Origin of the sequence: Brucella pituitosa, assembly GCF_965577835.1 — a bacterium.
Lineage (GTDB): Bacteria > Pseudomonadota > Alphaproteobacteria > Rhizobiales > Rhizobiaceae > Brucella > Brucella pituitosa.
The window spans coordinates 514982-572343 of the sequence record NZ_OZ264092.1 but is presented as its reverse complement, the minus strand read 5'-3'; the positions used below and the strand labels follow the sequence as shown (position 1 = coordinate 572343).

Below are 57362 nucleotides of genomic sequence, written 5' to 3'. Positions count from 1 at the left end.
ACAAGCTCGCCGGACTGCTGGTTGCCCCAATGTTACTGCTCGGTGCCTCAGCCGCCGTGTCTGCCGAGGAGGTTGGTCAGGTTGGTGTGGACTGGCTTGGCAATGACATTGTGATCGATGCGGTGCCTGACCCGAAGGTGAAGGGTGTGACCTGTCATCTTGCGTCATTCTCTCGCGGAATGATTGACCGTTTGCAGAAGGGCAACTGGTTCGAAGATCCGTCCAATGCGTCGATTTCTTGCGAGCAAACGGGACCAATCAGTATTGGCGACATCAAGCTGGGCAAGGGCGGCGAGAGGGTCTTTTCTGAGCGGACAAGCCTAATTTGGAAGAAGCTGGTCATTACGCGTATCTATGATCAGAAAAACAATACGCTGCTTTATCTCGCACACGCTACTCAGGTGCAGGACGGTTCGGCTAAGACATCGCTGTCGACAGTTCCGCTGTTCAAAGGTGATGTGACCTGGGAAAATGGAAAGCCGGAGTAATCTCCGGCTATCACCGTTTTCATCGCTCAGGCGCGCTGAACAAAACTGTCGAGAACACGCTTTTGTCCGGCCTTGTCGAAATCGATTGTGAGCTTGTTGCCGTCGATTGTCGCAATTGTACCGTTTCCAAACTTGATGTGGAACACGCGGTCGCCAACGAAAAAGTTCGACGGCTTGTCGGCCACCGATTTCGCAACCAGTTCGCCATCAATCGTACGGCCTTTGACAGAACCACGACCGGCACCGAAACCGGAGTCCGTTTCGCCATAGCCGATGCGTTCTACATTGGCTCCGGAGCGTGAGCCCCAATTGTTGCGTGTCGCATCCGTGCGGTTCTGTTGTGCGCGTTGCCAGCCGGGCGTTGAATAGGTGTTCTGGAATGGATCGGCCTTGTCGAAGCGCGATTGTCCATAACCGCTATTGCCATAGCCACCGTAATTGCCTTCCATCTCGGCCACTTCCACATGCGGCTCAGGAAGCTCTTCCAGAAAGCGTGACGGAATGGTCGACTGCCACATGCCATGGATACGGCGGTTGGAAACGAACCAGATATGCAGGTTCTTTTTGGCGCGCGTGACGCCGACATAGGCGAGGCGACGCTCTTCTTCCAGGCCCGAACGCCCGCCTTCATCCAGCGCACGCTGGTGCGGGAACAGTCCTTCCTCCCAACCGGGCAGGAAGACGGTTTCAAATTCGAGACCTTTGGCGGAGTGGAGCGTCATGATGTTGACGGCATCCATATCTTCGTTCTTCTCAGCATCCATGACGAGCGCGACATGCTCAAGGAAACCGCGCAGGCTCTCATATTCCTCCATGGAACGGATAAGTTCCTTAAGGTTTTCGAGGCGTCCCGGCGCTTCTGCCGATTTGTCGTTCTGCCACATGGCCGTATAGCCGGACTCATCCAGAATGTTTTCTGCCAGTTCCGTATGCGGCGTATTATCAATGAGCGATTGCCAGCGGCGGAAATTATCGACCACTTCACGCAGCGCCGAGCGCGGCTTGGGCTTCAGCTCTTCGGTTTCAACCAGATCGCAGGCCGCTGCAAACATCGAAATGTCGCGCGCGCGGGCATAATCATGCACCTGACGAATTGCCGCTTCACCAAGGCCGCGTTTCGGCGTGTTGATGATGCGTTCAAGCGCCAGATCATCTGCGGGTTGGGCCACAACGCGCAAATAAGCCATGGCATCGCGGATTTCGAGGCGTTCATAGAAACGCGGACCACCGATAACCCGGTAATTGAGGCCGAGTGTCACAAAGCGATCTTCGAACTCGCGCATCTGGAACGATGCGCGCACAAGGATCGCCATGTTGTTGAGCAAATGGCCCTGACGTTGCGCCTGTTCGATCGCTTCGCCAACTGCGCGGGCTTCTTCTTCCGAATCCCATGCGGCATGGATTTTTACTTTAGGATCGTCGGGGTTCGGGGCTTCCGTGAACAGCGTCTTACCGAGGCGACCTTCGTTATGCGCGATCAGATGGGCGGCTGTACCCAGAATATGTGCGGTCGAGCGGTAGTTGCGCTCAAGCTTAATGACCACTGCGCCCGGAAAATCCTTGTCAAAGCGGAGAATATTATCCACTTCCGCACCGCGCCAGCCATAGATGGATTGATCGTCATCACCGACGCAGCACAGATTGACTTTGTTGTCGCCCGCGCCGAGTTCGCTATGCTCACCGGTTCCGCGTACTGAATTTCCTGCGGGCGCGGGTGCCGTCGTCCTTGATTTCGGACGCTGGGCAAGCAGACGCAGCCACATATATTGGGCGGTGTTGGTGTCCTGATACTCGTCCACCAGAATATAGCGGAACTTTGCATGATATTCGCGCAGGATATCCGGATGCGCACGGAAGATGCGGATCGGGTGCAGCAGCAGATCACCAAAATCGCAGGCGTTCAGCGTGCGCAAACGTTCCTGATAGGCATGATAAAGCTCGCGGCCTTTGCCATTGCCGAATGAACGTGCATCGCCTTCCGGAATATCTGCGGGACCAAAACCTTTGTTCTTCCAGCCATCAATCATGTTGGCGAAAGTGCGGGCTGGCCAGCGCTTGTCGTCCAGACCTTCGGCCTGAATAAGCTGCTTGATCAACCGGATCACATCGTCGGTATCGAGAATGGTGAAATCGGAAGTGAGGTTCACCAGCTCTGCATGACGACGCAAAAGCTTCACGCCGATGGAGTGGAATGTTCCGAGCCACGGCATGCCTTCGACGGCGCCACCGACCAGATGGCCGATACGCTCTTTCATCTCGCGCGCAGCCTTGTTGGTGAAGGTCACGGCGAGGATCTGGCTCGGATAGGCCAGGCCGGTCGTCAGAATATGCGCGATGCGTGTGGTGAGCACGCGCGTCTTGCCGGTGCCTGCACCCGCAAGAACCAGAACTGGACCTTCGGTGGTGAGAACGGCCTGGCGCTGTTCAGGGTTCAGGCCCTGCAAATAATCAGGTTCACCACGCTGCTGGTTGCGTGCGGCCATGGCACGCGCTGCAATACTTCCGGCCGCTGGCGCGCGGTCAGCCGGTGCTTCATCGCCGAAGAACGGCATATCATCAGGGAAATCGGACATTGCTACCGAATGTAGTGATTCGCTGATGAAAAACCAGCGAAAGCGTTAAATTACTCAAGCTGCGTGACGCGGCGGTCGGTGAAATTGAGGCGGTGCGAAGCGAGAGCTTCGACCAGTCCACGCATTTCCGGCTCGCGGCTCAACAGGTCATCGAGTTCTGTCATCTGGTTCATGGCGATCAGACGAAGGATGTCATCGCGGATCGTGCCATCGGCTCGACGCGGCAAATGTGCGACCGGCTGGATGAGTTCGAGCTTCGTGCCTTTGAGGCGCGCGCGCAGGCTCTTTTCATCTGCATCAAGCGTTTCAACGAAAGCATAGAGGCCAACGCCCTTCGCAGGCAGCGAATAAAGCGCCAGCGCCACATCTTTAACGCGCGGATCGGATTTGAGGGCGGCCATGATGGTCGGGCCTTCATTGTCGATGCGGTCGCCTGTACCTTCACCGTCCGACCAATTGAAGATGCCACGGGTGATGAAGTTGTAAACCTTCTTGCCGGTTGCCAGCCAGATACGCGATGGCAGCGAGCGGCGCGCCAGAATGCGCTTTTCAGTCGGCGTCATCAGATCGGCGGCAAAGGCGCGCTTCTGCTTAATGAGATGTCGAAAATCTTCGTAGGCCAACAGGCGATAGAGCGCACCACGACGACGATGCACGCTTGCAAGCTGGAAATCGATGACGGCTGCTTCGCCTTCCGGCGTCATTAGCCAGTTTTGCGGCTTGGCAAGGTCATTATGCGTGACACCAAGGCGACGCATGTCGCGTAGAATGCGATGTGCTGTACGATACCATTTTGGATCGGATGGACGCGCAAGGTGCAACGGCGTGCCTTCTGTCCATGAACGATAGAGACCGTCACGGTCGGTATAAAGAAGCTGTGGAACGCCTTCGATACCGCGCACGGTCTTCAGTCCACGGATTTCGCGCCGCGCCAGAATCCAGGCAAGCGGCTTCGACCACCATGGTGCAGCGCTGACCACGCGACGGATGATCCGCGTGTCGGGATCGCCTGCAAAATAGCCAGCGCGGGTTTCGGAAAACACGTCGCGTTTAAAGACGGCGGTTTCCACAAACTCCGGTATGCGGTCACCTTTTGCGGGTACATCAATATTTGGGTTCTGAGCCATAAAGTTCCACTAACCGCTTGTGTCCCATCAATCAAGTTTGATGGCATTGTTCAGCTGTTGCAATCATGTGAATGAGGGCGCAAAAGAACTCACATCGCGTTTAAAGCATGTCGTTATCGGAAAACCGGTTCCCACTTTTCCGCGACATGCTCAGGGGAGAAGAAAAACATGGCGCAGAGTGACGATATCAAGCAGATCATCCGGCAGGAACAGGCGCTGATTTTCACGTCTTTCAATGAAAACGACGCGTTTTCACTGGGCCATCGGATACGTGATCTGGCTGTAAAGCAAAAGCTTGCAGTTGCCATTGATATATCGCTCTGGGATCGCCGCTTGTTCTTTGCTGCAACAGCAGGAACGACTGTGGACAACAGTGAATGGCTTCGCCGCAAGTTCAATGTCGTGCGCAGATTTCATGCTTCGAGCTATCGCCTCGTTTTGGAACAGAACCGCGACGACAAGATGTTCGCTGCACACAAGGCGCTGGATGTAGCAGATTATGCATTGGCGGGCGGTGGCTTCCCAATCCATGTGGCGGGAGCGGGTGTCATTGGAACGGCTATTGTTTCTGGTCTGCCGCAGCGTGAGGATCACAACCTTGTTGTGCGGGCTATTGCCGAGCATCTGGGGCAAGACCCGGTCGCGCTGGCTTTGGCTTCTGCTTGAACTTTGAAATACGGAGAATGAACGATGTCACTTCAGAATGTGGTTGCTCTTCAGCGTAATGAGGAGGGTATTGCTGCCGCAGTTGCAATCCTGAAACAGCGTTTCGGTGAACGCGCACAGACCGGACAGGCAATCCGCGAGCAGCATGGCCACACGACGACCTATGTGCCGACACAGGCACCTGACATCGTTATTTTTGCTCAGAATACACAAGACGTGCAGGATGTGGTTCGCACCTGCGCCGAGCATAAGGTGCCCGTGATCGCATTTGGTGCAGGCTCTTCGCTTGAGGGCCAGGTGAATGCGCCTGCGGGTGGTGTTTCGATTGATCTCACGCAGATGAACCGTGTTCTGGCGGTCCATGCGGAAGACCTCGATTGTGTGATCGAGCCGGGTATCACACGGCGTGAGCTCAACGAATATCTGCGCGATACGGGGCTGTTTTTTCCCATTGATCCGGGTGCGAATGCAACGCTTGGCGGTATGGCATCGACGCGCGCTTCCGGCACGAATGCTGTTCGCTATGGCACCATGCGTGAGAACGTACTGGCGCTGAAAGCCGTCATGCCAGATGGACGGCTGATCGAAACATCGAAGCGCGTGAAAAAGACTGCTGCGGGCTACGATCTCACAAGGCTGCTGATCGGCTCGGAAGGTACACTCGGCATCATCACTGAACTCACATTGAAATTGCAGGGCATCCCGCAGGCAGTATCGGGCGGTATCTGTCCATTCCCCGATGTTGAATCGGCCTGCCGCGCAGTTATCGAAACCATTCAGATGGGTATTCCGGTTGCCCGCATCGAACTGGTCAATAAACTCCAGATGGAAGCGCTGATCTTGCATTCCAAACTGCCTTATGAAGCGCAGCCTTATTTGTTTGTCGAGTTTCACGGCACGGAAACCGGCGTTGCCGAGCAGGCGGAAATCTTTGGCGAAATCGCTGCGGAAAATGGCGGCGGAGAGTTCCGCTGGACCAATGATCCGGAGGAGCGCGATAGGCTCTGGCGTGCACGGCACGATGCCTATCTGGCGTCCTTCCTGCTGCGTCCGGGCGCCAAGGGTGTTTCAACGGATGTTTGCGTGCCGATCTCGCGTCTTGCCGATTGCATTGCAGAAACTGAAAAAGACCTGGCTGAAAGCGGATTGATCGCGCCAGTCGTCGGTCATGTCGGCGATGGCAACTTCCATCTTCTGCTTTTGCTCGATACGGATGACGCATCGGAAATGGTGCGGGCGGAAAAGTTCATGGATCGACTGGTCAAACGTGCTCTGGCCATGGAAGGCACTTGCACGGGCGAGCACGGGATCGGACAGGGCAAGATGAAATATCTCGCTATGGAGCTTGGCGAAGCGACCGATTACATGCGGATGATCAAGAAAGCGATTGATCCGGACAACATCATGAACCCAGGAAAAATCCTGATTTCCTGATTCAAATCAGCCATTTGAATCGTCTTTTTGAGAAGGCGATTCAATATCGTTCATGAATCAGCCGTGAATCGCTTCGGCGAAAGGCAATTTGCCTTGTTATCGCCGGAACGATGCCGTTATGTTGCACCGATAAAGACCGCGTGATTCACCCTTTGTTTCATGCGGCGAGCATTTAGCATTTTATCGGAGCTTCGTTTGGGCCGCATATTCGTCATCGTGGGTGGATTGCTGGTGCTGCTTTTGACTGCAGCGCTCGTTGTGCCGCCATTTGTCGACTGGAGCGGCTATCGTGCCGATTTTGAACGTGAAGCAAGCCGGGTACTCGGTCGTCCGGTCCATGTGACAGGTGATGTGAGCGCGCGCCTGCTTCCTTTTCCTTCTGTGGCGTTTTCCGATGTTCGCGTGGGTGCCGATGCAGCTCATCCGGTGATGACTGTCGATACGTTTTCGATGGATGCCGAACTGATGCCGTTTCTGCGCGGGCAGCTCCTGATTTTCGATATGCGCGTCGAGCGTCCGCAGGCCATTATATCCCTTGATAAGGACGGTAAGGTGGATTGGGCAATTCGTCCTTCCACGCCAATTGACCCTTCCCATATCAAGGTCGAGCGGCTTTCAATCCTCGACGGCACAGCAACATTACACGATGAAGCAAGCGGACGTATTCTTACGGCCACCTCCATTAATGCGGTGATGTCTGCGAATAGCTTGTCGGGACCCTGGCAGGCAAACGGCACATTGGACATCGAAGGGCAGAAGCTCGCGCTTGATCTCAACAGCGGTGAGGCGAAACCTGATGGTTCGCTGCGGTTAAGAGCACGCATTTCCCCCGATGCAATTCCAGCATCCTTTGAAACGGATGGCGATATTACGCTCACGGATGGCCGCCTTAAGTACGCGGGCAATTTCTCGCTTCGTTCGGCGGATGCCGTTGCGCAGAACACCAGAAATCAGAAGACACCGACAGACAAGCCATTTTTTAGCGACTTGCGGGTATCGGGTAAGTTCGACGCGGACAGAAGCCGGTTTGATGCCAGCGAATTCCGTATGGAACAGGGGCCTGCGGATAACCCTTATGTAGTGAACGGCAAAGCATTCATTGATTACGGTGATACGCCCCGGTTTGATATCAGCGCCGATGGTCAGCAGATTTTCTGGGGCCCCGTCGAAACAACAGAAGACCAGCAAGCGGCCACGCCGGTTCCTTTCGGTGATCGCGTAGCGCTTGTCCGCCGTATGCTCGAACAATTGCCGATACCGGGAATGCCCGGCAATGTGGAACTGCGTTTGCCTGCGGTCATTGCTGGTGGCACCACAATTCGTTCGGTGACGATCAGCGCAGGGCCTGATGGTAATGGCTGGAATATTCGCCAGTTTGCAGCTGATCTGCCAGGACGCACGAAGGTTGAAGCGAAGGGCAGACTTTCGGTTGGTCGGGATTTTGGCTTTGCAGGTGATATGCTTGTTGCTTCGCGTCAGCCGTCCGGTCTTGCCTCGTGGCTCAATGAAACCGTCGACGAATCGATCCGCAAGCTTGATAGTGTTGGCTTCTCCGGCAAAGTTGATCTGCGCGACGGCATGCAGAGCATTGACGAACTTGAAGTCGGATTGGGTCAGACATCGCTGAAAGGCAGCTTCTTGCGGCAGGTCGCGGGTTCTGCCGAGCCCGCCATTACGCTGCGGCTGCACGGTGGCGCAGTAGAGAGCAATGCGTTGCTAGCATTTACCGGCTTTTTCTCGAGTGGTCATGGCATGGCTTCCCTTGAAGGACAGGCGCTTGATATCGGTTTCAAGGCTGGTCCGGTCCAGTATGAGGATATGGAAGCAGGTAGTGTCGATCTGGCCGTGCGCGTGCATGGTGGACGTTTTGATTTTGACCGCCTGATGGTCAACGATGTGGCCGGTACGACTTTAACGGCGACGGGTGCTTATGAGCCGTTCGCATCGGCACCATCAGGTTCGCTGGATGCCACCTTGCTGTCTGCCGATCTGTCGCATTTTCTGACGCTGGTCGCACATCGTCATCCACAGATCCCATTTTTCCGGTCGCTTTCAGCACGCGCGGACAATTATCCGGGCCTGTTTGACGATACGGAGATTAATATTATCGCCAATGCGGTCGCAGCCCCTAATGGCAACGCTGCGCCAATGCCCGCTGCAGGAGAGAATGTTGGCAAGGACAAGAGTTCACGCACCAAAGAAGCGAACACAAAGACCCCCGCCGAGGGTGGTGAAGCATCTTTCAGCGTGACCGGCAAAGCGGGTGGAATGAAGCTCGATCTCTCAGGCACCACAAGTGGTGGGAGTTCTGAGAGTGATCCGATGCAAATGCAGTTGAACGGAACTGCCTCGTCGCAGAACGGAGAAACTGTTCTCGCTCTTCTGGGCGTGCCTTCATTGCCTCTCGGGCTTGCTGGTGAGTTGACTGCGGATTTGACGATGCAAGGCGCACCGAGCGCGGGTATGCGGACACAACTCAAGCTGACGGCACCTGATGGGACAGCTGCCGCCGATGGTATCCTCTCTCTTGTTGGTGGTGATATTGCCGCAAGCGGTAAGGCGCAGGTGAAGTCCGCTGATTTGCAGCCGTTTATCGCAACTGCGGGTTATACGCTTCCGGGATTTGGCGAAGGACTGTCCGCCGATCTTTCCAGCGACTTCCAGTTTGCCAAAGGTCTTCTTCGCCTCCCAAATTTTTCGGGGAAGCTTGGTGGCGATGATGTTTCCGCCCGCATAGAGGCAAACTTTTCCGACAGCGGCCTGCCGCAGCTCAAAGGTGAAGCCAAGCTTACTTCTATTGAGCTGGGTAGTCTTGCAGCGATCATGCTGGGGCTTGAGGCCGTTGAGCCTGTTAAACCGTCTAAAGCGACAATCTGGCCAAAGACACCATTTGCAGTGCGACCATCCTTGCCTTTGCTCATTGATATGAAGCTTACCGCTGCACAGGCTCAGATGGACGGGTTTGGGGCATTGAGCGATTTTTCCACCCGACTCCAGAAGGGCATGGATGATCTCACTCTCGGGGAGCTGACAGGCAACTGGGCTGGTGGTTATCTGGTTGGTAATGTTTCATTACGCAACACTGACAAAACCGCGCTTTTGACCTCCGATCTCAAATGGAGTGGTGCGGCGCTTCAGGATTTTTATCGTCTGCCAGATGGTAGTAGCCCCTTCGCAGGCACGGTTAAGGCAGCCTTGTCTTTGAATGGCAGCGGTACGAGCGTTGCTGATCTTGTTTCATCACTTGCAGGATCAGGCAGTGCGGATGTTGAGAATTTTGCGATCAATGGCCTTGATCAAAACGCTTTCCCGGGCATGCTGTCAGCCGCTGATGCCATGGGCGATCAACCTGCTGGCACTTCGCAGCCGGATGCAAAGCAGTTTGCCGCGATTGCAGACAAAGCAGTTGGTCAGGGACGTTTTGTTGCAGGTAATGCGCGATTTGATTTCACAGTGGCCGGGGGTGTTGCCCGATTGGCACCGATTAGTCTCAATTCGGGTGACACGGTGCTGGCAGGGGATTTGCAGTTGGATCTATCCACACTGCGTCTGAACGGAGAAGGCAGTTTCTCTTTCAAACAGGCTGAAGCCACGCAGTCCGGCAGCGCCGCCAATCTGCTATATTCAATCGGTGGGACTTATGAAGAACCATCGGTTCAGTTTGATCGTCAGCCTTTGGTTCAGTTCCTGACGCAGCGTGCGCTTGAGCGCGAGCAGGAACGGGTCGAGGCCATGCAGGCAGGCATCATGGAAAAGCAGCGCCTACGTCGCCAGCTTGATCTGCTTTCATCGGACGCGCAGGAGCGTGAACGTCTCAGGCTTGAAGAGGAAGCGCGACGCAAGGCCGAGGCTGAAGCGCGCGAGCAGGCTGCACGAAATGCTTTGGAAGCGCAGCGCCCTGCAATGGGTGGCAATCCGCCAGCTCAGCTGGATGGGCAGGGCGGACAGTCGTTGAATGAATTTCTGAAGGATTTGGAGCAATCGCCGAGTACGGCGCCAAGCCCTCAGCCTTAGAGCGCGTTTCTATCGGATTGAAACAGATCGGCGCTCTAACCCATTTGTTCGAAGCATAATCTTATCGATCCTCGTTTCACTCCGGTCGGATTATGCTCTAAATCTGAAGCCTCGATTTCAGCCAGTCGAGCACGTAGAGGCGTAGGGCAGATGAAAGGTTGATCGTGCGCTCACGCTGTCCATCGATCTCGGCAATCAGCGATGCCAAGGAAACCTGTCGGCTCTGGGCTATTTCTTCAAGGATTTCGAAGAAAGGTTCTTCAAGCGTATAGCTTGTGGCGTGGCCGCGGATAGTGACAGAGCGCTTTCTCAAGCGGGCTGACTGGTTCACGTGTTGTCGTCCGATTTATCGCGTGACTCGAGCTTGTTGTGTGCAAGAAAATTTTCTGCCTTACGGATTTCTGCCTGCGCGAAATCCTTCTCGGCCCTGGTCCTGCCAAACAGAACCCTGTTCTGCTCAGCCTGCTTTTCCTTGGAGGCACGCGCTTTGTTCTTTTTAAACTGGCGCAGATTGACGATCTCACTCATGAATGCCTGCCATAACAATAAGCCGCCAGAGGGATAACAGCCTCGATGCTCTTATTTACCTGGCTTTTTCGGGTTGGTGAACCACCATATCAGCAGTGAAAGTATCACGAGCAGAAGCAGTCCGAAAGTCATCTGCCACAGCGGAAAATTCGGCGCGTCTTTGGCGACAAAGAAGCCTGCAACGATACCACTAAACCATAAGACAATCTGAGCAATTAAACGCAGCATATTATAACCGATCCAGATGAGTTGCCGTCGATCCAGAGCATTTCCAGTTTAAATTGAAACATTAGAAATGCTCTGTCTTTTGTTTTTGCCACATCTTGTTCCGAAAACAGGTTCCCACTTTTCGGGATGTGCTCCAGTATTTACAGACTAATAGTCTGCACGCTTTGATTAAAGTCAATTGCCAAGCAGCTGCCGATGATAAGCGCTGAAATTTTAAGCCAAAAAAGCAAAACGCCGGGAGAAGGTTTTCTTCTGCCGGCGCATAGAGTGTTTCAGAATAGGAAGACTTACTTTTTGCGGAAGGAATCGAGCGAGACAACATCTGCAGAAGGCTTGGGTTCCGTCTCTTCGTTGTCTGTAGCTTCTTTATCCTTGGCGGCAGCATCTTCCTTTTCAGCCGCAGTTTTACGCGGCCTGGATTTTGATTTTGGCGACTTTGCCGGAGCTTCTTCGGAGGAAATCAGCTCAATCGAAGAAATATTGCTGCCTTCATCGTTGTCGCTCGTTGGCTGGACAACGGACACATCGAACTCAAGTTCGAAATTCACTGACGGGTCATAGAAGCCGCGGATAGCGGCGAAGGGGATCGTCAGCTTTTCAGGCACATCACCGAAGGAAAGGCCGATTTCAAACAGCTGGTCCGTAACCAGCATATCCCAGAACTGGTGCTGTAACACGACTGTCATCTGCTCAGGATATTTTTCCTTGAGGCGCGATGAAATGCGCACACCAGGCGCTCCTGTAAGGAACGTGATGAAAAAATGGTGATTTCCAGGTAAGCCAGTCGCCGCCACTTCCGCAAGAACCTTGCGAATGACGCCACGGAGGGCTTCCTGAGCTAGAATATCATAACGGATCAGGTCCTGTACCATATTTTGCTTATCCCACGGATTCGCGGGTTGATGTCAAGTTTGTTCTCAAGGGAATTGAAAATTATATCGTGAAAAAGCTCAACTCCCACGTTGGTGGGGTCGAGAGCGCAATCAATGCGTGAATTTGAAAGTTCTAAAAGACAAAGCGTACAGCTTATGCGCGCTTGCCGAATGCCATCAGAAATGTTCGGACGCCATTGATCGAACTTTGCTCAATGATGGAATCGTCGATGCTTTGACCTGTCAGGAGATGGTAGTGGATATCGGCATTGATCAGCGCCAGATAATGACGGGCAGCAAGATCGGGGTCTTCAATCACCAAATCGCCGGCGAGGGCAAGTCGTGCCAGATGGGCGGCGATGGCGGGCACACCTTGCGCCGGGCCTTTGGTGCTGCAAAGCTTTGAGCCCAGCGGAAGGGCGTCCTCGTCGGATTGAAATACTTTGCGTAAAAATGCGGTCGACGGATCATAAACGCAATTGCGACTCATTCTGATGGAGAAGGCGATCAGATCGTTCTCAAGATTTTCGCTCGATTGCGGAAAGGTTGCGAGTACCGCAAAAAGGCTCGACATCATTCTGTCGAAGGCGTCGTCAACAACTGCAGCAAGCAGTGCTTCCTTATCACGATAGTGATTATAGATCGTCTGGCGGGATACGCCGGCCTCACTGGCAATCAAATCGATACTCGCACCCTGAAAACCATCGCGATAAAAAACGCGGGCGGCAGCGCAAAGAATGAAGTCGCGCTTCATGCATTGCCCCGGTTTGATGACCGTTGAACTCACCCCTTTGGGAAGGGTGGCAGGTCTATCCGATAGAACGGCTATATCGAGCATGTCAGTAGGTTTCATATCCCTAACATAAGACGACTTGACGATTTGGACAATGGTGTCTAATTTTACACTTGTGTCAAATCGGTTTTGACATCCCGTCCATTATGGCGATTGCTACACTATTTTTAAAGGCTGGGATATCCGGTTGGGGGCCGGGGCGTCGCAGAAGTTGTTAAAAATATGCAGCATTAACATGTGGATAGAACTTCTGTTGCGATATTTGGACTTAGGCTTTCCCATCCTCCCAAGCGGTGCCGCGGGCCTGAATGGGTCCAAATTCGTAACAGGCGACTCACGAAACATTGATGAAAGCGCTCCTCCCCATGACTTCTGGTCTCGTGCGCAATGCGATTATTCTCGGCCTTTTGTCCGCTATTGGTCCGTTTGCAATAGATATGTATCTGCCTGCACTACCGACAATCGCTTCAGATCTCCACGCGGAGACGAGCGCGGTGCAGATGAGTCTGCTTGCGTTCTTTCTGGCGCTGGCGCTGGCGCAACTTTTCCTTGGGCCTCTTTCCGATATGATCGGCCGCAAGCTACCGCTTTATGGCGGTCTCGTTCTGTTTTCCATTGGCAGCATCGGATCGGCCTTTGCAGCGGATATCGATATTCTGGTGCTATTCCGCTTCGTGCAAGGCATCGGTGCTGCGTCCGGTTCCGTTATTCCACGTGCGATCGTTCGCGATCTGCACACGGGTGTGGATGCCGCGCGCCTCATGTCTCTGCTGATGCTGGTTTTCTCCATCTCGCCAATTCTGGCACCACTGACCGGCTCGGTGCTGATCAGCTTCTTTGGCTGGCGCAGCGTGTTCTGGGCGGTGTTTATTGCAGCCCTCATCGGAATCGCCCTTATCGGATCGCTGCTCAAAGAGACGCGCGGTGCGGAAGCGAGGCTTGAGAGCAATATCAGCAGTGCACTCAGCGGTTATGCGCGTCTGCTTAAGGATCGTTATTTCCTCGGTCTGGTAAGTATTGGCGGCTTTGGTATCTCGGCATTCTTCGTCTATCTGGCGAATTCATCCTTTGTGCTGATCGACCATTACGGTCTGACGCCGAGCCAATATGCGATCGCGTTCTCCGTCAATGCGGTGTCATTCTTCGCGGCTTCGCAGCTCAATGGTGTGCTTGGTGCGCGCTTTGGACTACGCCGTGTGGTCAAGATGGCAGTAACCGGCTTTGCCGCATCCATGGTTGCGCTACTCGCAGTCATTCTGCTGGGCTACCAGTCGCTCTATGTGATGGCTGGGTTCCTGTTCGTCGGCTATGGATTTTTGGGTCTTGTCATTCCGACCACCGCGGTGCTTGCCCTTGAGGATTATGGCGAGATTGCCGGAACCGCGTCTGCGCTGATGGGGACACTGCAATTTGTCATCGGCGGTTTGGCTATTGCCGTGACGAGTGCTGTCTTTGATGGATCGCCCTTGCCGATGGTCGCTGGCATTGCAGCCTGCGCCGTCCTTGCATTCATCATCGCAATGATCGCTCTTTCGTCGAAAACACAACCGGCGGAGACTGCGATAACGGAAACAAAAGTGGCCGAAACCGAGCCAGCTATAGTCTGACTTTTCTAAAGCGTGTCGCGTTTTATCATAACCATGCGGCACGCTTTAAATCTTGTCTTACGCATGTCTTTCTCCCAAAAACGAGCACCACTTTTGGAAGGCCACCCAGCTTTCACAATGGAATGACACCTGCCGAAAATCGTTTCGATTGTCGGACACGATCTGGTGGTCTGAATGCTAAGAATTCAATTAGTGAAGGAAAGTGGAGGCTTCTGTTGCCAGGTGCCTCCGAACCCCGCCTTAAGGTGCTAACCCTAAGGGCTTTAGAGTGGGTTTCCCGCACCGCCATTAGGCAGCGAGAGCGTAACCCTGAGCTTTGTTGTCATTTGCAACTACTCAATTGACCCGATAACGGTGGTATCATGCCGAGCAAAAGAGCGATCTTTACACCCTTGTCGATCCTATTTCGCCCCCGCCACAACACAACTTGCTTCCGAAGCATCTTGTGTTCTGGTGGAGGCGCCGGGTACCGCCCCCGGGTCCAATAGGTTTATTACATCGTCCATTTATCACCATAGTCAGCTTGCGCCGACATGCGGTATATAGGCGTCCTTCCTCGCGATTGGAAGAGGGTAGTTGTGATTTTACAGGTTGTTGGCGGTCGAAGGCCTTCGCTTTTTGCGTTCATTTTTAATTGACAGCCAGCTTCCGCTGGTCAATCCTCAGCACACTATCAGTGCATGCCTGATAGAGATCGAAATTCTCCGGTTCTGGCGGAGGTTTAAACGGGGCAAAGCCCAATCGAAGGAGAGTGGATATATGAGTGAATATCTCGCGGATGTACGTCGTTATGATGCTGGCGCTGATGAAGCCGTTGTCGGGAAGATCGTAAAGCATCTCGGTATTGCGCTGCGCAATCGCGATTCCTCTCTCGTTTCAGCGACGGACCCGGAAGAATTGAAGCGCGTTCGCGACAGCTGGGTGGCGAAAAAGCTCGGTGTTGCGGATGCTGCGAAAGCTGAAGAAGTGGTCAATCACGTGGCAGAAGTCATGAAGGGCGATCGCAACAAGCACCGCGTCACCTTCTATTATCTCGTGGCCAAACAGCTCGATAAGCTCGGCGATCTCTAATAATATCACTCCCTTGTGGAGTTTGAGACCTCGGTGCCTCGTCGCGCCGAGGTTTTTCTTTATAGTGGTGTTAAAACGAATCGGCCCGGAAAGTAATCCCTATGCGTACCTATCTCGACCTTCTCCAGCATGTGCTCGATAATGGTTCTGACCGTGGTGATCGGACCGGTACAGGCACGCGTTCGGTGTTCGGTTATCAGATGCGGTTTAATCTCGCCGAAAGCTTTCCGGTTCTGACGACGAAAAAACTGCATCTGCGCTCGATCATCCATGAGCTGCTGTGGTTCCTCAAAGGCGATACCAACATCGCGTATCTCAAGGAAAACGGCGTTTCGATCTGGGATGAGTGGGCTGATGAAAATGGTGATCTCGGTCCGGTCTATGGCTATCAGTGGCGCTCATGGCCTGCACCGGATGGCCGTCACATCGACCAGATAGCGAATCTTTTGAAGATGTTGCGGGAAAATCCTAATTCACGACGTTTGATCGTGTCCGCGTGGAATCCGGCACTGGTCGATGAAATGGCTCTGCCACCGTGCCATTGCCTGTTTCAGTTTTACGTGTCGGATGGCAAGCTATCCTGCCAGCTTTATCAGCGTTCGGCAGATATCTTCCTGGGTGTTCCATTCAACATTGCGTCCTATGCATTGCTAACGATGATGATTGCACAGGTTGCAGGGCTCGAGCCGGGTGATTTCGTTCACACGCTGGGTGACGCGCATATCTATTCGAACCATTTCGAACAGGCGCGTTTGCAACTGACCCGCACACCGAAGCAATTGCCGACAATGCGCATCAATCCGGATGTGAAGGACCTGTTTGATTTCCGCTTCGAGGATTTTGAACTTGTCGGCTACGAAGCCGACCCAACGATCAAAGCTCCGATTGCGGTGTAAGACATGACAACTCGGAAGCCGATTGTATCGATCATCGTAGCTGCTGCTGAAAACGGTGTCATTGGTCGTGACAACGACATGCCATGGAAGCTGTCGACTGATCTTAAGCGTTTCAAGGCACTGACATTGGGCAAACCTGTCATCATGGGGCGCCGTACGTGGGATTCCATCGGTCGTCCTTTGCCGGGGCGCCCCAATATCGTTGTGACACGCGATGCCGCATTTACTGCGGAAAGCGCACAGGTGGTTGGTTCGCTTGAAGATGCAATTGATCTGGGACGCAGGCTTGCGGCTGAGCTCAATGTTGATGAAGTCTGCATTATTGGTGGTGGCAACATCTATGCGCAGGGGCTACCATTGGCGGATGTGGTGCATCTTACCCGCGTCCTGGCCATGATCGATGGAGACACATATTTCCCTGAAATCGATTCGGAAGTCTGGCGGGCCGTTTCGACCGAGGATGTGCCTGCAGGCGAGAAAGACAGCCATCCAACACGCTATATTCGATATGAACGGCGTGTTGCGTAAATTATAACGCAGGAAATTTGCCGCCTCACGTTGAAAGCGGCCCTCGCGATGCCTATAAAACGGTAACATTAGTTGATGACGGGAGGTGGCGCTTGCTTTCCCGTCTCCCGGACGAGAGGTGAGGATGCCCTGGAGTAATCAGAACGGCGGCGGTGGCCCATGGGGTGGCGGCGGCGATAATAATAACAATAATAACGGCGGCAATGGCGGCCCATGGGGGCAGGGACCGAAAGGACCGCGCGGTGGTGGACAGAACACACCGCCAGATCTCGAGGATATTCTTCGCAAGGGCCAGGACCGTCTGAAGAAGGTTTTCCCAGGTGGCGGCGGTGGCAAAGGCGGCAGCAATCGCGGCGTATTTTTCCTCATCGGCGCAGCGGTGCTGGGTTTCTGGCTATTCCAATCCATCTATACCGTCCAGCCTGATGAACTTGCTGTAGAACTCCGCTTTGGTAAGCCAAAGGCTGAAGTTTCCGAGCCAGGCCTGCATTTCCATTTCTGGCCGATCGAAACCTATGAAAAGGCACAGATCGTCGAAAAGCAGATCAATATCGGTGGACAGGGCTCGCGTAGCGCCACGCAAGGACTGATGCTGACAGGCGATCAGAATATCGTCAATGTTCAGTTCTCGGTACTTTACCGCGTATCCGATCCGCGCGCTTATCTGTTCAATGTTGATAATCCGGACTCGATGGTCCAGCAGGTTTCTGAAAGTGCGATCCGTGAGATCGTCGGCCGCAGACCGGCTCAGGATGTTTTCCGTGATAACCGTGCTGCGATTGCACAGAGCGTTCGTGACATCGTTCAGGCGACGCTTGACCGCTACAATACCGGTATTCAGGTTAATGCCGTTTCTATCGAAGATGCAGCACCGCCTCGTGAAGTGGCTGATGCATTTGATGAAGTACAGCGTGCTGAACAGGACGAAGATCGCTTCGTAGAAGAATCCAACCAGTATTCCAACCAGCGTCTTGGTCAGGCACGCGGTGAAGCAGCCCAGCTTCGTGAAGAAGCAGCAGCTTACAAAAACCGTGTCGTTCAGGAAGCTGAAGGTGAAGCCCAGCGTTTTAGCTCGGTACTTGGTGAGTATCTGAAGTCGCCGGAAGTTACCCGTAACCGTCTTTTCCTTGAAACGATGGAACAGGTACTGAAGAGCACAAAGAAAGTCATTGTGGAGCCTGGAAAAGAAGTCGTGCCTTATCTGCCTCTGAACGAACTTATGCGTCAGCAGCCGCGTCCCGGCGCGAACGCAACCACAACCGGCGGAGGTGCACAGTAATGTCTCAGAACAGGCTTCCGATTATTGGCGGTATCATCGCCGTCATCCTTTTCCTGGCATATTCGGCCACCTTCATCGTCACCGAACGCCAGCAGGCAATCGTTCTGCGCTTCGGTCAGATCGTTGCTGTAAAGACCGAACCGGGTATCTATTTCAAGCTGCCTTTCGGCTTTCTTGATGCCGATACTGTGCAGCTGATTGATGACCGTCTTCTGCGCTTTGATCTCGACGATATCCGCGTTCAGGTTTCGGGCGGTAAGTTCTACGACGTGGATGCATTCCTCGTTTATCGCATTACCGATGCTCGCAAGTTCCGTGAAACTGTTTCGGGCAGCACCCTGCTCGCCGAACAGCGCCTGCGTACGCGTCTCGATGCAGCATTGCGTGGTGTTTACGGCCAGCGTGGCTTTGAAGCTGCACTCTCCGAAGAGCGTGGCGACATGATGCGCGAAGTCGCTAACCAGATGCGCGCCGATGCGACTTCACTTGGTCTGACCATTGAAGACGTTCGTATTCGCCGTACCGATCTGACGGCTGAAGTCTCGCAACAGACCTATGACCGCATGAAGGCAGAACGTCTTGCAGAAGCAGAACGTCTGCGCGCCCGTGGTCGTGAAGCAGCACAGCGTATCCGCGCTATTGCTGATCGTCAGGTTGTCGAAACGGTTGCCGAGGCACGCAAGGAATCTGAAATCCTTCGCGGTGAAGGTGAAGCACAACGGAGTGATATCTTCGCTCAATCTGCCTCGAAAGATCCAGGTTTCTTTGCCTTCTATCGTTCGATGGCAGCCTATCGTGAAGCTCTCCAGACGCCAGACACGACGCTTGTTCTCTCACCGGATTCGGAGTTCTTCAAGTTCTTCCGTGATGCTGGCGGGAAACTGGCAACGCCGTCGCAGTAAGAGAGATTATCGCAAATGAGCGATTTTCTGGCCGCCGTAGGACTTCTCTTCGTCTTTGAAGGGCTGCTCTACGGCGGCTTTCCTTTTTTCGCCAGGAAGCTTGCCCGCGATGCATCCGAGACGCCGGAAAGCATGCTTCGGATTGCAGGGCTTTCAGCGCTGGCAATCGGCGTCTTCATTGTCTGGCTTGTCAGGGGATAAGCCACTTCATCCATCATATTTCTGCTCACCGCTCTATGCGGGGCCGTAAACAGGCCGTATTTTGCAGCGATCTAATCCTTTCGATTTATCACCGCAGACAGAAACGGAGCAGAGCTTCATGGCAATTGCACCCAAGGCGGGATTTACTCGCACCCTTTTAGCAACCGTGGCTCTTGGAGCGATGAGTTTTACGGGGACAGTGGCGATTGGCATGTCGCCTGCAATTGCTCAGCAAGCTGGGGCACAACAGACTGCGCCGGTACGCCAAGGACCGGGCTCGGTGGCCGATCTTGCTGAGGGGCTTCTGGATGCAGTCGTAAATATTTCGACATCGCAGACAGTCAAGGAAGACGGCGAAGGCGATGGCGGCGTACCAATGCCGCAGGTGCCGGAAGGTTCTCCATTTCAGGAGTTCTTCAACGACTTCTTCAATGACAAGGACGGCGGTAAGAACAACGATTCGCGCAAAGTGCAGTCGCTGGGTTCCGGTTTTGTAATCGATGCCGAAAAGGGCTATATCGTAACGAACAACCACGTCATTGCCGATGCCGATGAAATCGAAGTGAATTTCGTTGATGGCTCGAAGCTCAAGGCCGATCTTGTCGGCAAGGATACCAAAACCGATCTAGCTGTGCTGAAAGTTGATCCGACCAAACATAAGCTCACCGCAGTGCAGTTTGGTAATTCCGAAAAGGCGCGCATTGGTGACTGGGTTCTGGCGATCGGCAACCCCTTCGGTCTTGGTGGCACTGTGACAGCCGGTATTATTTCGGCCCGCAAGCGCGATATTCAGTCTGGGCCTTATGACGACTTCATCCAGACCGATGCGGCGATCAACCGGGGTAATTCCGGCGGTCCACTTTTCGATATGGATGGCAAGGTAATCGGCATCAATACGGCAATCTATTCGCCGTCGGGTGGTTCGATTGGTATTGGCTTTGCAATTCCAGCTGAAATGGCCGTCGGTGTCATCGATCAGCTGAAAGAATTTGGTGAAGTGCGCCGCGGCTGGCTCGGTGTACGTCTGCAGCCAGTTACCGAAGATATTGCGCAGAGCCTTGGTCTGAAAGACGCGAAAGGCGCTTTGATCGCTGGATTGATTGAAAATTCAGGCGTCGACAATACGGCTATCAAGGCGGGTGACGTGGTGATCCGCTACGATGGCAAGCCGGTTGAACGTGCTCGGGATCTGCCACGTCTTGTCGCTGAAAGTGCAGTCGGTGACGAGGTCGATGTTGTCGTCGTTCGTGACGGTGAAGAGAAAACCATAAAGGTCAAGCTCGGACGTCTGGTTGAAGACGATAAGAGCACTGAAGCGGCGGCCGAAGATCAGGCTCCTCCACCAGACATGGAAGAGGGCGAAGACGGTGCAGAAGCACCCGATGCGTCAAAACCTGATACTCAGAAAAAAGAACAGAAGGAGCAGGCCGGCACAACTGTGATGGGCATGAAGCTTGCGGAGATCAGTGATGATGTTCGCGGTGAATTTGGCATCGCCGAAGATGTGCAAGGCGTTGCCGTGCTCTACGTTGCTCCGGGTTCTGCTGCCGCTGAGAAGCGCGTCGAAACAGGTGACGTCATTGTCGATATCGGTCAGGTTACTGTGAAGACGCCTGCTGACGTGAAGAAGCGGATCGATGCCTTGCGCCGCGAAGGTCGCAAGAATGCACTTCTGATGCTTGCTTCGCGCTCAGGCGAGCTGCGTTTCGTGACAATCCGTATCGACTGAGCATTTCCGGCAAAAGTGCGAAGCGGTTTTGCGTAGGATAATGTGATGAAACAAACGCTTAGAGCGGTTCCAGCGACTCCGTTTTAACTGGAACTGCTCTAGGCTTTTGCCTTGTTAAAAGCAAAAGGCGTCGCAGAGTGGTGCGACGCCTTTTTTTGTTTGTGTTCTGAATCACTTGCAGGAATTGGCTCTGAATGTGATTCAGTTCTTCGCAGGCTTGATGGTTCGATAGACGACATGGCGTTTGAGATGTGGCATCTCATCTGGTACGCGCGGATGATCGAAGTCGCTTGCTGCATCGCGAACCATGCCAATGCGCTGCATGACAGATGTCGAGCGGTCGTTGTTGGAGACTGCGAAGGACACGACTTCAGGCAATTCCAATGTTTCGAAGGCATAGGCGAGAAGCGCTTTGCCTGCTTCCGTCACATAGCCTTTGCCCCAGAATGGCCGTGCGAGTCGCCAGCCAATTTCGACAGTGCCGTTTGGAAAATGTGGTTCCAGATCAGTGCGCGCCAGCCCCGCAAAACCGATGCATTGTCCGCTTTGCTTTTCTTCGAGAGCATAAAAGCCGAAGCCGGTTTCTGAGATCATGGTTTGAAGAAGCTCAAACAGTGCATCCGATTCCGCACGATTGCGGCGGAACGGAAAGAAACGCATCACTTCATCATCGGAGTTGATCACGTGAAGCAGTTCACGATCACGATCTTCCCAGTTGCGGATAATGAGGCGAGGCGTTTCCAGAATGATCATTCAACGAAATCCGATTTACGATAGCCTTGAATATAGAGAAGGGCGGTCAGGTCGCCATGGTCAATACGGACCTTGGCCTGGGCTGCGACTGCGGGCTTTGCATGAAGGGCCACGCCTGTCCCTGCAAGCTGGATCATCCCAAGGTCGTTGGCACCATCACCCACTGCAATCGCATCCTGCGGCGTAAGGCCGAGACGATCAGCGATTTCAACGAGCTTTTCAACCTTCGCTTCGCGTCCAAGGATAGGGTCTGAAACGGTGCCGCTTAAATGTGCGCCATCGTGAAGGAGCGTGTTGGCGCGGTCTTCATTGAAGCCAATCATTTCTGCAACGCGACGTGTAAACGAGGTGAAGCCACCGGACACCAAAGCGGTATATGCGCCGTGTTTGCGCATGGTACGCACAAGTTCAACGCCGCCCGGCATCAGCGAGATGCGCGTGGAGATAACCTTATCGATGACTGACAACGGCAGACCTTTAAGAAGAGCGACACGCTCTCGAAGTGCTGGCTCGAATTCAATTTCGCCGTTCATGGCGCGGGCTGTAATGGCTGCAACATGTTCGCGAAGGCCAGCTTCTTCGGCCAGTTCGTCAATGCATTCCTGCTGGATCATGGTGGAATCCATGTCTGCAATCAGAATTTTCTTGCGTCGGCTATCCTGTTCCTGCACCACCACATCGACAGGTGCACCATCGAGAGAAGCGCGCAGAGTGTTTTCTGCTTCTTCGTGGGAGATGCCAGAGGCAAGCGGTATGTCGCAGGCGATGCCGTCAGCCAGCCAATAAAGTCCGGTTGCATTCACTGCCGCCGAGGCTTTAATCCCCAGCGATGGAGCAAGCAGCGCTTTGGCCGGATTGGCAATCAGTGTAGCAATGAGGGAAACGGATCGGGACATGAGGAGCATTTCCTACGATGAGTGAGCATGCGGTGAAGGATGCAATCCTGATAGCTGGCCCAACGGCCAGCGGCAAGTCAGCTCTTGCCCTTCATATGGCAAAGAAGACTGGCGGCTTCATCGTGAACACCGATTCTATGCAGGTTTATGATGTGCTCGACCTGTTGAGCGCACGCCCGCAGCCTGATGAGTTGCGCGAGGCTGAGCATTATCTTTATGGGCATGTTCCCCCCTCTGTTTCCTATTCGACCGGCAAATGGTTCGCCGATGTGGAGGTCTTGCTTTCGCGTTCCAACCTTGAGGGACGGGTACCAATTTTTGTCGGCGGTACGGGGCTTTATTTTAAGGCGCTGCTGGGCGGGCTGTCGCAAATGCCGGAGGTGCCTGTCGATATACGTGAATATTGGCGCAATCGGATGGGCGAAGAGGGGGCGGAAGCTCTTCATGCAATGCTTATGGCGCGTGATCCTGAGATTGCAGCAACGCTTCGTCCAACCGACAGCCAGCGTATCGTTCGCGCATTGGAAGTGTTTGAAGGGACAGGCAAGTCTCTGCTGCATTGGCAGAAGGCAACGGGCACGGCGCTGGTAGATGATGCTAGCGCGACCAAGATCGTGCTGTTACCTGATCGCAAGTGGTTGGGCGAGCGGATTGACCAGCGCTTCAATCTCATGTGGGATCATGGTGCGCTTGATGAAGTACGCGCATTGATGGGGCTTGATCTTGATCCGGCACTGCCAGCGATGAAGGCAATCGGCGTACGGGAAATCGCTGCATTCTTTGCCAGCGAGATGACGCGAGAAGAGGCTATCGAGCGGTCTGTAATTGCAACCCGCCAATATGCCAAACGCCAATCGACATGGTTCCGTAATCAGCTGGATCAAAGCTGGAATGTCTATTCCTCAGGTCATGAGGCCTTGTCAGGGCAATAATCTTATCGAACGCGGGTGTTTGACAGAAGAAAATATCGCGCCTGATGATTTTATGCGTTGACGGAGCGATTTTCGGTGATTAGTCTCCCGACCATGAACAGAACAGCTCTTATTCTTGTGGTACGAACGCGCATGGGCAGGATGGTGTAACCATCCGGCGAAAGCTCCCATGCGCGAAAGACAGGCTCCCTCGGGGGCCTTTTTTGTTATCTAAACACCAACGAAATTGAATATGTAAAGCAGACGGGAAGTGACGACGATGACGGCAGCAAAAAGCGAGGCGGCGACGATCTCCGCAGGGCAACGCGAAATGACCGGTGCAGAAATGGTGGTTCAGGCTATGATCGATCATGGCGTGGAACATCTTTTTGGTTATCCGGGTGGCGCTGTGCTGCCGATCTATGACGAACTCTTCCAGCAGGACAAAGTTCAGCACATTCTGGTTCGCCACGAGCAGGGCGCAGGCCACGCGGCTGAAGGTTACGCCCGTTCAACCGGCAAGGTTGGCGTCATGCTGGTTACATCCGGTCCCGGTGCCACCAATGCTGTGACGCCGTTGCAGGATGCGTTGATGGATTCCATCCCGCTGGTCTGTATTTCCGGTCAGGTTCCAACATCGCTCATCGGTTCTGATGGTTTTCAGGAAGCTGATACCGTTGGCATCACCCGTCCTTGCACCAAGCATAACTGGCTGGTTCGTGACGTTAACGACCTCTCGCGCGTTCTTCATGAAGCTTTCCATATCGCTTCCACGGGTCGTCCGGGTCCGGTTCTGGTCGATATTCCTAAGGATATTCAGTTTGCAACCGGCATCTATACGCCACCGCAAACAACTCCGCGCACCAGCTATCGCCCGACAGTTGAAGGCGACAAGTCGGCGATCGCACAAGCGGTTGAAATGCTGCTGACTGCCAAGAAGCCCATTATTTATTCGGGTGGCGGCGTTATCAACTCCGGTCCTGCGGCAACGAAGCTGCTGCGCGAACTGGTTGAAATCAGCAATTTCCCGATCACCTCGACCTTGATGGGGTTGGGTGCCTATCCGGCATCGGGCAAGAACTGGCTCGGTATGCTGGGCATGCATGGCACATACGAAGCCAACATGACCATGCATGATTGCGATGTCATGCTGTGTGTTGGTGCACGCTTCGACGACCGTATTACCGGTCGTCTTAACGCCTTTGCTCCGCATTCGCGCAAAATCCACATCGATATTGACCCATCGTCGATCAACAAGAACGTTCGCGTTGATGTTCCGATCATTGGTGATGTCGCGAATGTTCTGGAAGACATAGTTCGTCAGTTCCGCGCTTCTGAAAAGAAGCCGGAAAAGAAGGCAATCGGTGCCTGGTGGGAACAGATCGACCGCTGGCGCGCGCGAAACTCGCTGGCTTATGCACCGAACAAAGATGTCATCATGCCGCAATATGCGTTGCAGCGCCTGAATGAACTGACCAAGGGCCGCAATACCTACATCACTACTGAAGTCGGTCAGCATCAGATGTGGGCTGCTCAGTTCATGGATTTCGATGAACCGAACCGTTGGATGACATCGGGTGGTCTGGGCACCATGGGTTATGGCCTGCCTGCAGCGCTTGGTGTGCAGATCGCGCATCCCGACGCGTTGGTTATCGATATTGCCGGTGATGCATCGATCCAGATGTGCATTCAGGAAATGTCGGCTGCAATCCAGTATGAAGCGCCGATCAAGATCTTCATCCTGAACAACCAGTATATGGGCATGGTTCGTCAATGGCAGCAGTTGTTGCACGGCAATCGCCTGTCGCATTCCTATACCGAAGCAATGCCTGACTTCGTGAAGCTTGCAGAGGCTTATGGTGCACATGGTATTCGTTGCGATAAACCAGCTCAGCTTGATGATGCGATCATGGAAATGATCGAGATCAAAAAGCCGGTTATCTTCGATTGCCGCGTTGCCAATCTCGCCAACTGCTTCCCGATGATCCCATCCGGCAAGGCACATAATGAAATGCTGTTGCCTGATGAAGCGACTGATGAAGCCGTTGCCAACGCCATTGATGCCAAGGGCCGCGCCCTAGTCTGATCCGGAGAAAAGAAAATGAACGCACAAAATCTAGCATCCGGCTCGGCATATTTCATTGCAGCGGATACCCAGACACCAGAAACGCATACGCTTTCGGTTCTCGTCGATAATGAGCCGGGCGTCCTAGCCCGCGTCATCGGCCTGTTTTCAGGTCGTGGCTACAATATTGAAAGCCTTACGGTTTCTGAAACCGAGCACGAGCAGCACTTGTCGCGGATTACGATTGTTACGCGCGGCACGCCAAATGTGCTTGATCAGATACGTCATCAGCTTGAGCGTATCGTACCGGTGCACCGCGTGGTTGATATGACCCATCGCGCTGTGGAACTTGGCCACGAGCGTCCAATTGAACGTGAGCTTGCGCTGATCAAGGTGGCTGGCAAGGGTGAGGCGCGTGCGGAAACATTGCGTTTGACCGATGCTTTCAATGCAAAGATCGTCGATGCAACGACAGAGCATTTCATTGTCGAGATTACGGGCAAGACCGCCAAGATCGACCAGTTCATTTTGCTGATGAAGCCGCTCGGTCTGGTGGAGATTTGCCGGACCGGTGTGGCGGCGATGAACCGCGGTCCTCAGGGGCTATAAAAAGCAAGCAAGATCGAGACAATATCGGCTAAAACCGGCACAATGTTTCGATTGTGCCGGTTTTTTATTGAGCTAATTTGTCTCTATAAATCAGGTCAAACCAATGTCTCTTGAAATATTCCTTGCGCTTCTCGTCTTTGCATTTGTCTCTTCAGTCACGCCCGGTCCCAACAATCTGATGCTACTCACATCAGGGGTGAATTTCGGTTTTCGGCGGACAATTCCGCATATGCTGGGAATAGGCGTGGGCTTTTTCATTCTGCTGCTGGCGGTTGGGTTCGGTCTCGGTGCGCTGATCGAAACGGTGCCGTCATTCTATACGTCACTCAAGTTTGCCGGTGGCGCCTACATGCTTTATCTCGCCTGGAAAATTGCCACGTCGCGCTCGATTGGCGAGTCTAAAGGCAGCGATAGCGGCAAGCCGATGACATTTCTTCAGGCGGCTGCATTCCAGTGGGTAAACCCGAAAGCCTGGGTCATGGGGATCACTGGCATCGCGACCTATGCCAACCATGACAATTACTATGTGGCCGTACTCCTGGTGAGTGTCGCCTTCGCGATTGTAAACCTGCCGAGTGTATCAGTCTGGGCAGGTTTCGGCACCCTTCTGCGCAACTGGCTTTCCGATCCTGTCCGGTTGAAATGGTTCAATCTTACCATGGCCTTGCTGCTCATTCTGAGCCTGTGGCCGATGTTGAAATAATGAGTTGAAGGAATGAAAGATGTCTGCGCTTCCTACCTATGATGATGTGGTGTCTGCGGCTCAACTGATTGAGGGACATGCGCATCACACGCCAGTATTCACCTCTTCAACGATTGACCGTGAAACTGGTGCGCAGTTCTTTTTCAAATGCGAGAACTTTCAACGCATAGGCGCTTTCAAATTTCGAGGTGCGTTCAACGCTTTGTCTCGCTTCAATGATGAGCAGAAGAAACGCGGTGTTCTCGCGTTTTCTTCCGGCAATCACGCACAGGCAATCGCGCTTGCTGCCAAACTGTTGGGTATTGGTGCGACGATTATCATGCCAGAGGATGCTCCGGCGGCAAAACTCGAGGCCACGAGGGGCTATGGCGCAAAGGTTGTCACTTATAACCGCTACACCGAGGATCGCGATGCGCTCTCAAAGAAGCTTGCGGACGAAGGTGGCCTGACGCTCATTCCGCCATTCAATCATCCCGACATTATCGCCGGGCAGGGAACGGCGACAAAGGAACTGATCGAAGAAGTTGGGCAACTGGATGCGCTGTTTGTTTGTCTGGGCGGCGGAGGTTTGCTTGCAGGGTCTGCTTTGGCTGCCAAGGCGCTTTCACCGTCATGCGATGTTTATGGCGTCGAACCGCAAGCAGGTAATGATGGTCAGCAATCGTTCCGTTCGGGCAAGATCGTGCATATCGATGTGCCAAAGACATTGGCGGATGGTGCTCAGACACAGGCACTTGGCGATATGACCTTTGCTGTCATTCGCGACACAGTCCGGGACATCCTCGCCGTCAGCGACGATGAACTGGTACAGGGAATGAAGTTCTTCGCGAGCCGGATGAAAATGGTTGTTGAGCCGACTGGCTGCCTTGCTTTTGCGGGTGCGCTGCAAATGGCACCAATGCTGAAGGATAAGCGAATTGGCGTTATTGTCAGCGGCGGTAACGTCGATCTCGATAAATTTGCTGCGCTGGTGAGCAAATAGGCAGGATCAGCGGCTCGTATAATTCCGAGCCGCTGTCTTTTTCCTATTTGAGAAGTGCGTAACCAAAAGTGTGGCATTCATTCACACCGCACTGAACCCCGACCGAGATGAAGTTGATCACTCCAATTGCGATCACATAAAGGCTCAGAACTGTCGCAAGCGTACGAAGCAGTGGAAATGCTGCCAAAGGCTTCTGCTGCCATTGGACATTGCTGCCCCAGACAATCAGCTGAAAAGCAAAAGCAATCAGAAGCGCCACCGCAATAAGAACCGACCAAACCGGCATATGAAGTCCGAAGACCGCGCTGCCGATATATTCATGTCCGGGACGTGGATAGATGTCGAGCAATGTCTGCCGTACCGATACAATCAGCAGGAACAACGAGAAAATCATGCTCAGGCCAGTATTGCGATACGAGAAGCCGTGACGGAACTGCAGGATGATACCAAAGCAGACGCCAAACATGGCAACACGTTGCAGGAGGCATAGCGGGCACGGTATTTCGCCGTTAGCATATTGAAGCACCATTGCTGCAGTCAGAATAGCTGCAACGACGGCCATCATCCCGAGAAGATAAATATAGAGAAGCGCTGCAGGCAGTTTAGCGACAGCAGCATCATGATCTGAATTGAAAGTGCTCATGCCGCTTCTCCATGCACTTGTGTGTTGGGCGTGAAGTCATATGCGAACTGGTGCGGCTGAGGCAGATCAATGATTTGCGTCTGGAGCCACGGCATCCGAAAGCCGTATTCAGGGCTGTATATTTCCCAGAGAAATTGCTTAACGCCCAATGCAAGGCAAACGATAACAAGAAAGATTGCGATGGACTGACGTCCAAACCACGCGAAAATCAATGAAAGTGCCAAAGCTGCAAAAACAACAAGCATCATGGCTATACTCCTTTAGGTAAATATTATTTGCCTCGAATAATTAAATTCTAGTGAAAATTGATTCAAACTTATTCTTTCACCCTACTATTACTTGGCGATTTAGAGTAAAGTTATTATGTATTAGGGCATGTTTATATATTACAGATTTACGTGAAGCCGGGCAATGTCAAAGTTTTGATGCTGGTTTGTTCTCCTTCCCGCTTGCTCTTGCGCGACGAATCCTGTCTGAACAACGGATGCAGTTTTCACCGGAGCAGGATCAGGCCTTGAAGGCCGTCGGAAAATGGCTGAAGGAAGGGCGCTCCCCGATCTTCAGGCTGTTTGGCTATGCAGGCACGGGCAAGACGACGCTCGCACGTTATTTTGCCGAGCATGTCGATGGCGATGTGCAGTTTGCGGCATTCACCGGCAAAGCCGCGCAGGTTCTCCGTTCAAAGGGCGCGAATAATGCGCGCACGCTGCATTCGCTGATTTATCGCCCGCGTGGTGAAGAAGCAGTGGAAGATGAAACCACTGGCAAGACCTCGATATCACCGACCTTTTCGCTGAACCGCCAAAGCCCTGTTGCCAAGGCCGCACTTATCGTTGTGGATGAGTGCTCGATGGTTGATGAACAACTCGGTCGCGATCTGATGACCTTTGGTACGCCTATTCTGGTGCTGGGAGATCCGGGACAGTTGCCTCCGATTTCCGGCGGCGGGTTCTTTACCGAGCACGACCCTGATTTCCTGCTGACCGAAATTCACCGTCAGGCACGCGACAATCCTATCATTCGCATGGCGCTCGATGTGCGCGAGGGCAGGGAACTCGATTATTGTGACGAGGGACGGGCAAAGGTCATTTCCAAGTCAGAAGTTAATCAGGATCTGGTTCTTTCAGCCGATCAGGTGCTTGTGGGAACCAATCGCACCCGCAAGCGCTATAATCAGCGGCTGCGCGAACTGAAAGGCTTTACCGCCGAATACCCGCAGGCTGGCGACAAGCTGGTTTGTCTGCGCAATGATCCGGCCAAGGGATTGTTGAATGGTTCGCTCTGGAAGGTGATGACTTCGTCCAAGGAAACGGTGAAGCCCGGTATTAATCTTCTGGTTTCGCCAGAAGATGAGGATCGTGGCGTCGCCAAGATCAAGCTGCTCAAGGCCCAGTTTGAGGATCCGGATGCCGAAATTCCTTGGCAAACCAAGAAGCGCTTTGACGATTTCGATTATGGTTATGCGTTGACTGTGCATAAGGCGCAGGGTTCGCAATGGGACAATGTCGTGCTTTTCGATGAAAGCTACGCCTTCCGGGATACACGCGAGCGTTGGCTTTACACTGCCATCACCCGTGCGGCCGAGCAGCTGACTATCGTCAAGTAATCATTGTGCAGCGGGTTCTGCATCGAGCCACGTCCAGGCTTCCTGTTCTTCATCGGTTTCAAATGTCCGCATTTCGATTGAAAGAAATGGCTGCATGAGCGTGACGCTGGCTTGTATCCACAAAGGTCCGCCGACGATCGCGTAACGGCGCAGGTGTCTCAGCGATTTTGCGCGCATGGACAGCATACTTTCTGAGAATGCTGAACCCCAATCAACCCCTTCATAACCGGTTAGCCGAATGAGCAGGTCGATTTCTTCAAACCCTTCATAGGCCGCATCAAGCAGGCCATAGAGGTTTTCAAGGGCTGCATCATTAAGATGCCCCTCGATTGCGAAAGCAAATGCATCTTCACGATTGGTGGGAATGCGTCGAATGACAGGAATGTCTTCATTGCGCATCGTTGACCTCCACTTCCTGAATGTTTTGTCTGACCTGACGCATGTTTTAGAGCGGTTGCGGTTACTATTGAAAAGTTGGACCCGCTCTAACTATTTGTTTTTACGCACTATCCGACACAAAACCGCTACGCACTTTTGTTGGAAATGCTTTGTTTCCGGTATTCAAACGCTTTAGGATGCCCAAAAGTTGCGGCAGGCTTACGAAATTTACAGCGATGACGCTGTTGGGGATTGCGCGCAGGGTGCGACCGGAAAACACTCACATTTTTTATGAGCAGGCGATATAAAGCCATATCCTGATTTGAGGGGACGAAGCTCTATGCCTGCAAAACTGTCCGTCAATCTCAACGCCATCGCCATGTTGCGCAACCGGCGTGATCTCCCTTGGCCAAGTGTCACCGGGCTTGGGCGCGCAGCCCTCGCAGCCGGCGCTGCGGGATTGACCGTGCATCCGCGCCCTGATCAGCGACATATCCGGTTCTCTGACCTTGGCGATATTCGTGCCTTGATCGATGATGAATATCCGCAGGCCGAGTTTAATATCGAAGGTTTTCCAACGGAAGCCTTTCTTGAACTCGTGGAAAAGCATCAGCCGGAGCAAGTAACATTGGTTCCTGATGATCCGATGCAGGCGACTTCTGATCATGGTTGGGATTTTGAAACCAAGTCTGATTTCCTTGCCCCAATCATCCAGCGTTTGAAATCAAACGGAATGCGTGTTTCGCTGTTTGCTGATCCTGATCCGCTTGGCTATGATAAGGCGAAGGCTATCGGTGCAGACCGGATTGAGCTTTATACCGGCCCCTATGGCGCGACTTATGACGACCCGGCTGCCGCAACACGAGAGTTGAACCGTCTTGGCAAGGCTGCTGCTGCTGCCTCGGCGCTTGGGCTTGCAATTAATGCAGGGCATGATCTGACAGTTGAAAATCTGCCAGCGCTGGTCAAACATGTACCGCAGCTCAGTGAAGTTTCTATCGGTCATGGCCTCACGGCAGATGCACTGATGTACGGTATGCCGGTGACGGTTAGCCGTTATATAGGTGCACTAGCGGTCTGATTCCGACATTTGCATCCCTTGATGCAGGTGTTAAACAAATGTCGGAATCCAAAAGACCTCTAGCAAGAATTTGAATCTAGTGGATTTTTCGAATTTGACGTTTGAAACAGCATTTGTGTTGGTCGGGGTTCAAACGTCAAATTCAATCCACTAGCCGGGTAGGTGCTGCGTAAACGCATGGCTAGAAGTCGAGCCCTGCGAAATCTGCATTTGTGTGCGGGCGCGACAAGATATAGACCGCCCGCCTGATATTCCCGCGCTGGGGGGCGCTGGATCGTTTGAGGGAAGCATACATGAAGTTTTCCGCAGTGCGTGTTCCGTGCCAGCGTGCCGGTGCAGATTACTTTTCTATAAAGAGTTTAACTTTGACACGTCAGACATAGGGCTGATCCTCAATTGGTGTGGGAAGTTTTTGCGGCTATCATGTATTCTTGGCTGTCGGTGATCTGTTTAATTCTCACACGCTCTTATATTCCATCCCGATACTTACGACCTTGCGAGGTGTCTGCATATGAGCAGCGAGCAACCAGATAAGAACGTGTCAGCTGCAGGGGATGCACTGGCGGGTTCTCAGAACACGCTGCCCGTTGGTGTTTCTCCTGAAAACGCTGTGGTTTTGGAAGAAAACGACCACTCCCACGACAGCATGAAGACACTGGTTCTTGGTGCGCTGGGTGTTGTCTATGGCGATATCGGCACAAGCCCGATCTACGCTTTTCGTGAGGCACTGCATGCGGCGACCTCCGATGGCTTTCTCTCCAGAAGTGATATTCTAGGCGTTGTTTCGCTCATCTTCTGGGCGCTTTTGCTCGTAGTTACGGTCAAATATGTGATCTTCGTGCTGCGCGCCGATAACAACGGCGAAGGCGGCATTCTCTCTCTGATGGCATTGGTTCGGGCTGCCTTAAAAGGGCGGCCCGACATAATTCTGGCTGCCGGTATTTGCGGTGCGGCTCTGTTTTTTGGCGATGCTGTCATCACGCCAGCAATTTCGGTGCTGTCAGCGGTCGAAGGCGTGCAGATTGTTGCGCCCCATATGACGCCGTTTGTGGTGCCCATCACGGTGGTCATTCTCGTTGTCCTGTTCTCTATTCAAAAGTATGGAACAGGTAAGGTTGCCATTGTTTTCGGTCCGATCATGGCGGTCTGGTTTCTGGCGCTCGGTGCATCGGGGCTTTGGCATATTTTTGATGACCCGACAGTGATGGCAGCGCTTAATCCTTATTATGCACTGAGGTTTCTTGTCGTTAGTCCTGGCGTGGCGTTCATCACCGTAGGTGCGGTCTTCCTTGCGATGACTGGTGCAGAAGCGCTCTATGCAGACCTTGGCCATTTCGGGCGTACGCCCATTGTGCGGGCATGGTTATGGATTGTATTCCCGTGCCTGCTGCTCAACTATTTTGGGCAGGCAGCCTTCGTGCTTTCGCATGGCGAAGCTGCGGCACTACCATTCTTTGAGATGATGCCGGAATTTGCGCTCTGGCCTATGGTTTTGCTGGCAACAGCAGCAACCGTGATTGCCAGTCAGGCGGTTATCAGCGGTGCATTTTCGGTGGCGCGTCAGGCCGTGCAGCTCAATATTCTGCCACGCCTTGAAATCCAGCACACTTCGGAAAAGCTGCACGGGCAGATTTATATTCCGCGCGTCAATCTTCTGTTGGGTCTGACCGTTATCATTCTGGTGCTTGGCTTTGAGAAGTCGAATAATCTGGCGTCCGCATACGGTATCGCTGTGACAGGCAATATGCTGGTTACGACAGGGCTTCTTTATTTTGTCATGACGCGTATCTGGAACTGGCGTGTCAGCCGTGCACTGCCTTTGATCCTTGGCTTTCTTGTCATCGACATCATGTTCTTCAGCGCGAATATCATCAAGGTGCATGAAGGCGGCTGGGCGTCGATCACTTTTGCAGCCATTCTGGTCATCATCATGTGGACCTGGGTGCGCGGCACCCGTCACCTTTCCCAGAAAACCCGCAAGGCAGAAGTGCCGCTCGATCTCATTGTTGAGCAGATGACCAAGCGTCCACCGACCATTGTTCCGGGGACGGCAGTGTTTCTGACGGGTGATCCAAAGAGTGCGCCAACAGCACTTATGCATAGTCTCAAGCACTATAAGGTTCTGCACGAGAACAACGTCATCCTGACCGTGGTTACGGCTTCGAAGCCTTGGGTTTCGAGTGCGGATCGTGCGCGTGTTTCGCAATATAACGAGCGTTTCATGCAGGTCACGCTGACGTTTGGTTATATGCAGCAGCCTAACATCCCGCGCGCGCTCGGGCTTTGCCGCAAGCTCGGCTGGAAGTTTGACATCATGACAACGTCTTTCTTCTTGTCGCGCCGCTGGTTGAAGGCATCGGCGCATTCGGGGCTGCCGCTCTGGCAGGATAAACTCTTTATCCTGCTTGCGCGTACCGCATCGGATGCGACGGAATATTTCCAGATACCGACTGGTCGTGTGGTTGAGATCGGAACACAGGTCAATCTCTGAGGCCGCGAGCCGCACTCTTGTTAAATTTTAAAGGGCGTCTTCTGAGAATCTGATTCTGGAAGGCGCCCTTTCTTTTTGAATTTGTTGGTTTCTTTCCTGTCGCCGATAGTGCGCTTGCCGCAACAACCGGATCACATTTCTAAAATCTTCCATGGCAGTGAAAAATCCTGCTTGACGGTCTCTCAAGCAAGGATTAATAACGGAACCGTACCGTACGGTACAAGTTGGAGGGATTGATCCGTGACTGATAAAAGCGACGAATTGCAGGCTCAGAAGCAGCCGTCTTTTTCGCCGCGTCAGAACGATGTTCTGGAGCAGGCGTTGCGCCTTCTTGTTGAAGGTGGGGACCGCGCTTTGACAACGGCGAGCATTGCACGTGCTGCCAATTGCTCCAAGGAAAGCCTCTATAAATGGTTTGGTGACCGCGACGGCCTGCTCACCGCGATGGTGCGCTGGCAGGCATCGAAAGTTCGTGTCGTGCCGGTGGCGCGTGAGAAGCTCGATGCGGAATCGCTGTTCTCCAGTCTTGAACATTTTGCCCGTGACTGGCTGCTTGTGCTGTCGGGTCCGACATCGATCGCATTGAACCGTCTGGCTGTTAGCCACACGGCATCGGGAAAGTCGGCCTTGGGGGACATCGTTCTCGCCAATGGTCCGGTTGCGATGGCGAAGCGTCTTAAGCCGATCCTCGAGATGGGACAGGAAGCAAAGCTTCTGGCTTTTGACGATATTGACGAAGCATTTCGTGCATTTTTCGGGCTCGTCGTCCGGGACATGCAGATCCGGTTGTTGCTTGGCGACCGGCTGGAACTGACTGACGAAGTGGTTATCCGGGACGCCCGGCGTGCCACAAAGCAGTTTTTCGCTCTTTACGGGGCATAACCAAAGGCCAACGCGAGAAGGCCGCAGAGCAATCTGAAAAAACAATCTGAATGAAGGGAATATGGAAATGCGCGTATATTACGATCGCGATGCAGACGTTAACCTGATCAAGGCAAAGAAGGTCGTTATCGTCGGCTACGGCAGCCAGGGTCGCGCCCATGCGCTGAACCTCAAGGATTCCGGCGCTGCCAACGTGCGCATCGCTCTTCGTGAAGGTTCGGCGACGGTCAAGAAGGCCGAAGCTGACGGCTTTGAAGTCATGAATGTTGCTGATGCCGCCAAGTGGGGCGATCTCCTTATGATGGCAACCCCTGATGAACTTCAGGCTGACATCTACAAGGATCACATCCAGGATAACATCCGTGACGGCGCAGCGATTGCATTCGCACACGGCCTCAATGTTCACTTCGGCCTCATCGAGCCAAAGAAGTCCGTTGACGTTGTCATGATCGCACCAAAGGGCCCAGGCCATACAGTTCGCGGCGAATACCAGAAGGGTGGCGGCGTTCCTTGCCTTATCGCGATCCATCAGGATGCTTCGGGCAACGCACATGATCTCGCTCTGTCTTACGCTTCGGGCGTTGGTGGCGGTCGTTCGGGCGTTATTGAAACCACCTTCAAGGAAGAGTGCGAAACTGATCTGTTCGGTGAGCAGGCTGTTCTTTGCGGTGGCGTTGTTGAACTCATTCGCACAGGTTTTGAAGTTCTGGTCGAAGCTGGTTACGCACCAGAAATGGCTTACTTCGAGTGCCTGCACGAAATGAAGCTCATCGTAGACCTGATCTATGAAGGCGGCATTGCGAACATGAACTACTCGATCTCCAACACTGCTGAGTGGGGCGAATACGTCACTGGTCCGCGCATCATCACTGCAGAAACCAAGGAAGAAATGAAGCGCGTTCTGAAGGACATTCAGACCGGCAAGTTCACTTCCGATTGGATGCAGGAATATCGTGCAGGTGCTGCTCGCTTCAAGGGTATCCGTCGCAACAACGACAGCCACCAGATCGAAGAAGTTGGCGAAAAGCTCCGCGGCATGATGCCTTGGATCGCAGCCAACAAGCTCGTAGACAAGGCACGCAACTAAAAATCTGCGATATTCAGGTTCTGGTCGTCTGCAAATGGCATTTTGTTTCACTTACCTAGGCTCACGTACCCAATGTACGCTCCGCTCCGGTTCTCACAAAACACCATTTTCGTATAGAGCGCCGTGCGCCCGTTTGGGCGCACAAAGGTCGCTCTAATTTTAAGACAGGCGCATCGAGCTATCCAAAAATCGATTTCGATTTTTGTGCCGATGCGTCGGCCAGAACCAGAATTTCACCAGATTTTGTAGTGCTCTACGATTAGACAAAAAGAGGGGCGTTTCTTGCGCCCCTTTAATACATGGCAGTGACGTAACTTGAGTTGAGCGCGTCCTTGCGCACGAAAAGATCGTCAAATGCCCATAGGATTTATGTTTTGTGCGCAGTTAAGCCAAAACAATTCTGAATATCTTTATTCCATGTAAGCATGGAAAGAGGTGTTCTCGTAGGCTGAAATTTGCGCTATCGCTTTACCTTTATCCGGTGAAGTTTGAGGAGGCTTCGCCTTCAAACGAATTGAGGAGATTTCCGGTGCTGGACTGGGAAACTGTATTTGCAACGCGCTCGAAGCGTATGCGCGCTTCGGAAATCCGAGAACTTCTGAAATTGCTGGAACGCCCGGATATTATTTCCTTTGCTGGCGGCATTCCCGATCCTGCGTTGTTTCCGCATGACGAATTCCAGACTGCCTATAAGGCCATCTTTGGCGGACCTGAAGCCAATGCAGCTCTGCAATATTCTGTGTCGGAAGGCTATAAGCCACTGCGCACATGGCTGGTGAGCGAGCTTGCCAAGATTGGCATTCCCTGCACCGAGGACAATGTCTTTATCACATCTGGCTCACAGCAGGCGCTCGATTATCTGGGCAAGCTGTTCATCTCGCCAAATGACACGGCATTGGTGACAGCCCCGACCTATCTTGGCGCTCTGCAGGCATTCAATGCCTATGAGCCGACCTATGACATTCTTTCGCTCAACGGAAACCGCACGCCGGATTCCTATAAGCAGCATGCAAAAGATGCTGGCGGTCAGGTTAAGTTTGCGTATCTTTCGGCAGATTTCAGTAATCCAACCGGTGAGACGGTTGATCTTGCAGGCCGTAAGAAGCTTATGGCCGATGCTGATGAGCTTGATATTCCAATTATCGAAGATGCTGCCTATCAGTATCTGCGTTACAATGGCGAAGCTATTGCGCCTATCCTGTCGCTCGACATCGCACGCAATGGTGGCGATATCGAAAAGACCCGCACCGTCTATTGCGGTTCATTCTCCAAGACGCTGGCGCCGGGTCTGCGCGTTGGCTACGTGGTTGCCTCGCAGTCGGTGATCCGCAAGCTGGTCCTGATGAAGCAGGCAGCTGATCTGCATTCGTCGACGATTAACCAGATTGCCATCTACCACGTGGCATCGCGTGGCTTCGACAAGCAGGTTGCGAAGCTTCATGGTGTTTACAAACATCGCCGTGACAAAATGCTGGAAGCTTTGGCCAAGCATATGCCGGAAGGCACGGATTGGACCAAGCCAGAAGGCGGCATGTTTATCTGGGTCACATTGCCGAAGGGCATGGATGGCGCAGCATTGCTCGCAGCATCGATTGAAAGCGAGAAAGTGGCTTTTGTTCCGGGCAAGGCATTCTTTGCTGATGGTACGGGCGCAAACACGCTGCGCCTGAGTTATTCCTGTGCAAATGACGAGATGATCGAAGAAGGCATTATGCGCCTCGGCCGCCTGATCCGTACCCATTCCAAATCGGAAGCTGCATAGAGCGCATCCCGAAAAGCGTGAAGCGGTTTTCGGATAAGATGCGTGTTCTAAAAGACAAAAAAGCCGGGCAATGCCCGGCTTTTTATTTTATTGGAATGGTGAATTGCAGCCTGAACGCGGCCCTGCAAGCGGCTGGTATGTGTTGTCCGAAGTACGATAGCTGCGATAGCGGTTCGAGCACCACTGAATATGGTTGCTGCTTGGACCAAAGGTAGTGACCGGCTTGCGATTGGATGGCCGCACCTGAAGCGGATCGCCATTTTTGTAGATCGGGATACCTTCGCGCGAGATGTAGTTGCCGCTGTCACGGCAGCCTACACCATAACACTTACTCGATCCTGCTTGCGGCAGATAAGTCCGCGGCATCCCGCCAGCGATAGGGGGAGTGCCTGGGCGCAAAGATGGTACGTAAGGCGTGTTCAAGTCAACAGCCGCAGCGCTGCCAACGAAGCTTGCTGCAAACAGACCCGAACAGAGCGTCAAACGCCAAATCTTACCCATCATTATGTTCCATCCTTATTGCTTCTTTTCATATGGGGATTGTTCGGCAGAAAATCATCAAGATCGCCAGATTTGGAAAAGAAGTTCTTGCCAATCATAACGCAAGTCGCGAGATTGCGCAGGCATGTTTACGATAGCTACATTTAATGTCGAAAATCTGATGCGCCGGTTTGATTATTCCGGCTTTCGCAATGAATTGCATCAGGATCGTTCGCTCAAATTGTTCGAAATTGGCGATGAAACGCAATATCGTTTGCTGGAGCAGGCACGTGCCGTCGCTCATGCGGATGATACGCGCCAGATGACAGCACTGGCTATCGCTGAAACCCGGGCAGATATTCTCTGTCTGCAGGAAGTCGATAATCTCGCCGCACTGAATGCCTTTGAATATGGCTATCTGTTCAAGATGATTGGTCAGGGCTATCGCAACAAATATCTGATCGACGGCAATGATAGCCGGGGTATCGATGTGGCCGTTATGGCGCGCGACACCACGCGTGATGGTCAGCCCATCGAGATCAGAGAGGTCACGAGCCACGCGCACCTGACGTATAACGATCTTGGACTTTATCAGCCGGTGCTGGCTGAACTGGGGCTCGAACCGCATGATCGTATCTTCAAGCGCGATTGTCTCAATCTCGATATGCGGATTGGCGGCAAACCTTTGTCATTGTTTGTAGTCCATCTCAAATCGATGGGTGGTGCGCGCAACGGTTTTGATGGACGCACGGCATCATTGCCTGTGCGGCAGGCCGAGACGCGAGCGATTCGGCAGATTATCGAAGACAAGTTCGGGGCAGGGCATACTGCTGACAAGCGCTGGCTTATTTGTGGTGATTTCAACGATTACCGCGAACGGATCATCATCGATGGCGATGAGTGGAATGGGTATCAGTTTTCACCATTCTCTGAGGAAGTAAGCGCGCTCGATACGCTGCTCGATGATGGCTTTGCTGTCAATCTGGTTGAACGCCGCCCGGTCATGGATCGTTGGACGCTCTACCACACACGCGGGCCGCAGGAGCGGCACCTTTGTCAGCTGGACTATATTCTGGCCTCGCCGTCATTCGCGAACAAGAACGAGAGTGCCATTCCGCAGATCATTCGGCGTGGACAGCCATGGCGCACCATTTTTCCACCGGAACAGGATGTCGAGCGTTACCCACGCACCGGATGGGACCGGCCCAAGGCCAGTGATCATTGTCCTGTGTCCGTGACGTTGAACATCGTTTGAAAACGAGGCCGCTGATGCAGCACGTGAAAGAAAACACGGTCTATGAAATCGATCGTGTCGATGTCAGGGTTCTGCCTGATCCTCTTTCTTATACTGAAGACAACAAGTCTTTTATCGCCGCAAACTGGGAAAAAGCAGTTGCGGCTAATCCAACGCTTTTCGATGGTGAGATTTATCTGGCACCGGAAGCACATCTTGATGGTCATGTTTTTGAAGCGAGTTTCAGGCGTACCAGCTTTGCAACGCTGATGTATTGGCGCGATGATAGAGCAGCCGAAAAGCCCTGGCATATTTTTGGCGTCGGCATCATGGTCTCTGCCGAGGGGCATCTGATTGCCGCGCGCATGAGTTCGCATAATGCAGTGGCAGGTCGCATTTACTTTCCCGCCGGTTCTATCGATGACCACGATATTGTCGGGGCGCGCGCCGATTATGAAGCGAACATGGCGCGCGAGGTCTTTGAAGAGACCGGGATTGAGCTTGGCATAGCAAGGGCCGAAGCGAAAACCCATCTCGTGACGGCGGATGGTAGCATTGCGCTTTTCCGGCGTTACCATTTTGATATGTCGACGACCGAATTGCTCAGGCGTATCGAAGATAATATTGCAAAGCAGGCCGAACCAGAGCTTTCTGAGATCATTCCGGTGAGGCGGGCAGGCGCCATGGGTGAGGCGACGCCGTCCTATGTTCGTGCATTTGCTGACTGGCATTTTGATAATCAACAATGAGGTTGGTTCTGACAGATGACAGCGCTGCGAAATTGACTATGCTCGCGAACTATCATCGACTGATGTGAGGGAGATTTGAAAGATGACCGAAGCTGCCAGTGCCGGCCGATATTACGAGATTTTCGACGTTTTCGCCGATAAGGCTCTGGCCGGAAATCCATTGGCTGTTGTTCACGACAGTGAGGGGCTGACGGACGCGCGCATGCAAGCCATTGCGCGTGAATTCAATTTGTCTGAAACGGTCTTCATCTTTCCACCCGAAAATCCGGTTCACGAAGCTGCTGTGCGCATTTTCACGCCGGATTATGAACTTCCCTTTGCTGGACATCCAACAGTGGGTGCTGCCGTATCATTGGCGCGACATCGCAGGACGGGCGATGAGTCTGATCGGCTGGTAACACTGGAAGAAAAGGTCGGTGTGGTTCGCTGCGGCGTTATTCTGGGCGAGAACAGCGCCTTTGCCGAGTTTGATCTGCCACGCCTGCCCGAAAAGCTCGACATCAAGATTGAGAAGGAGGAAGCAGCGGCTGCAATCGGACTGGGTACGCATGAAATAGGTTTCGAGAACCATGTGCCTGCCATTTGGAGCGCTGGCACGCCTTATCTTCTGGTTCCAGTGCATAATCTGATCGCTGCGGCAAAAGTTTCGATCGATCCTGTTTATGTCAGCGAGAGCCTGCCACATGTCGCGGAGCGCCCGCTGCCGATTTATGTTTATTGTCGCGAGACAATTTTGTTCGATAGCAATTATCATGCGCGCATGTTCGTGACGGGCGCGAATGTTTATGAAGATCCGGCGACAGGCTCTGCAGCTGCTGCTTTTGCCGGGATGATTTTGGCCAAGGACAAGCCCGTTGACGGCAGTTCGCAGTGGTGGATCGAGCAGGGCATGGAGATGGGGCGACCATCCAGCATCCGCCTTGAGCTTGATGTTTCCAAAGGGGTACTGACAGGTGCACGTATTGGCGGCACGGCAGTGAAGATCGCCGAAGGACGCTTATTCGTCTGAGTTTCTGGCTTTGATTGCAGTCAAAGCGTAATCGCTACCCTATAGTAATCTATCGACGGATTAGCCGAACGAGGGACGCTTGCCATGATAATCAAAGAAATGTCGGAACTTGATATCCGCGATATGATCCAGCACACCCAGATCGGGCGACTGGGTTATATTCTCGATAATCGGCCCTACGTAGTGCCACTCGGGTTTCGGTTCAGTGGCGGTTCGCTTTATTCATTTACGACTGACGGTCAGAAGACTGAGGCAATGCGGAAGAATGCAGCCGTCTGCATTCTCTTCGATCATATTGTTTCGCGCACCCAGTGGCGCAGTGTGGTGGTGAATGGGCATTACAGGGAAATCATCCGCGAAGAAGAGAAGGCGGCCATCGTCAATATGATGGCCAACGAGCCGACATGGTGGGAGCCCGCCTATACCAAAACGATCACCAGCGGCGGCGAGCAACGCAAGCTGGAGCCCGTCTTTTTCCGCGTGGATATCGAAAGTGCCACTGGTCACCAGACAGGCTGAGTTTTAGCGAACTACCAGAACCGGAACCGTACTGTGCGTCACGACCTCATAAGTCTGGCTGCCAAGCAACATGCCCTTCAGTCCGCGACGGCCGTGTGAAGCCATGACGATCAGATCGTTACGCAGCTCTTTGGCCGTTTCAATGATGGATGTTGCGGGATGATGAGCAACGACGTGCAAAGTATGGATTTCAACCCCTGCTTCAACCGCCAGCTCGCGAGCACGTGCGAGCGCCTTATCTGCGTAATCATTCCATTCTTCTTCATATCGTTCGATAAATTCGGGGCTATCCGTAAAGCCACCGGGAAGGCCGGAAATTGAATAGGGGGCTGTTACCGTAAGCACGGTTACCTTGCTGCCCATGACTTTGGCTGTATCAAAACCGTGAATAAGCCCGCGTTCCGCAAATTCCGAACCATCAGTGGTGATCAGGATATTCTTATACATCGTGCCCTCGCTTTGACTTTATGCAAATTTAAAATAGGTAGTGAATTGATCATGTCAAACCGGATATGGCCTCACTATACGTATAGGACGGGAATTCAGTAATCCATGCCACTTGATTGCGATACGTTTCATGCAAGCTGGGTTGCGACTGTTCTTAATCTGGATTGGCCATCCAGAGCTTCAACACAGATTGAAGACGATTCCGAACGGGTAAAGCGTCAGAAAAAAGAGCTGGTGCGGATGTTCGATGAGGCGTCAGAGCATGGCATCAATGCCGTGATTTTTCAGGTCTCTCCTGCCGCCGATGCTTTTTACAAATCCGAATATCTTCCTTGGTCATCTTATCTCACGGGCACGCTCGGAAAAGATCCGGGCTTCGATCCACTTCGCTTTGCAATTGCTGAAGCGCATAAGCGTGGGATCGAGTTGCATGCATGGCTCAATCCTTATCGCGTTTCGATGGACGTGCGGCCAGCGACGCGAAAAGCACTGAAAAACTCGGCCAGCGATTCCCCGCCAAGCGTTTATAAAACCAATCCAGGCTGGGTGGGCACATCAGCGGATCGCTATGTTCTTGATCCGGGTATTCCGGCTGTGCGTCAGTGGGTGACGAACATCACGGCTGAAGTTGTCCAGAAATACGATGTCGATGGTATCCAGTTCGACGACTATTTCTATTACGAAACGCAAGGATCTCCGCTCAAGGATGACAAGACGTTCAAGCGTTTTGGGACACGTTTCTCCAGCAAATATGACTGGCGGCGATACAACACCTATACGCTGGTGCGGGAAATTTCGCACAAGATCAAAGCGATCAAGCCGCATGTCCGTTTTGGCATCAGCCCCGGTGGTGTCTGGCGCAATCAGGTCGATGATCCGCTCGGTTCGCCAACACGGGCTGGGAAAACCAATTATGATGGTGACTTTGCCGATACACGTGCCTGGGTCAAAGATGGCCTGATCGATTATATAGCGCCGCAGGTCTATTGGTCGTCAGGCCGCAAAGATGTGCCTTATGGCCCAATCGTCAGATGGTGGGCTGATACAGTCAAAGGCACAAAAACCGATCTTTACATCGGCATGGCGCTTTATCGTGCCGGTACTTCGCCCAAGTCTGAGCCTGAATGGGGTGAGGGCAATGGCGTGGATGAAATCAAGCGTCAGCTCGATCTCAACCGCGCGATACCAGAGGTCAAGGGCAGTATTCTCTTCCGACAAGGCTTTCTGTCTGATCCGAAGCTCAAAAGCGTGTCGAACTATCTGAAAAAGAGCTGGGGCAAGTGTCGGCCTAAAAAATAGCGGCACATTCCAGTTATTTATTATCTGATTGATTTAAATCAAAGAAAGCCTCCGCTAGCGGGTGCTAGTGGTCGCGTGTTGCCGGGTTCCACCAGAACCGGCAATCTCCGGGACGTCGAGGCCCAACCTAAAGCGACGTCCCGGCTAACTCAATCAATTCAAGGATCTGTCGAGCGCACCAGCGCGATCTTTTTTGCAATGTTGTATGATCGACAGTCAGCGGGTGCTGTCAGCATTGCCCTCCATCTCACTAAATCGGCACCCGCGAATTTTCTTATATTTATTATTCTTTATCGCATGAAATTGCGGTGCATTTGAGTATAGTTGATTTTAATCAAGGCACGCACTCCCAAGTGAAAATACAGAATTCAGCCTGACTGAGTAATATCGTTTGCCGCGCAGCTATGTTGTGCAGGCCCGAAAGATGATGATGACGCAGAGGATGTTTCGGCATGGGGTTTAATCGCAAGCAGTGGATTGTAACCGGTGTGGTCGTAGTTTTGGCGGCCGGAGGCTATTATGCCTGGAAAGCACTGAGCGCGCCCGGATTACCGGAAGGCATTGCTGGCGGAAATGGCCGCATCGAAGCCGTCGAGATCGATGTTTCCACCAAGAGCCCCGGACGTATCCGCGAAATCCTGGCCGATGAAGGTCAATTCGTTGAAGCGAATGCCGTTCTGGCACGCATGGATACGGCTCAGCTCGAAAGCCAGCGCAAACAGGCAGAAGCACAATTGCGGCGGGCCGAAATAAGCATCGATACAGCGAAAAGCCTCGTCGCACAGCGTGAAGCCGAACAAACTGCTGCGGAAGCGACCGTTGCGCAGCGCGAGGCACAGCTGGATGCCGCCAATCGTCGTCTGGCTCGTTCGCAGCAGCTGTCAGAGTCACGCACGGTTTCTCAGCAGGTCCTCGATGATGACCGGGCAACCGCGCAAGGCGCTGAAGCAGCCGTAGGGGCGGCGAAGGCGCAGCTGGCGGCGACCGCCGCTGCGATCAGTGCGGCCAAGGCACAGGTTGTCGATGCAGAAGCTGCCGTTGAAGCGGCAAAGGCCGCCATTGCCACCATCGACACGGATATCAACGATGCCACCTTGCGTTCGCCGAAGCCGGGCCGTGTGCAATATCGCGTTGCGCAACCGGGCGAGGTGCTGTCAGCCGGTGGTCGCGTGCTTAATCTGGTCGATGTCAGCGATGTCTATATGACCTTCTTCCTGCCGACTGCGCAGGCTGGTCGCGTAGCTATTGGGGCAGATGCGCGCATCGTGCTCGATGCGGCACCTCAGTATGTGATCCCGGCCACGATCAGCTTCGTGGCCGATGTGGCGCAGTTCACGCCAAAGTCGGTTGAAACGGAAGAAGAGCGCCAGAAGCTCATGTTCCGCGTCAAAGCAAAGATCCCGCAGGATTTGCTTCAGAAATATATTCAGCAAGTCAAAACCGGACTTCCGGGAATGGCTTATGTGAAACTCGATCCCAATGCTGAATGGCCGAAGAACCTCGCGGAAACCGTAAAATGAGTGCGGCTTCGATAAAGGCTGGCGTGGGCGACGACAGCTTTGTCGTTCGCGCTGACAGCGTGAAGCTGTCTTATGGATCGACGGAAGCGTTGCGCGATATTTCGCTCAACGTGCCTGCCGGTTGCATGGTGGGGCTGATCGGTCCTGACGGTGTTGGCAAGTCGAGCCTTCTGTCGCTGATTGCTGGCGCACGCGTTATGCAGAAGGGCAGGATCGAAGTGCTGGGCGGCGATATTGCCGATAAGCGCCATCGCCAGTCGGCTTTTCCGCGTATTGCTTATATGCCGCAAGGGCTGGGAAAGAATCTCTATCCAACGCTCTCTGTCTTCGAGAACATCGAGTTCTTTGGACGGCTGTTTGGTCATGACAAGCACGAACGTGAGCGCCGCATCGCCGATCTTCTGGCTCGAACGGGGATGTCGCCCTTTGCGGATCGCCCGGCGGGTAAGCTTTCGGGCGGCATGAAGCAGAAGACAAGTCTTTGCTGTTCGCTGATCCACGATCCCGATTTATTAATCCTCGATGAGCCGACAACGGGTGTTGATCCCTTGTCGCGTCGTCAGTTCTGGGAGCTGATCGACGACATCCGCAAGGATCGTCCGGGGATGAGTGTCATTGTTGCGACGGCTTATATGGAAGAAGCGGAGCGCTTCGACTGGCTGGTTGCAATGAATGATGGCCAGATTCTTGCGACCGGCACACCACAGGAACTGCTTGAGAAAACCAAAACGCCCAATCTTGATGCGGCCTTCATTGCGCTTTTGCCGGAAGAACTTCGTCGGGGGCATAGCGATGTTGTCATGCCGCCACGCAATCCGCAGGCAGATAGCGGTATCGCTATCGAGGCAGAGCATGTCACGGTGCGGTTTGGCAATTTTACTGCCGTCGATAATGTGAGTTTCCGTATTCCGCGCGGCGAGATTTTCGGTTTTCTCGGATCGAATGGCTGCGGCAAGTCCACGACCATGAAAGTGCTGACCGGGCTTTTGCCAGCGAGCGAAGGCACGGCGCGGCTGTTCGGACGTGAGGTCGATCCAAAGGATATCGATATACGTCGTCATGTCGGCTACATGTCACAGGCTTTCTCGCTCTATTCCGAGCTCACAGTTCATCAGAATCTTGAGCTTCATGCCAAGCTGTTTGGCATGGCAGAGGACGATACCAAACGCAGAATCAAGGAACTGGCCCAAAGGTTTGATTTAGCTGGTGTTATGGATGATTTGCCGGACTCGATGCCCCTTGGCATTCGTCAGCGTTTGTCGCTGGCTGTGGCACTGATCCATTCACCGGACATTCTCATTCTCGATGAGCCGACATCGGGCGTCGATCCGGTTGCGCGCGATGCATTCTGGCAGATACTTGCCGATCTTTCGCGCAAGGATAATGTGACGATCTTTGTCTCGACCCATTTCATGAATGAGGCCGAGCTTTGTGATCGCATTTCCCTGATGCATGCGGGTAAGGTGCTGATCAGCGACACGCCAAAAGCCATTACCGCAAGCCGCAATGCAGCAACGCTTGAAGATGCGTTTATTGCCTATCTCGAAGAAGCGATAGGTGAGACCACGCCACAGAAAAGCAATCAGGAAAAGGTCGATCCGATACCGGAAAAGAAGCCGGAGAAGAGAATAACGCCTTCATCGAGCTGGTTGCCAAACCCACGACGGATGCTGGCTTTTTCACGTCGCGAAGCGCTGGAGCTCAAGCGCGATCCGATCCGTGCGACATTAGCCATTCTTGGTACTGTCATTCTTATGTTCGTCATCGGCTATGGTATTAATCTTGACGTCGAAGACCTGACATTTGCGGTTCTTGATCGCGATGACACCACGATCAGCCGGGATTATACCCAGCAGCTTGCCGGTTCGCGCTATTTTACCGAAAAGCCACCAATTACCGACTATGACGATCTCGACCGACGGATGCGTGAGGGTGAGATAAGTCTTGCGATTGAAATTCCACCGAATTTTGGCAGCAATGTCGCGCATGGTCGCCCTGTTGAGGTGGCTGCCTGGATCGACGGCGCCATGCCGACGCGAGCGGAAACCGTGCGTGGTTATGTGCAGGGGATGCATGCCAATTGGCTGACGCAGAAGGCGCGTGAGCTTTATGGAGATGCTGCCACCGTCGGCAATTTCAATCTCGAAATCCGCTATCGGTATAATCCGGACGTGCAGAGCCTTGTGGCTATGGTTCCAGCAGTCATCCCGCTTTTGCTTTTGATGATCCCGGCGATGCTCGCTGTGCTGAGCGTGGTGCGCGAGAAGGAACTTGGCTCGATCATCAATTTCTACGTAACGCCAGTTACGAAATTCGAGTTTCTGCTGGGCAAACAACTGCCCTATATCGCGCTGGCCTTCCTCAATTTCCTGATGTTGACAGGCTTCGCGGTTTTCATATTCCGCGTGCCATTTACCGGAAGCTTCCTGACCTATGCCACAGCAGCGCTGCTCTATGTCATCATCACGACTGGTATGGGCTTAGTGATATCGACCTTTATCAATAGCCAGATTGCAGCGATTTTCGGCACAGCATTGCTGACGCTCATTCCTGCTGTGCAATATTCTGGCATTATTGATCCTGTCTCATCCTTGCAGGGAGCGGGTGCCTTTATCGGGAAAATTTATCCGACAACCTATTTCGTGACGATCTCGCGCGGGACTTTCTCTAAGGCGCTCGATTTTACCGATCTGGCGGGGTCGTTTCTGCCGCTGCTGATTGCAATCCCGGTGCTTACCGTTCTCGGCATTGTTCTCCTTAAGAAACAGGCGGGCTGAGATGCGGATTTCCAATATACTCCAGCTTGGTATCAAGGAACTGCGCGGACTGGCGCGCGATCCGATGCTTCTGCTGCTCATTGTCTATGCCTTTACGCTCGCAATCTACACGGCGGCGAAGGCTATGCCTGAAAACCTCAACAATGCGGCTATAGCCATTGTCGATGAGGATCAGTCGCCGGTTTCGGGTCGGATTACGACCGCGTTTTATCCGCCATATTTTGTGCCGCCCAAACTCATCTCGTCTCATGAGATGGATAAGCGCATGGATGCGGGGCTGGATACATTCGCACTCGATATTCCGCCGAATTTCCAGCGTGATCTTCTCGCCGGGCGTTCGCCAACAATCCAGCTGAATGTTGATGCAACACGCATGAGCCAGGCCTTTACGGGTGGTGGTTATGTGCAGTCGATTGTCTCGAGCGAAGTTTCCGAGTTTCTCAATCGCTATCGCGGGGACACGCAAACGCCGGTTGGCCTCAATTTGCGTGCAAGGTTCAATCAGGATCTGAACAAGGGGTGGTTCGGCGCGATCACCAATGTCATCTCGTCGGTGACGATGCTCTCAATTATTCTGACGGGTGCAGCCCTTATCCGTGAGCGCGAGCATGGCACCATCGAGCACCTTTTGGTGATGCCGGTAACGCCGCTTGAGATCATGATTTCCAAGGTCTGGTCTATGGGTATGGTGGTTCTGGTCGCTACGGCCTTTTCGCTGATCGTGGTGGTGCAGGGCGTTCTGGCGGTGCCGATCAACGGTTCACTGACACTGTTTCTGGCGGGAGCTGCATTGCAGCTTTTTGCAACCACCAGCCTTGGCATTTTTCTCGCAACGATTGCCGGTTCGATGCCGCAGTTTGGCCTTCTGCTAATGCTGGTTTTGCTGCCGCTTCAGGTTCTCTCAGGCGGTACAACGCCGCGTGAGAGTATGCCTGAAATTATCCAGAACATCATGCTGGCAGCACCCAACACACATTTCGTGATGCTCGCGCAATCGGTGTTGTTCCGGGGGGCAGGACTCAGCGTCGTGTGGCCGCAATTACTGGCCATGATTGTAATCGGAAGCGTTCTTTTCTTCTTTGCGCTGCGTCGCTTCCGCGATTTCCTGAGATAGGAAAACCTTTGCAATTCAACCATCTGAATCACTTCGCTCTGAATGTGATTCAGATGGGGCACATTGTTGCAGTTGATAATCTTCCTTCCCCTTGCTATCGCTCACTTCAGGAAACGGTTCTGCCCGAGAGGGTGGATGAAAAGGGAACACGGTGAAGCATTAAATTGCTGATGCCGAGACTGCCCCCGCAACTGTAACCGGAGAGTCATCCTCCCATGATCGTATCTCACGATCATAGCCACTGAGCATTCGTGTTCGGGAAGGCGGAGGACCGATGAAGACCCGGAAGTCAGGAGACCTGCCGTATCCAGTCACCCATGGCTGACACGAGGGGTGTTCAGTCGCGGCCGTCCGTAGCGGTGACATTGTGAAATGTTGCCGTGGGACAAAGACAGGGCGCTTGCGCCCTGATTTCTGACACCTGCGGTGAAGCAAAGCTTGCGCGCAGGAAGTAGAAATAAATGCATATTCTCCGACTATCGGCATATCTTGCATCGACCGTTCTTGTGGCGGTGCCGTTGGATGCAATCGCACAGACAAACTTAAACGCGCAGGATGGCGTCGTGCTCGACACGATTGTTGTAACGTCGCTGCGCCGCGCAACATCGTTGCAGCGTTCGACGTCTTCGGTCACGGTGATTGATAAGGCCGAGATAGAGCGTTCTGCCTCACCGGATCTCCAGTCGCTGCTGCAATATTATCCGGGCATTTCGATCACCACGAATGGTGGGCAGGGATCATCTTCCAATCTCTATATTCGAGGAATGTCATCGAAACAGACAGTCGTTCTGGTGAATGGCGTGCGAACAGCTTCGGCGACGACCGGGGCGACTGCGCTTTCCAATATTCCGTTGAGCTCGATTGATCGTATTGAAATCGCCAAAGGCGCGCATTCCTCGCAATATGGTGCCGATGCCATGGGTGGCGTCATCAACATCATCACCAGGCAGGGCGGAGTTTGTGGCGAGCGCTCTTTCTGCGGGAGCGTGACAACAGGTGTAACGCATCCATGGGGCGGTTATGCATCCGGTTCGCTGCAGGGACGCAGCAAAGACGGTATCGATTATGCGTTTGGTGCGGCGATGACAGGCACACGGGGTTATAATTTCACAACTCCTGAAGCTTTTGGTTATGAGCCTGATCGCGATGGTTTCCTGCAGGGATCGTTCAACTTCGCGCTGTCGAAGGATTTTGACTGGGGCAAGATTTATACGGACGGCCTTTTAAGCCGGGGGCGCAATCAATATGATGCGAAAGCCCCTTCTGCTAACGAAGCTTACACAACTGCATTCAGCGGCAAGCTTGGTGCGCGGATCGATCACACATCAGACTCGTCGTCGACGATCGAGTTCAGCTCTGGCCTTGATCATAGCAGGAATTTTCGCAAAGGCGTCAGTGGCTCGGACCGCTTTGAAACCAAGCGCTATGGCATCTTCGCTTCAACGGAAAAGCAGTTCGATACCGGCAATGTCTCGCATGTCGTGACGGGCGGCGTTGAGGCTTATCGCGAAGAGGTGGATGCAACGACTGCTTATGCTGAGACGAGTCGCAATCTCGCTGCTGTGTTTGGCCAATATTCGCTTGAATATGATGCGCTGCGTTTTGATGGCGGTGTGCGCTATGACTACAATGAGCAATTCGGTGACGTCGTGACGTATAATTTCGGTACGAGTTACGAAATCCTGCCTGATCTTGTGCTGCGTTCGTCGTTTGGAACGGGCTTCCGTGCTCCTACCTTCAATGAGCTTTATTATCCCGGTTTTGCCAATGCCGACTTGCAACCGGAAAAATCACGCTCCTACGAGATTGGCTTCAACTGGCAGGCCAGCGCCAACACAAGCCTTGATATGGCTTTTTATCAAACATGGCTGCGCGATGCGATCTTGAGCACAGCACCTTCCTATCTGCCTTATAATATTGCGCGTGCGCAGGTTACGGGTTTTGAGGCGACACTTGCACATCGCTTTAACGACAGTTGGGGCGTCAAAGGCTCCATAGATCTGAAACGTCCGATAGACGAGGATACCGATAATGATCTGGCCTATCGTGAACGGGTGAAAGCGATGGCAGAGGTGAACTTCAAGCCGGTTGAAAAACTCGATTTAACGGCAAGGATGCGTTACGGCGGCTCGCGCTACACGAGCGCTGCGAACACGACCAAGCTCGATCCTTATGTGACGGCTGATTTCATCGCACTTTATGACATCGACACTCAGTCGCAGTTGAAGCTTTCGGTGGAGAATATTTTCGACAAGGATTACCAGACGACGTCTGGCTATAATGCGCCGGGGCGCAGCTTCAATATCGGGCTGACGCGGAATTTCTAACGAGATGCAGAACATGAAAACGCAGCCCGCATCACGGAAAATCAGGCTTAGTCTTTTGGCAGGCCTGTTTCTGGCTGCGTTTCATTCCGCTCACGCGGATGGATTGCCCAAGCGTGTGGTGTCGATCAATGTCTGCACAGATCAGCTGGCAATGTTGCTGGCAGATGCCACGCAACTACAGTCGGTGTCGTATCTTTCGCGTGATCCGCTTTTGTCGGTCATGACTGAGAAGGCCAGACAGCTTCCCGTCAATCATGGACAGGCAGAGGAAGTCTTTCTCATGAAGCCTGATCTGGTACTGGCAGGCACGTTCTCTGCGCGGGCTACCGTCGGACTGCTTCGTGATCTCGGTGTGCGTGTTGAGGAGTTTGCGCCTGCGCGTTCCTTTGAGGATATCAAGGTGCATATGAAGCGCATGGGTGAATTGTTGGGGCGCAACGAAGAAGCAGATCAACAAATTGCTGCGATGGACGCTGCACTCTCAGTAATCAAACGGCCCGATCATAAGCGCACCGTCGCGCTTTATTACGCGAACAGCTACACGTCAGGGCGCGGTACGCTGATCGATGAAGCGATCCGTCTGGCCGGGCTTGATAATATTGCCGACAAAGCCGGTGTTCGCGGCTCGGCCATGCTGCCGCTGGAAATGCTGATAATGGAAAAACCGGATATTCTGGTGCGCGGATCGCGCGGTCGACCGCCAGCACTGGCTTTCGAGAATTTCGAACATCCGGCATTGCGCGCGCTCGAAGGGCACACGCGAAATGTGGCGCTCAACGATAATCTGACCGTATGTGGTGGGCCGTTCAGCGTTGAGGCAGTGGCGAGACTTGCGGAGGCTGCGCGTGACTGAAACTAGCCGCTTCTATCTTCTGCTTTTTGCACTTGGCCTGTTGGTGCTTGTGCTGTTTGCACTTTCGCTGCTGGTTGGCCCGGCATCGATTAGCATTGGTGACAGTATCCGGGCACTGCTGACCGGACAGGGCGACGCGATCGTGTTGGTCATGCGTGAAATCCGGCTGCCGCGCGCACTGCTCGCTCTTCTGATTGGCGCTTCGCTCGGCCTGTCAGGCGCTGCTCTTCAGGGTTATTTGCGCAATCCGCTGGCGGAACCGGGGCTGCTCGGTGTGAGCTCTTCTGCGTCGCTTGGTGCGGTGATTGCGATTTATACCGGGCTGTCGCAGGTTTTCCCGTTGGCCTTGCCATTGCTGGCGCTGGTCGGGGCGTTTGTATCTGTCTTTCTGGTGAAGGTGCTTGCGGGGCGCTATGCGGGAACACTGGCCGTCATTCTGGCGGGGGTTGCCGTAACCAGTCTTGCGGGTGCGATGACAGCTTTGGCACTCAATCTTTCACCCAATCCATTTGCTGCCATGGAAATCGTGTTCTGGATGCTCGGCTCACTGGCCGACCGTTCCATGACCCATGTTTGGCTTGCTGCCCCCTTCATCATGATTGGCTGGGTGATGCTGTTTTCGCTGGGCCGTGCGCTGGACAGCCTTACATTGGGATCAGATGCTGCGGCCAGCATGGGCGTCGATCTTTCCCGCGTTCAGATTCTGGCGGTTCTTGGTACTGCGGCCAGTGTCGGGGCATCGACTGCCGTGGCGGGGGCAATCGGTTTCGTAGGACTGGTGGTGCCACATATTCTGCGTCCGCTGGTCGGCGCACGACCATCGCACCTGCTTGTCGCCAGCGCCTTTGGCGGTGCTGCATTGCTGCTCGCGGCTGATGTATTAGTCCGGGTCATCATGCCGGGGCGCGAATTAAAACTCGGTGTGCTGACGGCAATCATCGGCGCTCCGTTCTTCCTGTGGCTGGTCTTCAAATATCGGAGGCGGCTGGTATGAGCACTCTTTCAGTCCACAATCTTGATGTGTCGCTGGGGCGCAAAGCCGTGCTCGAAACTGTTGGTTTTGAGGCCGATGAGGGCGAGTTTATCGGACTGATCGGCCCCAATGGTGCAGGAAAGACCACGCTGTTGCGCGCGCTTCTGAACCTAACGGCTTCAACGGGCAACATTCTGCTTGATGGCTCGGACTTCAGAAGAATGTGTGTAGCAGATCGTGCCAAAGTCATCGCTTATCTGCCACAGGAGCGTGATGTTGCATGGCCAGTTACGGTCAGAATGCTGGTGTCACTTGGGCGTTCGGCACTAAAACCTGTTTTTGCCGGGCTTGATGGTGACGATGAAACCGTCGTTGAGACTGCAATGCAACGTATGGGCGTGGCTGAGCTTGCCTCGCGTCCCGCCAACGAACTTTCAGGTGGCGAAAGAGCACGGGCTCTGATCGCGCGTGTGCTGGCACAGGATACGCCGGTCATTCTGGCCGACGAGCCAGTGGCGGGGCTGGACCCGGCACATCAGCTGGAACTGATGGAACTGTTTGCCGGGTTGGCAACCGAGAAGAAGACGGTGATCGCCTCGCTCCATGATCTTGGTTTAGCTGCGAAATATTGCACACGGCTGATTGTGCTGAATAAGGGCAGGCTGGTTGTGGATGGCGCACCGGAGGATGTGTTAACCCCGGCGCTACTGAAAGATGTCTACGGCATCGACGCGCGGCTGTTGAAGATCGATGATGATTTCATCGTTCATACCCGCAAGCGCCTCCGATAGTTCATACCTTCTTCCATTGCCGCTCGCGGCTGGAAGCGTAGATGGCTTCGATGGTTTTTTGTACCTCATAGCCTTCGCGGAAATCGGCATGGCCCGTATTTTGGCCTGCGATGCTCAACAGGAAGTCACGCACTTCTATGGTTTTCAGATCATTGAAGCCAATCTGGTGCCCGCCAGCCACGCAGAAAGCACCATAAGGTTCGTGATCAGGACCAGCGAAAATCTTGCGGAAACCCTGATGCCCTTTCCTATCTGAGAAAAGAAACAGGTCGAGTTCGTTGAAGCGCTCCTGCGAAAAGAAGATCGAGCCCTTTGAGCCGGATATCTCGAAATCATGCTGCATCTTGCGACCGCTGGCGACCCAGTTCGCTTCCAGCGTTCCGGTAGCGCCGTTCCCGAACGACACAAAAGCGTGGCAAATATCATCAACTTCCACCGCTTTCATCTGAGATGACTTGTTGTGGTCGGGACGTTCAGCGATTGCGGTTACGCTTTTGCCCATAACTTCTGAAATCGGGCCAACAAGATAGCGCGCAGCTGCGATAATATGACTGCCGATATCGGCAAGTGCACCGCCACCACCTGCCGGATCAAGCCGCCAGGTCCATGGAATGCGGTGATCTGCCATAAAGTCTTCGGCGTGGATGCCGCGGAAATTTCTGATTTCGCCGATTTCGCCGCTATCGATGATGTCTTTCGCAAGCTTGATCATCGGGTTCTTGAGATAGTTGAATCCGACGGCCGTTTTAACGCCCTTCCGTTCGGCAGCGAGTGTCATTTCAAGGCATTCGGCGGCAGTGGGAGCCAACGGTTTTTCACAATAGACGTGCTTGCCAGCATTAATTGCTGCGAGCGCCATTTCCTTATGAAAGCGGTTTGGCGTGGTGATGTCGACCAGATTGATGGCCGGATTAGCGATCAGGTCGTGCCAATTGCCTGTCGCATGCGCAAAGCCAAGCTGACGCGCTGCGCGTAAGGCAGTGTTTTCATCCACATCGGCCAGCGTATGTAGTTCGACCGTCATCGGCAGGTCGAAAATCCGGTTTACATTTGCAAGGGCGAGAGCATGAGTTTTACCCATGAAACCCGAGCCGATCAGGCCTGCTACAACTGCCATTCTCTCCTCCCAGAGTTAAATTGCATGTGCATTTCGACTGCTGCTTATGTGATTGACATGAGCTAACAGAAATGGAATTATAATTCCACGAGAAATTTCTAATGAATGTTTCATTCTATTAAGGATCGAAGGTCAGATCAAAATTGCCGGGATCAAATGCGTGGAGGCAGCCCCGGAATTAGTTCTGAACAAGGTGCAGACAAATTAACAAACCGGCGGGGAGTGCCGGATAGGGAGGAGTGAACATGAAATCGCTTTTGAAGTCGGCAGTTGCTGGGGTCGCGCTGATGGCGGCGTCGTTCGCAGCGCAGGCACAGGATGTCAGCATTGTGGTTGTGAGCCACGGTCAGGCATCTGATCCGTTCTGGTCGGTTGTGAAGAATGGCGTTGCAGAAGCCGCCAAGGATACGGGTGCAAAGGTCGATTATCGCGCACCTGAAACATTCGACATGGTGCAGATGGCGCAGCTGATCGATGCTGCAATCAACCAGAATCCGCAGGGCATTGTTGTTTCGATCCCGGATGCGGATGCGCTGGGACCGTCGATTGAACGTGCTGTTGCAGCCGGTATTCCGGTTATTTCGATGAACGCAGGTTCTGATGCATCCAAGAAGCTTGGTGCGCTGCTGCATGTCGGTCAGGATGAGTTCGATGCTGGCAAGGTTGCCGGAGAAGCGCTTAAAAAGGCTGGTGGCAAGAAGGGGATCTGCGTTAATCAGGAAGTAGGCAACGTCTCGCTTGATCAGCGTTGTGCAGGGTTCAAGGAAGGCTTTGGGGACGTAACAGTTCTGCCAACCTCTGCTGATCCAACCGAAAACGAATCCAAGGTCCGTGCAGCGCTTGCGTCTGACACGACGGTCGATACGATCCTGACGCTGAATGCAACACTGGCTGGTGAGCCAGCAGTAAAGGCTGCTTCGGAAAGCGGTCGCGACGGCATTCATATTGCCACTTTCGATATGTCGGCTGGCTTCCTCGAAGCTGTCGAAAATGGAAAAGCAGATTTCGCAATCGATCAGCAGCAGTTTCTGCAGGGCTATCTGCCGGTCGCCTTCCTTGCGCTCAATGCAAAATATGGTCTGATGCCGGGCGGTAATGTGCCGTCGGGTCCGAACCTGATTACCAAGGATAAAGCCAAGCAGGTGGTTGAACTGTCTGCCAAGGGCATCCGCTAAGCAGTAAAGCATAACTTTCGAATGACCCACCCGCCCATGAAAATGGGCGGGAACGGGTGTCCATACCCATAAAGCTCGCGACGTTTATGTCGCGTAGTCTGGAGCGCGTTTCTCTAAAATTGAATCAAAACGGTGCTCTAGTGGATTGTTTTAATGCGTATTTTCGCGGATACGTTTGAAGGAGTAAAGCATGAGTGAGCCAACTTCATCAGAGCAGCCCGCTCAGGCCGCCGCAAATGACCCGGCAATCGCTGCTGCGCATCGGGATGAACGGCTGAAGAATGCCAGCGCGCTCCAACGGATGCTCAGTCGTCCTGAGCTGGGTGCTGTTTCAGGCCTCGTGCTCATCACGATCTTCTTCCTTTCTACAGCCAATCCGGCAATGTTTACGGCTGCCGGTATTATGAATTTCATGGCACCGGCATCGCAACTGGGCATTCTGGCTGTTGCTGCTGCTCTTCTCATGATTGGCGGCGAGTTCGATCTTTCTATCGGATCGATGATTGCGTTCGCCGGTCTCATATTTGCGGCAGCACTTGTTGTTTTGCAGGTGCCACTTGTCGTCGCAATCATTCTGACACTGGTTTTTGCGGCTCTTGTGGGCGCGGTGAATGCGCAAATTGTGCTTAAAACCGGACTGCCGTCCTTTATCGTAACACTGGCATTTCTCTTTATCCTGCGCGGACTTTCGCTGGTTGGTCTCAAATGGGCGACGGGCGGTGCAACGCAGCTGCGCGGTGTAAAGGAAGCAGTTGGCACGAGCTATCTTGCCGGATTGTTTTCGGGTGATGCTTTTCAGGGCCTGTTCGCATGGCTTGCCGAAAAAGACCTGATTGCGAAATTTCCCAATGGCCAGCCGACTGTCAAAGGCGTGCCTGTAGAAGTGCTTTGGTTTATCGGCATCGCATTACTGGCCACTTACGTTCTTGTGCGAACACGCTTTGGCAACTGGATTTTTGCTTCAGGCGGTGATGCGTTGGCGGCGCGCAATTCCGGTGTGCCGGTCCGTCGCGTGAAGACGATCCTTTTCATGTGTACGGCGATGGCTGCTGCACTGGTAGCAATTCTCACTGTGCTTGATGCCGGATCGACGGATGCACGGCGCGGCTTTCAAAAAGAGTTCGAGGCGATCATCGCAGCGGTTATTGGCGGCTGCTTGCTGACGGGCGGTTATGGTTCGGCCATTGGTGCGT

52 protein-coding genes, 1 other RNA gene and 1 riboswitch (2 of these 54 running past the window's edge) are annotated in these 57362 nt (G+C 53.4%); of the genes, 37 read left to right on the top strand and 16 right to left on the bottom strand.

What is annotated here, in order from left to right; translation table 11 throughout:
* Window positions 1-488, top strand: partial view of a CreA family protein gene (locus tag ACSME1_RS02765; protein WP_024899608.1) — the 3' portion only. The gene continues 13 nt to the left of window position 1, outside the view; the window shows 488 of its 501 coding nt (coding positions 14-501); the start codon falls outside the window, past its left edge; the stop codon is at window positions 486-488.
* A 26-nt stretch (window positions 489-514) separates the two neighbouring features.
* On the opposite strand, the gene ACSME1_RS02760 is transcribed toward ACSME1_RS02765, so the two are convergent.
* Both ACSME1_RS02760 and ACSME1_RS02755 read right to left on the bottom strand, forming a co-directional pair.
* Window positions 515-3061: an ATP-dependent helicase gene (locus tag ACSME1_RS02760; RefSeq protein WP_105705762.1), complete on the bottom strand. Its 2547-nt coding sequence runs from the start codon at window positions 3059-3061 to the stop codon at window positions 515-517.
* A gap of 50 nt (window positions 3062-3111) precedes the next feature.
* On the bottom strand, window positions 3112-4188 hold the full coding sequence (locus tag ACSME1_RS02755; protein ID WP_024899610.1) for a serine/threonine protein kinase: 1077 nt from the start codon (window positions 4186-4188) through the stop codon (window positions 3112-3114).
* Window positions 4189-4356: 168 nt separating this feature from the next.
* Between ACSME1_RS02755 and ACSME1_RS02750 the strand changes: the two genes are divergently transcribed.
* The 3 genes from ACSME1_RS02750 to ACSME1_RS02740 all read left to right on the top strand — a co-directional run bounded on the left by ACSME1_RS02750 (window position 4357) and on the right by ACSME1_RS02740 (window position 10302).
* Entirely contained in the window at window positions 4357-4854 is a 498-nt protein-coding gene (locus tag ACSME1_RS02750; RefSeq protein WP_105705764.1) for a heme-degrading domain-containing protein, read from the top strand.
* Window positions 4855-4878: 24 nt separating this feature from the next.
* Entirely contained in the window at window positions 4879-6288 is a 1410-nt protein-coding gene (locus tag ACSME1_RS02745; protein WP_105705766.1) for an FAD-binding oxidoreductase, read from the top strand.
* Window positions 6289-6483: 195 nt separating this feature from the next.
* On the top strand, window positions 6484-10302 hold the full coding sequence (locus tag ACSME1_RS02740; protein WP_024899613.1) for an AsmA family protein: 3819 nt from the start codon (window positions 6484-6486) through the stop codon (window positions 10300-10302).
* Window positions 10303-10399: 97 nt separating this feature from the next.
* Here ACSME1_RS02740 and ACSME1_RS02735 read toward each other — a convergent pair whose 3' ends face one another.
* The 5 genes from ACSME1_RS02735 to ACSME1_RS02715 all read right to left on the bottom strand — a co-directional run bounded on the left by ACSME1_RS02735 (window position 10400) and on the right by ACSME1_RS02715 (window position 12783).
* The gene (locus ACSME1_RS02735) at window positions 10400-10633 is read right to left on the bottom strand and encodes a ribbon-helix-helix domain-containing protein (protein ID WP_024899614.1); all 234 of its coding nucleotides are present in this window, start codon (window positions 10631-10633) and stop codon (window positions 10400-10402) included.
* Window positions 10630-10830 carry a DUF4169 family protein gene (locus tag ACSME1_RS02730; protein ID WP_024899615.1) on the bottom strand — a complete coding sequence of 67 codons (201 nt, stop codon included), beginning with the start codon at window positions 10828-10830 and terminating at the stop codon, window positions 10630-10632. The genes ACSME1_RS02735 and ACSME1_RS02730 overlap by 4 nt, the downstream gene beginning before the upstream one ends.
* Window positions 10831-10881: 51 nt before the next feature.
* Complete coding sequence (locus tag ACSME1_RS02725; protein ID WP_164844639.1) at window positions 10882-11058, bottom strand: hypothetical protein; 177 nt, start codon at window positions 11056-11058, stop codon at window positions 10882-10884.
* Window positions 11059-11345: 287 nt separating this feature from the next.
* Window positions 11346-11930, bottom strand: a complete 585-nt coding sequence (locus tag ACSME1_RS02720) for an SspB family protein (protein ID WP_024899616.1) — start codon at window positions 11928-11930, stop codon at window positions 11346-11348.
* 154 nt (window positions 11931-12084) lie between these two features.
* Window positions 12085-12783 carry a TetR/AcrR family transcriptional regulator gene (locus tag ACSME1_RS02715; protein ID WP_024899617.1) on the bottom strand — a complete coding sequence of 233 codons (699 nt, stop codon included), beginning with the start codon at window positions 12781-12783 and terminating at the stop codon, window positions 12085-12087.
* Window positions 12784-13088: 305 nt separating this feature from the next.
* Between ACSME1_RS02715 and ACSME1_RS02710 the strand changes: the two genes are divergently transcribed.
* The gene (locus ACSME1_RS02710) at window positions 13089-14330 is read left to right on the top strand and encodes a multidrug effflux MFS transporter (RefSeq protein WP_024899618.1); all 1242 of its coding nucleotides are present in this window, start codon (window positions 13089-13091) and stop codon (window positions 14328-14330) included.
* Window positions 14331-14531: 201 nt separating this feature from the next.
* Here the strand turns inward: ACSME1_RS02710 and ssrA are convergent.
* Window positions 14532-14902, bottom strand: a transfer-messenger RNA (tmRNA) gene (gene ssrA, locus ACSME1_RS02705).
* A 187-nt stretch (window positions 14903-15089) separates the two neighbouring features.
* Between ssrA and ACSME1_RS02700 the strand changes: the two genes are divergently transcribed.
* From ACSME1_RS02700 to ACSME1_RS02670, 7 genes are all read left to right on the top strand, one after another.
* Entirely contained in the window at window positions 15090-15401 is a 312-nt protein-coding gene (locus ACSME1_RS02700; RefSeq protein WP_024899619.1) for a DUF2853 family protein, read from the top strand.
* A 101-nt stretch (window positions 15402-15502) separates the two neighbouring features.
* On the top strand, window positions 15503-16297 hold the full coding sequence (locus ACSME1_RS02695; RefSeq protein WP_105534482.1) for a thymidylate synthase: 795 nt from the start codon (window positions 15503-15505) through the stop codon (window positions 16295-16297).
* Window positions 16298-16300: 3 nt separating this feature from the next.
* The gene (locus ACSME1_RS02690; protein ID WP_105705768.1) at window positions 16301-16825 is read left to right on the top strand and encodes a dihydrofolate reductase; all 525 of its coding nucleotides are present in this window, start codon (window positions 16301-16303) and stop codon (window positions 16823-16825) included.
* A gap of 124 nt (window positions 16826-16949) precedes the next feature.
* Entirely contained in the window at window positions 16950-18104 is a 1155-nt protein-coding gene (gene hflK, locus ACSME1_RS02685) for an FtsH protease activity modulator HflK (RefSeq protein ID WP_105705770.1), read from the top strand.
* The gene (gene hflC / locus ACSME1_RS02680) at window positions 18104-19006 is read left to right on the top strand and encodes a protease modulator HflC (protein ID WP_024897557.1); all 903 of its coding nucleotides are present in this window, start codon (window positions 18104-18106) and stop codon (window positions 19004-19006) included. Before hflK ends, hflC begins: the two co-directional genes overlap by 1 nt.
* Before the next feature lie 15 nt (window positions 19007-19021).
* The gene (locus ACSME1_RS02675; RefSeq protein WP_024897556.1) at window positions 19022-19207 is read left to right on the top strand and encodes a DUF2065 domain-containing protein; all 186 of its coding nucleotides are present in this window, start codon (window positions 19022-19024) and stop codon (window positions 19205-19207) included.
* A gap of 118 nt (window positions 19208-19325) precedes the next feature.
* Window positions 19326-20936 (top strand): Do family serine endopeptidase, encoded by a 1611-nt coding sequence (locus ACSME1_RS02670; RefSeq protein ID WP_105705771.1) that lies wholly within the window; start codon window positions 19326-19328, stop codon window positions 20934-20936.
* Between the two features lie 201 nt (window positions 20937-21137).
* On the opposite strand, the gene ACSME1_RS02665 is transcribed toward ACSME1_RS02670, so the two are convergent.
* Complete coding sequence (locus tag ACSME1_RS02665) at window positions 21138-21689, bottom strand: GNAT family N-acetyltransferase (protein WP_105705772.1); 552 nt, start codon at window positions 21687-21689, stop codon at window positions 21138-21140.
* A complete protein-coding gene (gene serB, locus ACSME1_RS02660; RefSeq protein WP_100558791.1) occupies window positions 21686-22585 on the bottom strand; it encodes a phosphoserine phosphatase SerB in 900 nt (299 codons plus the stop codon). The genes ACSME1_RS02665 and serB overlap by 4 nt, the downstream gene beginning before the upstream one ends.
* A gap of 17 nt (window positions 22586-22602) precedes the next feature.
* On the opposite strand from serB, the gene miaA reads away from it, so the two are divergent.
* From miaA to ACSME1_RS02635, 5 genes are all read left to right on the top strand, one after another.
* Window positions 22603-23517 (top strand): tRNA (adenosine(37)-N6)-dimethylallyltransferase MiaA, encoded by a 915-nt coding sequence (miaA, locus tag ACSME1_RS02655; protein ID WP_105705773.1) that lies wholly within the window; start codon window positions 22603-22605, stop codon window positions 23515-23517.
* A 259-nt stretch (window positions 23518-23776) separates the two neighbouring features.
* The gene (locus ACSME1_RS02650; RefSeq protein ID WP_024897551.1) at window positions 23777-25582 is read left to right on the top strand and encodes an acetolactate synthase 3 large subunit; all 1806 of its coding nucleotides are present in this window, start codon (window positions 23777-23779) and stop codon (window positions 25580-25582) included.
* Window positions 25583-25597: 15 nt separating this feature from the next.
* Window positions 25598-26170 (top strand): acetolactate synthase small subunit, encoded by a 573-nt coding sequence (ilvN, locus tag ACSME1_RS02645; RefSeq protein ID WP_024897550.1) that lies wholly within the window; start codon window positions 25598-25600, stop codon window positions 26168-26170.
* Between the two features lie 103 nt (window positions 26171-26273).
* Window positions 26274-26873, top strand: a complete 600-nt coding sequence (locus ACSME1_RS02640) for a LysE family translocator (protein ID WP_105705775.1) — start codon at window positions 26274-26276, stop codon at window positions 26871-26873.
* A 19-nt stretch (window positions 26874-26892) separates the two neighbouring features.
* A complete protein-coding gene (locus tag ACSME1_RS02635; RefSeq protein ID WP_105705777.1) occupies window positions 26893-27855 on the top strand; it encodes a threo-3-hydroxy-L-aspartate ammonia-lyase in 963 nt (320 codons plus the stop codon).
* A 43-nt stretch (window positions 27856-27898) separates the two neighbouring features.
* Here ACSME1_RS02635 and ACSME1_RS02630 read toward each other — a convergent pair whose 3' ends face one another.
* Entirely contained in the window at window positions 27899-28498 is a 600-nt protein-coding gene (locus ACSME1_RS02630) for a disulfide bond formation protein B (RefSeq protein ID WP_024897547.1), read from the bottom strand.
* The gene (locus ACSME1_RS02625) at window positions 28495-28746 is read right to left on the bottom strand and encodes a hypothetical protein (RefSeq protein ID WP_024897546.1); all 252 of its coding nucleotides are present in this window, start codon (window positions 28744-28746) and stop codon (window positions 28495-28497) included. Before ACSME1_RS02625 ends, ACSME1_RS02630 begins: the two co-directional genes overlap by 4 nt.
* Before the next feature lie 236 nt (window positions 28747-28982).
* Between ACSME1_RS02625 and ACSME1_RS02620 the strand changes: the two genes are divergently transcribed.
* Window positions 28983-30104: an ATP-dependent DNA helicase gene (locus ACSME1_RS02620; RefSeq protein WP_094577604.1), complete on the top strand. Its 1122-nt coding sequence runs from the start codon at window positions 28983-28985 to the stop codon at window positions 30102-30104.
* Here ACSME1_RS02620 and ACSME1_RS02615 read toward each other — a convergent pair whose 3' ends face one another.
* The gene (locus tag ACSME1_RS02615) at window positions 30105-30503 is read right to left on the bottom strand and encodes an STAS/SEC14 domain-containing protein (protein ID WP_100558795.1); all 399 of its coding nucleotides are present in this window, start codon (window positions 30501-30503) and stop codon (window positions 30105-30107) included.
* 319 nt (window positions 30504-30822) lie between these two features.
* Here ACSME1_RS02615 and ACSME1_RS02610 point away from each other — a divergent pair, with 319 nt between their 5' ends.
* From ACSME1_RS02610 to ACSME1_RS02590, 5 genes are all read left to right on the top strand, one after another.
* Window positions 30823-31563, top strand: a complete 741-nt coding sequence (locus tag ACSME1_RS02610) for a pyridoxine 5'-phosphate synthase (RefSeq protein ID WP_105705779.1) — start codon at window positions 30823-30825, stop codon at window positions 31561-31563.
* Between the two features lie 511 nt (window positions 31564-32074).
* Window positions 32075-34054, top strand: a complete 1980-nt coding sequence (locus tag ACSME1_RS02605) for a potassium transporter Kup (protein ID WP_024897542.1) — start codon at window positions 32075-32077, stop codon at window positions 34052-34054.
* Between the two features lie 240 nt (window positions 34055-34294).
* Complete coding sequence (locus tag ACSME1_RS02600; RefSeq protein WP_007875688.1) at window positions 34295-34936, top strand: TetR/AcrR family transcriptional regulator; 642 nt, start codon at window positions 34295-34297, stop codon at window positions 34934-34936.
* A gap of 67 nt (window positions 34937-35003) precedes the next feature.
* Window positions 35004-36023, top strand: coding sequence for a ketol-acid reductoisomerase (gene ilvC, locus ACSME1_RS02595; RefSeq protein WP_024897541.1), 1020 nt, complete (start codon window positions 35004-35006; stop codon window positions 36021-36023).
* A 529-nt stretch (window positions 36024-36552) separates the two neighbouring features.
* Window positions 36553-37785 (top strand): PLP-dependent aminotransferase family protein, encoded by a 1233-nt coding sequence (locus ACSME1_RS02590; RefSeq protein WP_105705781.1) that lies wholly within the window; start codon window positions 36553-36555, stop codon window positions 37783-37785.
* An 87-nt stretch (window positions 37786-37872) separates the two neighbouring features.
* Here the strand turns inward: ACSME1_RS02590 and ACSME1_RS02585 are convergent, their stop codons facing one another.
* Complete coding sequence (locus ACSME1_RS02585) at window positions 37873-38289, bottom strand: BA14K family protein (RefSeq protein WP_024897539.1); 417 nt, start codon at window positions 38287-38289, stop codon at window positions 37873-37875.
* A 121-nt stretch (window positions 38290-38410) separates the two neighbouring features.
* Here ACSME1_RS02585 and ACSME1_RS02580 point away from each other — a divergent pair, with 121 nt between their 5' ends.
* From ACSME1_RS02580 to ACSME1_RS02565, 4 genes are all read left to right on the top strand, one after another.
* Window positions 38411-39520, top strand: coding sequence for an endonuclease/exonuclease/phosphatase family protein (locus ACSME1_RS02580; RefSeq protein WP_024897538.1), 1110 nt, complete (start codon window positions 38411-38413; stop codon window positions 39518-39520).
* 14 nt (window positions 39521-39534) lie between these two features.
* Window positions 39535-40248, top strand: a complete 714-nt coding sequence (locus tag ACSME1_RS02575) for an NUDIX hydrolase (protein ID WP_105705783.1) — start codon at window positions 39535-39537, stop codon at window positions 40246-40248.
* Window positions 40249-40330: 82 nt separating this feature from the next.
* Window positions 40331-41257, top strand: a complete 927-nt coding sequence (locus ACSME1_RS02570; RefSeq protein WP_024897536.1) for a PhzF family phenazine biosynthesis protein — start codon at window positions 40331-40333, stop codon at window positions 41255-41257.
* 84 nt (window positions 41258-41341) lie between these two features.
* A complete protein-coding gene (locus ACSME1_RS02565; protein WP_024897535.1) occupies window positions 41342-41776 on the top strand; it encodes a pyridoxamine 5'-phosphate oxidase family protein in 435 nt (144 codons plus the stop codon).
* Window positions 41777-41779: 3 nt separating this feature from the next.
* On the opposite strand, the gene ACSME1_RS02560 is transcribed toward ACSME1_RS02565, so the two are convergent.
* Window positions 41780-42223 (bottom strand): universal stress protein, encoded by a 444-nt coding sequence (locus ACSME1_RS02560; protein WP_105705785.1) that lies wholly within the window; start codon window positions 42221-42223, stop codon window positions 41780-41782.
* A gap of 105 nt (window positions 42224-42328) precedes the next feature.
* On the opposite strand from ACSME1_RS02560, the gene ACSME1_RS02555 reads away from it, so the two are divergent.
* The 8 genes from ACSME1_RS02555 (at window position 42329) to ACSME1_RS02520 (ending at window position 53877) form a co-directional block, all read left to right on the top strand.
* Entirely contained in the window at window positions 42329-43522 is a 1194-nt protein-coding gene (locus ACSME1_RS02555; RefSeq protein ID WP_105705787.1) for a glycoside hydrolase family 10 protein, read from the top strand.
* A 452-nt stretch (window positions 43523-43974) separates the two neighbouring features.
* Window positions 43975-45042 (top strand): HlyD family secretion protein, encoded by a 1068-nt coding sequence (locus ACSME1_RS02550; protein ID WP_024897532.1) that lies wholly within the window; start codon window positions 43975-43977, stop codon window positions 45040-45042.
* Window positions 45009-47819, top strand: coding sequence for a ribosome-associated ATPase/putative transporter RbbA (gene rbbA, locus ACSME1_RS02545; protein ID WP_435654934.1), 2811 nt, complete (start codon window positions 45009-45011; stop codon window positions 47817-47819). The genes ACSME1_RS02550 and rbbA overlap by 34 nt, the downstream gene beginning before the upstream one ends.
* Before the next feature lies 1 nt (window position 47820).
* Window positions 47821-48933, top strand: a complete 1113-nt coding sequence (locus tag ACSME1_RS02540; RefSeq protein ID WP_100558800.1) for an ABC transporter permease — start codon at window positions 47821-47823, stop codon at window positions 48931-48933.
* A gap of 97 nt (window positions 48934-49030) precedes the next feature.
* A riboswitch (cobalamin riboswitch) is annotated at window positions 49031-49253 on the top strand.
* Window positions 49254-49394: 141 nt separating this feature from the next.
* Complete coding sequence (locus ACSME1_RS02535) at window positions 49395-51260, top strand: TonB-dependent receptor domain-containing protein (RefSeq protein ID WP_105705791.1); 1866 nt, start codon at window positions 49395-49397, stop codon at window positions 51258-51260.
* 13 nt (window positions 51261-51273) lie between these two features.
* Window positions 51274-52113 carry an ABC transporter substrate-binding protein gene (locus ACSME1_RS02530; RefSeq protein WP_105706052.1) on the top strand — a complete coding sequence of 280 codons (840 nt, stop codon included), beginning with the start codon at window positions 51274-51276 and terminating at the stop codon, window positions 52111-52113.
* The gene (locus ACSME1_RS02525) at window positions 52106-53107 is read left to right on the top strand and encodes a FecCD family ABC transporter permease (RefSeq protein WP_105705793.1); all 1002 of its coding nucleotides are present in this window, start codon (window positions 52106-52108) and stop codon (window positions 53105-53107) included. The genes ACSME1_RS02530 and ACSME1_RS02525 overlap by 8 nt, the downstream gene beginning before the upstream one ends.
* Window positions 53104-53877, top strand: coding sequence for an ABC transporter ATP-binding protein (locus tag ACSME1_RS02520; RefSeq protein WP_105705795.1), 774 nt, complete (start codon window positions 53104-53106; stop codon window positions 53875-53877). Before ACSME1_RS02525 ends, ACSME1_RS02520 begins: the two co-directional genes overlap by 4 nt.
* A 1-nt stretch (window position 53878) precedes the next feature.
* Here the strand turns inward: ACSME1_RS02520 and ACSME1_RS02515 are convergent, their stop codons facing one another.
* On the bottom strand, window positions 53879-54994 hold the full coding sequence (locus ACSME1_RS02515; protein WP_105534487.1) for a Gfo/Idh/MocA family protein: 1116 nt from the start codon (window positions 54992-54994) through the stop codon (window positions 53879-53881).
* A 245-nt stretch (window positions 54995-55239) separates the two neighbouring features.
* Between ACSME1_RS02515 and ACSME1_RS02510 the strand changes: the two genes are divergently transcribed.
* Together ACSME1_RS02510 and ACSME1_RS02505 are read left to right on the top strand one after the other, a co-directional pair.
* Window positions 55240-56169, top strand: a complete 930-nt coding sequence (locus ACSME1_RS02510) for a sugar ABC transporter substrate-binding protein (protein ID WP_100558806.1) — start codon at window positions 55240-55242, stop codon at window positions 56167-56169.
* Between the two features lie 190 nt (window positions 56170-56359).
* Window positions 56360-57362 carry the 5' portion of an ABC transporter permease gene (locus ACSME1_RS02505; RefSeq protein WP_181151604.1) on the top strand. The gene runs 152 nt beyond the window's last position, so the window shows 1003 of its 1155 coding nt (coding positions 1-1003); it begins with the start codon at window positions 56360-56362; its stop codon lies off the right edge, out of view.

Excerpts from the sequence above, each read along its gene's own strand:
- ACSME1_RS02745 (WP_105705766.1), top strand. The coding sequence starts at position 4,879 with ATGTCACTTCAGAATGTGGTTGCTCTTCAGCGTAATGAGGAGGGTATT.
- ACSME1_RS02700 (WP_024899619.1), top strand. The coding sequence starts at position 15,090 with ATGAGTGAATATCTCGCGGATGTACGTCGTTATGATGCTGGCGCTGAT.
- hflC (WP_024897557.1), top strand. The coding sequence starts at position 18,104 with ATGTCTCAGAACAGGCTTCCGATTATTGGCGGTATCATCGCCGTCATC.
- hflK (WP_105705770.1), top strand. The coding sequence starts at position 16,950 with ATGCCCTGGAGTAATCAGAACGGCGGCGGTGGCCCATGGGGTGGCGGC.
- ACSME1_RS02730 (WP_024899615.1), bottom strand. The coding sequence starts at position 10,830 with ATGAGTGAGATCGTCAATCTGCGCCAGTTTAAAAAGAACAAAGCGCGT.
- ACSME1_RS02605 (WP_024897542.1), top strand. The coding sequence starts at position 32,075 with ATGAGCAGCGAGCAACCAGATAAGAACGTGTCAGCTGCAGGGGATGCA.
- ACSME1_RS02610 (WP_105705779.1), top strand. The coding sequence starts at position 30,823 with ATGCCTGCAAAACTGTCCGTCAATCTCAACGCCATCGCCATGTTGCGC.
- ACSME1_RS02695 (WP_105534482.1), top strand. The coding sequence starts at position 15,503 with ATGCGTACCTATCTCGACCTTCTCCAGCATGTGCTCGATAATGGTTCT.
- ACSME1_RS02615 (WP_100558795.1), bottom strand. The coding sequence starts at position 30,503 with ATGCGCAATGAAGACATTCCTGTCATTCGACGCATTCCCACCAATCGT.
- ACSME1_RS02725 (WP_164844639.1), bottom strand. The coding sequence starts at position 11,058 with ATGCTGCGTTTAATTGCTCAGATTGTCTTATGGTTTAGTGGTATCGTT.
- ACSME1_RS02515 (WP_105534487.1), bottom strand. The coding sequence starts at position 54,994 with ATGGCAGTTGTAGCAGGCCTGATCGGCTCGGGTTTCATGGGTAAAACT.
- ACSME1_RS02665 (WP_105705772.1), bottom strand. The coding sequence starts at position 21,689 with ATGATCATTCTGGAAACGCCTCGCCTCATTATCCGCAACTGGGAAGAT.
- ACSME1_RS02760 (WP_105705762.1), bottom strand. The coding sequence starts at position 3,061 with ATGTCCGATTTCCCTGATGATATGCCGTTCTTCGGCGATGAAGCACCG.
- ACSME1_RS02690 (WP_105705768.1), top strand. The coding sequence starts at position 16,301 with ATGACAACTCGGAAGCCGATTGTATCGATCATCGTAGCTGCTGCTGAA.
- ACSME1_RS02580 (WP_024897538.1), top strand. The coding sequence starts at position 38,411 with ATGTTTACGATAGCTACATTTAATGTCGAAAATCTGATGCGCCGGTTT.
- ACSME1_RS02635 (WP_105705777.1), top strand. The coding sequence starts at position 26,893 with ATGTCTGCGCTTCCTACCTATGATGATGTGGTGTCTGCGGCTCAACTG.
- ACSME1_RS02520 (WP_105705795.1), top strand. The coding sequence starts at position 53,104 with ATGAGCACTCTTTCAGTCCACAATCTTGATGTGTCGCTGGGGCGCAAA.
- ilvN (WP_024897550.1), top strand. The coding sequence starts at position 25,598 with ATGAACGCACAAAATCTAGCATCCGGCTCGGCATATTTCATTGCAGCG.
- ACSME1_RS02630 (WP_024897547.1), bottom strand. The coding sequence starts at position 28,498 with ATGAGCACTTTCAATTCAGATCATGATGCTGCTGTCGCTAAACTGCCT.
- serB (WP_100558791.1), bottom strand. The coding sequence starts at position 22,585 with ATGTCCCGATCCGTTTCCCTCATTGCTACACTGATTGCCAATCCGGCC.
- ACSME1_RS02640 (WP_105705775.1), top strand. The coding sequence starts at position 26,274 with ATGTCTCTTGAAATATTCCTTGCGCTTCTCGTCTTTGCATTTGTCTCT.
- ACSME1_RS02550 (WP_024897532.1), top strand. The coding sequence starts at position 43,975 with ATGGGGTTTAATCGCAAGCAGTGGATTGTAACCGGTGTGGTCGTAGTT.
- ACSME1_RS02720 (WP_024899616.1), bottom strand. The coding sequence starts at position 11,930 with ATGGTACAGGACCTGATCCGTTATGATATTCTAGCTCAGGAAGCCCTC.
- ACSME1_RS02575 (WP_105705783.1), top strand. The coding sequence starts at position 39,535 with ATGCAGCACGTGAAAGAAAACACGGTCTATGAAATCGATCGTGTCGAT.
- ACSME1_RS02540 (WP_100558800.1), top strand. The coding sequence starts at position 47,821 with ATGCGGATTTCCAATATACTCCAGCTTGGTATCAAGGAACTGCGCGGA.
- ACSME1_RS02570 (WP_024897536.1), top strand. The coding sequence starts at position 40,331 with ATGACCGAAGCTGCCAGTGCCGGCCGATATTACGAGATTTTCGACGTT.
- ACSME1_RS02675 (WP_024897556.1), top strand. The coding sequence starts at position 19,022 with ATGAGCGATTTTCTGGCCGCCGTAGGACTTCTCTTCGTCTTTGAAGGG.
- ACSME1_RS02585 (WP_024897539.1), bottom strand. The coding sequence starts at position 38,289 with ATGATGGGTAAGATTTGGCGTTTGACGCTCTGTTCGGGTCTGTTTGCA.
- miaA (WP_105705773.1), top strand. The coding sequence starts at position 22,603 with ATGAGTGAGCATGCGGTGAAGGATGCAATCCTGATAGCTGGCCCAACG.
- ACSME1_RS02530 (WP_105706052.1), top strand. The coding sequence starts at position 51,274 with ATGAAAACGCAGCCCGCATCACGGAAAATCAGGCTTAGTCTTTTGGCA.
- ACSME1_RS02755 (WP_024899610.1), bottom strand. The coding sequence starts at position 4,188 with ATGGCTCAGAACCCAAATATTGATGTACCCGCAAAAGGTGACCGCATA.
- ACSME1_RS02670 (WP_105705771.1), top strand. The coding sequence starts at position 19,326 with ATGGCAATTGCACCCAAGGCGGGATTTACTCGCACCCTTTTAGCAACC.
- ACSME1_RS02650 (WP_024897551.1), top strand. The coding sequence starts at position 23,777 with ATGACGGCAGCAAAAAGCGAGGCGGCGACGATCTCCGCAGGGCAACGC.
- ACSME1_RS02625 (WP_024897546.1), bottom strand. The coding sequence starts at position 28,746 with ATGATGCTTGTTGTTTTTGCAGCTTTGGCACTTTCATTGATTTTCGCG.
- ACSME1_RS02750 (WP_105705764.1), top strand. The coding sequence starts at position 4,357 with ATGGCGCAGAGTGACGATATCAAGCAGATCATCCGGCAGGAACAGGCG.
- rbbA (WP_435654934.1), top strand. The coding sequence starts at position 45,009 with ATGGCCGAAGAACCTCGCGGAAACCGTAAAATGAGTGCGGCTTCGATA.
- ACSME1_RS02510 (WP_100558806.1), top strand. The coding sequence starts at position 55,240 with ATGAAATCGCTTTTGAAGTCGGCAGTTGCTGGGGTCGCGCTGATGGCG.
- ACSME1_RS02710 (WP_024899618.1), top strand. The coding sequence starts at position 13,089 with ATGACTTCTGGTCTCGTGCGCAATGCGATTATTCTCGGCCTTTTGTCC.
- ACSME1_RS02535 (WP_105705791.1), top strand. The coding sequence starts at position 49,395 with ATGCATATTCTCCGACTATCGGCATATCTTGCATCGACCGTTCTTGTG.
- ACSME1_RS02715 (WP_024899617.1), bottom strand. The coding sequence starts at position 12,783 with ATGAAACCTACTGACATGCTCGATATAGCCGTTCTATCGGATAGACCT.
- ACSME1_RS02560 (WP_105705785.1), bottom strand. The coding sequence starts at position 42,223 with ATGTATAAGAATATCCTGATCACCACTGATGGTTCGGAATTTGCGGAA.
- ACSME1_RS02620 (WP_094577604.1), top strand. The coding sequence starts at position 28,983 with ATGCAGTTTTCACCGGAGCAGGATCAGGCCTTGAAGGCCGTCGGAAAA.
- ACSME1_RS02565 (WP_024897535.1), top strand. The coding sequence starts at position 41,342 with ATGATAATCAAAGAAATGTCGGAACTTGATATCCGCGATATGATCCAG.
- ilvC (WP_024897541.1), top strand. The coding sequence starts at position 35,004 with ATGCGCGTATATTACGATCGCGATGCAGACGTTAACCTGATCAAGGCA.
- ACSME1_RS02555 (WP_105705787.1), top strand. The coding sequence starts at position 42,329 with ATGCCACTTGATTGCGATACGTTTCATGCAAGCTGGGTTGCGACTGTT.